Origin of the sequence: Jeongeupia naejangsanensis, from assembly GCF_016865585.1 — a bacterium.
GTDB lineage: Bacteria > Pseudomonadota > Gammaproteobacteria > Burkholderiales > Chitinibacteraceae > Jeongeupia > Jeongeupia naejangsanensis.
On sequence record NZ_JAESND010000008.1, the window covers coordinates 113,957 to 170,682 of the forward strand.

At 66.1% G+C, this 56,726-nt stretch carries 52 protein-coding genes and 2 riboswitches (2 of these 54 running past the window's edge); of the genes, 30 read left to right on the forward strand and 22 right to left on the reverse strand.

Features of this window, described 5'->3' with window-relative positions:
- The 16 genes from JMJ54_RS14910 to JMJ54_RS14985 form a co-directional block, all read right to left on the reverse strand.
- Positions 1-779 carry the 5' portion of a beta-ketoacyl-ACP synthase gene (locus tag JMJ54_RS14910; protein ID WP_203539348.1) on the reverse strand. The gene continues 385 nt to the left of window position 1, outside the view, so only the first 779 of its 1,164 coding nucleotides appear in the window; its start codon is at positions 777-779; its stop codon lies beyond the left edge, outside the window.
- Positions 776-1,306: a DUF3261 domain-containing protein gene (locus tag JMJ54_RS14915; RefSeq protein WP_203539349.1), complete on the reverse strand. Its 531-nt coding sequence runs from the start codon at positions 1,304-1,306 to the stop codon at positions 776-778. Before JMJ54_RS14915 ends, JMJ54_RS14910 begins: the two co-directional genes overlap by 4 nt.
- The gene (locus JMJ54_RS14920; protein ID WP_203539350.1) at positions 1,288-2,526 is read right to left on the reverse strand and encodes an NAD(P)/FAD-dependent oxidoreductase; all 1,239 of its coding nucleotides are present in this window, start codon (positions 2,524-2,526) and stop codon (positions 1,288-1,290) included. The genes JMJ54_RS14915 and JMJ54_RS14920 overlap by 19 nt, the downstream gene beginning before the upstream one ends.
- A complete protein-coding gene (locus JMJ54_RS14925) occupies positions 2,523-4,877 on the reverse strand; it encodes an MMPL family transporter (protein WP_203539351.1) in 2,355 nt (784 codons plus the stop codon). The genes JMJ54_RS14920 and JMJ54_RS14925 overlap by 4 nt, the downstream gene beginning before the upstream one ends.
- 9 nt (positions 4,878-4,886) lie before the next feature.
- Entirely contained in the window at positions 4,887-5,495 is a 609-nt protein-coding gene (locus JMJ54_RS14930) for an outer membrane lipoprotein carrier protein LolA (RefSeq protein ID WP_203539352.1), read from the reverse strand.
- The gene (locus JMJ54_RS14935) at positions 5,489-5,923 is read right to left on the reverse strand and encodes an acyl-CoA thioesterase (protein WP_203539353.1); all 435 of its coding nucleotides are present in this window, start codon (positions 5,921-5,923) and stop codon (positions 5,489-5,491) included. The genes JMJ54_RS14930 and JMJ54_RS14935 overlap by 7 nt, the downstream gene beginning before the upstream one ends.
- Positions 5,916-7,490, reverse strand: a complete 1,575-nt coding sequence (locus tag JMJ54_RS14940; protein WP_203539354.1) for an HAL/PAL/TAL family ammonia-lyase — start codon at positions 7,488-7,490, stop codon at positions 5,916-5,918. Before JMJ54_RS14940 ends, JMJ54_RS14935 begins: the two co-directional genes overlap by 8 nt.
- Complete coding sequence (locus tag JMJ54_RS14945) at positions 7,487-8,419, reverse strand: lysophospholipid acyltransferase family protein (RefSeq protein WP_203539355.1); 933 nt, start codon at positions 8,417-8,419, stop codon at positions 7,487-7,489. Before JMJ54_RS14945 ends, JMJ54_RS14940 begins: the two co-directional genes overlap by 4 nt.
- Positions 8,416-9,153, reverse strand: a complete 738-nt coding sequence (locus JMJ54_RS14950; RefSeq protein ID WP_203539356.1) for a glycosyltransferase family 2 protein — start codon at positions 9,151-9,153, stop codon at positions 8,416-8,418. Before JMJ54_RS14950 ends, JMJ54_RS14945 begins: the two co-directional genes overlap by 4 nt.
- Positions 9,150-10,805 (reverse strand): ApeI family dehydratase, encoded by a 1,656-nt coding sequence (locus JMJ54_RS14955; RefSeq protein ID WP_203539357.1) that lies wholly within the window; start codon positions 10,803-10,805, stop codon positions 9,150-9,152. Before JMJ54_RS14955 ends, JMJ54_RS14950 begins: the two co-directional genes overlap by 4 nt.
- Positions 10,798-11,367 carry a COG4648 family protein gene (locus JMJ54_RS14960; protein ID WP_203539358.1) on the reverse strand — a complete coding sequence of 190 codons (570 nt, stop codon included), beginning with the start codon at positions 11,365-11,367 and terminating at the stop codon, positions 10,798-10,800. Before JMJ54_RS14960 ends, JMJ54_RS14955 begins: the two co-directional genes overlap by 8 nt.
- A gap of 7 nt (positions 11,368-11,374) precedes the next feature.
- Positions 11,375-11,620 (reverse strand): acyl carrier protein, encoded by a 246-nt coding sequence (locus JMJ54_RS14965; protein WP_203539359.1) that lies wholly within the window; start codon positions 11,618-11,620, stop codon positions 11,375-11,377.
- A 9-nt stretch (positions 11,621-11,629) separates the two neighbouring features.
- Positions 11,630-11,890 (reverse strand): phosphopantetheine-binding protein, encoded by a 261-nt coding sequence (locus JMJ54_RS14970; RefSeq protein WP_203539360.1) that lies wholly within the window; start codon positions 11,888-11,890, stop codon positions 11,630-11,632.
- A gap of 6 nt (positions 11,891-11,896) precedes the next feature.
- Positions 11,897-12,643: a lysophospholipid acyltransferase family protein gene (locus tag JMJ54_RS14975; protein WP_308438015.1), complete on the reverse strand. Its 747-nt coding sequence runs from the start codon at positions 12,641-12,643 to the stop codon at positions 11,897-11,899.
- Complete coding sequence (locus JMJ54_RS14980) at positions 12,640-13,356, reverse strand: beta-ketoacyl synthase chain length factor (RefSeq protein WP_203539361.1); 717 nt, start codon at positions 13,354-13,356, stop codon at positions 12,640-12,642. Before JMJ54_RS14980 ends, JMJ54_RS14975 begins: the two co-directional genes overlap by 4 nt.
- Positions 13,357-13,443: 87 nt before the next feature.
- A complete protein-coding gene (locus JMJ54_RS14985) occupies positions 13,444-14,655 on the reverse strand; it encodes a cation:proton antiporter (protein WP_203539362.1) in 1,212 nt (403 codons plus the stop codon).
- 181 nt (positions 14,656-14,836) lie between these two features.
- Between JMJ54_RS14985 and JMJ54_RS14990 the strand changes: the two genes are divergently transcribed.
- Positions 14,837-15,109, forward strand: coding sequence for a FeoA family protein (locus JMJ54_RS14990; protein WP_203539363.1), 273 nt, complete (start codon positions 14,837-14,839; stop codon positions 15,107-15,109).
- The gene (gene feoB / locus JMJ54_RS14995; RefSeq protein WP_203539364.1) at positions 15,106-16,869 is read left to right on the forward strand and encodes a ferrous iron transport protein B; all 1,764 of its coding nucleotides are present in this window, start codon (positions 15,106-15,108) and stop codon (positions 16,867-16,869) included. Before JMJ54_RS14990 ends, feoB begins: the two co-directional genes overlap by 4 nt.
- Before the next feature lie 6 nt (positions 16,870-16,875).
- On the opposite strand, the gene JMJ54_RS15000 is transcribed toward feoB, so the two are convergent.
- Complete coding sequence (locus JMJ54_RS15000) at positions 16,876-17,439, reverse strand: hypothetical protein (protein WP_203539365.1); 564 nt, start codon at positions 17,437-17,439, stop codon at positions 16,876-16,878.
- 180 nt (positions 17,440-17,619) lie between these two features.
- Between JMJ54_RS15000 and hemA the strand changes: the two genes are divergently transcribed.
- The 5 genes from hemA to JMJ54_RS15025 all read left to right on the forward strand — a co-directional run bounded on the left by hemA (position 17,620) and on the right by JMJ54_RS15025 (position 22,272).
- The gene (gene hemA / locus JMJ54_RS15005) at positions 17,620-18,873 is read left to right on the forward strand and encodes a glutamyl-tRNA reductase (protein WP_203539366.1); all 1,254 of its coding nucleotides are present in this window, start codon (positions 17,620-17,622) and stop codon (positions 18,871-18,873) included.
- On the forward strand, positions 18,870-19,946 hold the full coding sequence (gene prfA, locus JMJ54_RS15010; protein ID WP_203539367.1) for a peptide chain release factor 1: 1,077 nt from the start codon (positions 18,870-18,872) through the stop codon (positions 19,944-19,946). The genes hemA and prfA overlap by 4 nt, the downstream gene beginning before the upstream one ends.
- A gap of 84 nt (positions 19,947-20,030) precedes the next feature.
- Entirely contained in the window at positions 20,031-20,459 is a 429-nt protein-coding gene (locus tag JMJ54_RS15015) for a (4Fe-4S)-binding protein (protein ID WP_203539368.1), read from the forward strand.
- A gap of 32 nt (positions 20,460-20,491) precedes the next feature.
- Positions 20,492-21,853 (forward strand): glutathione-disulfide reductase, encoded by a 1,362-nt coding sequence (gorA, locus tag JMJ54_RS15020; protein ID WP_239000116.1) that lies wholly within the window; start codon positions 20,492-20,494, stop codon positions 21,851-21,853.
- A gap of 71 nt (positions 21,854-21,924) precedes the next feature.
- On the forward strand, positions 21,925-22,272 hold the full coding sequence (locus JMJ54_RS15025) for a YgiW/YdeI family stress tolerance OB fold protein (RefSeq protein WP_203539369.1): 348 nt from the start codon (positions 21,925-21,927) through the stop codon (positions 22,270-22,272).
- 27 nt (positions 22,273-22,299) lie between these two features.
- On the opposite strand, the gene JMJ54_RS15030 is transcribed toward JMJ54_RS15025, so the two are convergent.
- Positions 22,300-23,202, reverse strand: a complete 903-nt coding sequence (locus JMJ54_RS15030; protein ID WP_203539370.1) for a LysR family transcriptional regulator — start codon at positions 23,200-23,202, stop codon at positions 22,300-22,302.
- Positions 23,203-23,310: 108 nt separating this feature from the next.
- Here JMJ54_RS15030 and JMJ54_RS15035 point away from each other — a divergent pair, with 108 nt between their 5' ends.
- The 17 genes from JMJ54_RS15035 to JMJ54_RS15115 all read left to right on the forward strand — a co-directional run bounded on the left by JMJ54_RS15035 (position 23,311) and on the right by JMJ54_RS15115 (position 48,291).
- The gene (locus JMJ54_RS15035) at positions 23,311-24,000 is read left to right on the forward strand and encodes an SDR family NAD(P)-dependent oxidoreductase (protein ID WP_203539371.1); all 690 of its coding nucleotides are present in this window, start codon (positions 23,311-23,313) and stop codon (positions 23,998-24,000) included.
- Positions 23,997-25,106 (forward strand): alkene reductase, encoded by a 1,110-nt coding sequence (locus tag JMJ54_RS15040; protein ID WP_203539372.1) that lies wholly within the window; start codon positions 23,997-23,999, stop codon positions 25,104-25,106. Before JMJ54_RS15035 ends, JMJ54_RS15040 begins: the two co-directional genes overlap by 4 nt.
- The gene (locus JMJ54_RS15045) at positions 25,103-26,119 is read left to right on the forward strand and encodes a zinc-binding alcohol dehydrogenase family protein (RefSeq protein ID WP_203539373.1); all 1,017 of its coding nucleotides are present in this window, start codon (positions 25,103-25,105) and stop codon (positions 26,117-26,119) included. Before JMJ54_RS15040 ends, JMJ54_RS15045 begins: the two co-directional genes overlap by 4 nt.
- Positions 26,120-26,222: 103 nt before the next feature.
- On the forward strand, positions 26,223-28,076 hold the full coding sequence (locus JMJ54_RS15050; RefSeq protein ID WP_203539374.1) for a ribonuclease catalytic domain-containing protein: 1,854 nt from the start codon (positions 26,223-26,225) through the stop codon (positions 28,074-28,076).
- Positions 28,077-28,087: 11 nt separating this feature from the next.
- Positions 28,088-28,648 (forward strand): hypothetical protein, encoded by a 561-nt coding sequence (locus tag JMJ54_RS15055; protein ID WP_203539375.1) that lies wholly within the window; start codon positions 28,088-28,090, stop codon positions 28,646-28,648.
- A gap of 266 nt (positions 28,649-28,914) precedes the next feature.
- Positions 28,915-30,759, forward strand: coding sequence for a M60 family metallopeptidase (locus tag JMJ54_RS15060; RefSeq protein ID WP_203539376.1), 1,845 nt, complete (start codon positions 28,915-28,917; stop codon positions 30,757-30,759).
- A gap of 207 nt (positions 30,760-30,966) precedes the next feature.
- Complete coding sequence (panD, locus tag JMJ54_RS15065; RefSeq protein ID WP_203539377.1) at positions 30,967-31,347, forward strand: aspartate 1-decarboxylase; 381 nt, start codon at positions 30,967-30,969, stop codon at positions 31,345-31,347.
- Between the two features lie 222 nt (positions 31,348-31,569).
- The gene (locus JMJ54_RS15070) at positions 31,570-31,890 is read left to right on the forward strand and encodes a hypothetical protein (RefSeq protein ID WP_203539378.1); all 321 of its coding nucleotides are present in this window, start codon (positions 31,570-31,572) and stop codon (positions 31,888-31,890) included.
- A 17-nt stretch (positions 31,891-31,907) separates the two neighbouring features.
- Complete coding sequence (locus tag JMJ54_RS15075) at positions 31,908-32,387, forward strand: copper chaperone PCu(A)C (RefSeq protein WP_203539379.1); 480 nt, start codon at positions 31,908-31,910, stop codon at positions 32,385-32,387.
- Positions 32,388-32,511: 124 nt separating this feature from the next.
- Entirely contained in the window at positions 32,512-33,411 is a 900-nt protein-coding gene (hemF, locus tag JMJ54_RS15080) for an oxygen-dependent coproporphyrinogen oxidase (RefSeq protein ID WP_203539380.1), read from the forward strand.
- 1 nt (position 33,412) lies between these two features.
- A complete protein-coding gene (locus JMJ54_RS15085; protein WP_203539381.1) occupies positions 33,413-34,675 on the forward strand; it encodes an APC family permease in 1,263 nt (420 codons plus the stop codon).
- Complete coding sequence (locus tag JMJ54_RS15090) at positions 34,672-35,175, forward strand: O-acetyl-ADP-ribose deacetylase (protein ID WP_203539382.1); 504 nt, start codon at positions 34,672-34,674, stop codon at positions 35,173-35,175. Before JMJ54_RS15085 ends, JMJ54_RS15090 begins: the two co-directional genes overlap by 4 nt.
- A gap of 318 nt (positions 35,176-35,493) precedes the next feature.
- Positions 35,494-40,137, forward strand: a complete 4,644-nt coding sequence (gene gltB / locus JMJ54_RS15095) for a glutamate synthase large subunit (protein WP_203539409.1) — start codon at positions 35,494-35,496, stop codon at positions 40,135-40,137.
- Positions 40,138-41,604: a glutamate synthase subunit beta gene (locus tag JMJ54_RS15100; protein ID WP_203539383.1), complete on the forward strand. Its 1,467-nt coding sequence runs from the start codon at positions 40,138-40,140 to the stop codon at positions 41,602-41,604. It begins immediately after the preceding gene.
- 250 nt (positions 41,605-41,854) lie between these two features.
- Positions 41,855-46,303, forward strand: coding sequence for a glutamate synthase large subunit (gene gltB / locus JMJ54_RS15105; RefSeq protein WP_203539384.1), 4,449 nt, complete (start codon positions 41,855-41,857; stop codon positions 46,301-46,303).
- Positions 46,304-46,362: 59 nt separating this feature from the next.
- Entirely contained in the window at positions 46,363-47,778 is a 1,416-nt protein-coding gene (locus tag JMJ54_RS15110; RefSeq protein ID WP_203539385.1) for a glutamate synthase small subunit GltD family protein, read from the forward strand.
- Positions 47,779-47,847: 69 nt separating this feature from the next.
- Positions 47,848-48,291, forward strand: coding sequence for a GNAT family N-acetyltransferase (locus JMJ54_RS15115; protein WP_203539386.1), 444 nt, complete (start codon positions 47,848-47,850; stop codon positions 48,289-48,291).
- A 27-nt stretch (positions 48,292-48,318) separates the two neighbouring features.
- On the opposite strand, the gene JMJ54_RS15120 is transcribed toward JMJ54_RS15115, so the two are convergent.
- Together JMJ54_RS15120 and JMJ54_RS15125 are read right to left on the reverse strand one after the other, a co-directional pair.
- Complete coding sequence (locus JMJ54_RS15120) at positions 48,319-49,338, reverse strand: tetratricopeptide repeat protein (RefSeq protein ID WP_203539387.1); 1,020 nt, start codon at positions 49,336-49,338, stop codon at positions 48,319-48,321.
- 118 nt (positions 49,339-49,456) lie between these two features.
- Entirely contained in the window at positions 49,457-49,894 is a 438-nt protein-coding gene (locus JMJ54_RS15125; RefSeq protein WP_203539388.1) for a rhodanese-like domain-containing protein, read from the reverse strand.
- Positions 49,895-49,988: 94 nt separating this feature from the next.
- Between JMJ54_RS15125 and ftrA the strand changes: the two genes are divergently transcribed.
- Both ftrA and dtpA read left to right on the forward strand, forming a co-directional pair.
- Positions 49,989-50,948: a transcriptional regulator FtrA gene (ftrA, locus tag JMJ54_RS15130; protein ID WP_203539389.1), complete on the forward strand. Its 960-nt coding sequence runs from the start codon at positions 49,989-49,991 to the stop codon at positions 50,946-50,948.
- Positions 50,949-51,267: 319 nt separating this feature from the next.
- Positions 51,268-52,758 (forward strand): dipeptide/tripeptide permease DtpA, encoded by a 1,491-nt coding sequence (gene dtpA, locus JMJ54_RS15135; RefSeq protein ID WP_308438016.1) that lies wholly within the window; start codon positions 51,268-51,270, stop codon positions 52,756-52,758.
- 77 nt (positions 52,759-52,835) lie between these two features.
- On the opposite strand, the gene JMJ54_RS15140 is transcribed toward dtpA, so the two are convergent.
- The gene (locus JMJ54_RS15140) at positions 52,836-53,357 is read right to left on the reverse strand and encodes a chromate transporter (protein WP_203539391.1); all 522 of its coding nucleotides are present in this window, start codon (positions 53,355-53,357) and stop codon (positions 52,836-52,838) included.
- Positions 53,354-53,896 (reverse strand): chromate transporter, encoded by a 543-nt coding sequence (locus tag JMJ54_RS15145; RefSeq protein ID WP_203539392.1) that lies wholly within the window; start codon positions 53,894-53,896, stop codon positions 53,354-53,356. Before JMJ54_RS15145 ends, JMJ54_RS15140 begins: the two co-directional genes overlap by 4 nt.
- A 155-nt stretch (positions 53,897-54,051) precedes the next feature.
- Positions 54,052-54,153, forward strand: a riboswitch (glycine riboswitch).
- A 1-nt stretch (position 54,154) separates the two neighbouring features.
- Positions 54,155-54,254: riboswitch (glycine riboswitch) on the forward strand.
- Between the two features lie 22 nt (positions 54,255-54,276).
- Here JMJ54_RS15145 and JMJ54_RS15150 point away from each other — a divergent pair.
- The 4 genes from JMJ54_RS15150 to phoU form a co-directional block, all read left to right on the forward strand.
- Positions 54,277-54,891, forward strand: a complete 615-nt coding sequence (locus JMJ54_RS15150; protein ID WP_203539393.1) for a trimeric intracellular cation channel family protein — start codon at positions 54,277-54,279, stop codon at positions 54,889-54,891.
- Between the two features lie 117 nt (positions 54,892-55,008).
- A complete protein-coding gene (locus JMJ54_RS15155) occupies positions 55,009-55,611 on the forward strand; it encodes a MarC family protein (protein ID WP_203539394.1) in 603 nt (200 codons plus the stop codon).
- 77 nt (positions 55,612-55,688) lie between these two features.
- Positions 55,689-56,345, forward strand: a complete 657-nt coding sequence (rpiA, locus tag JMJ54_RS15160; RefSeq protein ID WP_203539395.1) for a ribose-5-phosphate isomerase RpiA — start codon at positions 55,689-55,691, stop codon at positions 56,343-56,345.
- An 86-nt stretch (positions 56,346-56,431) separates the two neighbouring features.
- A protein-coding gene (gene phoU / locus JMJ54_RS15165; protein ID WP_308438017.1) for a phosphate signaling complex protein PhoU crosses the window boundary here: on the forward strand, positions 56,432-56,726 show its start. It continues 422 nt past the right edge of the window; 295 of the gene's 717 nt are visible here — the first part of the coding sequence; its start codon is at positions 56,432-56,434; its stop codon lies off the right edge, out of view.

Sequence of the window (56,726 nt, forward strand, 5' to 3'; positions counted from 1 at the left end):
GCGCGTTGCGCGCCGCGCCCGGTGGGGTCCGGCGCAGATATGTGATGACCGTCCGAGGTTTCACCCCAGCCGCTCAGCGCGACCGGCGACGGCGTGCGGCTCATCAGGAACAGCGCGGCGCCTTCGCCGATGTTGATGCCGTTGCGGTTGCGCGAGAACGGATTGCAGCGCGTGGCGCTGACCGATTCGAGCGCGGTGAAGCCGGCAACGGTGAAGGCGGCCAGTGTGTCGACGCCGCCGGCGATCACCAGATCGGCGACGCCGGTTTCGATCAGCCGTGCGCCGGCGGACAGCGCCTTGGCGCTCGACGAGCAGGCGGTCGAGATGCTGTAGGCGGGGCCGGCAATGCCGAGTTCGGCCGCCAGCCACTGCGCCGGCGAACCGAGCTCCTGCTGGCCGTAGTGGTAGTCGTCGGGCAGGACGCCGCTTTGGCCGCGTTCGGCCATGGCGACTTCGCCTTCGCAGATGCCCGACGTGCTGGTGCCGAGCACGATGGCGATCCGGACCGAGTCCAGCCCGGTGGCGAGTTGCCGGTACGCGGCGTCGATCTGCGCGAACGTGGCGGCGAGCAGCGCGTTGTTGCGCGAATGGTGTCGTGGCGGCACGGGATCGATCGACGGCAGGGCATCGGTCACCGTACCGAGCATCAGCGACCGGCCCGGGCTGTACTGCGCCGTTTCGACCATGCCGGGGCTGTCGCCGGCGAACAGGTGCTCGCGCACGGTGTCGATGCCGGCGCCAAGCGCACAGACGAGGCCGGGAGAATGCAGGTAGATCATGGCGCGGTATCGATGGTCAGTTGGTAATGCAGCGGCAGGTTTGTCAGTTGTGCCCGACCGGCGAGCCGGTCGTCATTGCTGTAATCGACGACGATGGCGTTTTGGCCGTCATGCGAGACGGTACGCTGGCGTCCGTTTTCGCTGGCTTGCCAGCCGGCCGGCAACGCCGCCTGCAAGGCTGGCAGCGGCGCATGGACGATCAGGAAATCGTTGAGCATCCGTTCGGCCGGCAACGCCATCGGCACGTTTTCGACCGCCGTGACGGTACGGCCGTCGTAGTCTAGCGAAAACAGCCGGACGCCGAGACCGAGGCCGACGAGCGAAATCCGCTGCACGTCGATGCTGGCGACGACGTCGAGCGTGCGCGTTTCGCCGGGCCAGCGCATCGTCAGCCGCTGTTCGAGCACGTGCTCGCCGCCGAACGCCGCCGGCGGCAACTGCAGCAGCGACAGGCCGCCCGAAAGCAGCGTCGCACAGCCGGCGAGTGCCAGCACGGCTGCGGCAATGATCAGTCGAACAGGCTGCATGCGGCTTCCAGCGACGACAGCCGGCGCTCCGGCTTGGCGACGTAGGGATTGGCTTCGTCCCAGGCGTAGCCGGCCAGGATCGACGAAATCATCGCCTCGATCTGCGGATTCTTGTCCTTGTGGAAAATGATCTTCTGGAAGCGCCCGTCGTACCACGCGGTGACGAAGGCGCGGAAAGTGTCGACGCCTTTCTTCAGCGGTTTTGCGTAATCGAGTTCCCAGTCCACCGTTTCACCGGCGGCTTCGCGCAGCAGCGCGGTGACGGCAAGGTCGGCCGATTTGACCGCGATGGTGACGCCGCTGGAGAACACCGGGTCGAGGAATTCGCCGGCATTGCCCAGCAGGGCGAAGCGGTTGCCGTGCAGCGATTTCACGTTGGCCGAGTAGCCGGTCAGCGTGCGCGCCGGGGTGTCCCAGCGCGCGTTCTGCAGCAGCGCGGCAAGGCCGGCGTCTTCGAACACGATGGCCTTCAGCCGCTCGGTATCTTCGCCCTGGTACTGCGCAAGGAAAGCCGGCTCGGCGACCACGCCGATCGAACAGCGGCCGTTCGAGAACGGAATCAGCCAGTACCAGACGTCGTGATGCTCGGGGTGGACGGTGATCAGGATCTTGTTGCGGTCGAACGCCCCGGTCGGAATGCCGTCTTCGATGTGGGTGAAGATCGCGCCGCGTACCGGAAAGTCGGACGGCGTTTCCAGATCGAGCAGGCGCGGCAGCGTGCGGCCGAAACCGCTGGCGTCGAGCAGGAAGTTCGCTTCGATCTCGTAGACGTGGTCATCGGCACCACGCACCGTCAGCACCGGCTTCGCACCGGTCACGTCGGCGGCCAGCACGCTGTGGCGGTAGCGGACGTCGGCGCCGGCTTTTTCGGCACCAGTGGCGAGCACGTGGTCGAAGTGTCCGCGCTGGACCTGGTAGGTGGTGCCCCAGCCCGGCGAGAATTTTTCGCGGAAGTCGAACGCGGTGCGCTCGTCGCCCTTGGCGAAGGCGGCGCCGTTCTTGTACTGGAAGCCGGCCTGGACCACGTCCTGCAGAAAACCGGCCTTCTCGATGTAGGCCATCGACTGCGGCAGCAGGCTTTCGCCGATCGAGAAGCGCGGAAAGGCTTCGCGTTCGATGACGACGACGTCGCGTCCGGCCTTGCGCAGCAGGCCGGCGGCAACGCTGCCGGACGGGCCGGCGCCAATGATGACGATATCGGTGCTTTGACGAGTGCTCATGGGGCTTGATCCGTTGAAGGTGGGTCCGGTTGGAGTGCGGGTTGGAACAGCGGTCGGGAAGCGGCCGGCCGGCGCAGCAAGGGCGCGATCAGCCAGGCAAGGCCGACGCCGGACAGCGTTGCGGTACCGAAGGTGGCCAGTGCCGGCGTGCGGCTGAATGCCAGCAGGCCGAACGACAGCAGGGTGCAGCAGGCGGCGAGCGAAATCGCCAGCACGATGCGCACCTCGCCCGGGTGTTCGTTGACGAAAATGCCGTAGTCGATGCCCATGCCGAGCAGCAACAGCAGGGTCAGCACGGTCAGCAACTGCAGCGGAATGCCCAGCCAGCCGAAGATCGCCAGCGTTGCGATGCTGGCGATCAGCGACGGCGCCAGCACCCGCCAGGTATCGCGACGGTAGCGCCGCCACAGCAGTACGGCAGTGGCGACATAGGCCGCGAGCAGTACCAGCGCCAGTCGGTCGCGGTAGCGGTCGAGCACGGCGGAAATCTCGGCCGGCTTGTCGACCCAGCGTACGCCCGGCAAGGACACGTTTGCCAGTGCTTCGGCGTGAGCGGCGCCGGCAAGGCCGGTCAGCATCACCACGCTGGCGTAGCCGTGGCCGGTGTTACCGAGCCACAGGTGGCGGGCCGGCAGCGATGCCTTCGATGCCAGCCAGATTTCGGGTGTCAGCAGCGGTGGGGCGGCGGATTGCCGACGCACCCAGGCGTCGTCGAGCCCGAGATCGTGGGCCAGCGACTGCAGCAAGGCGGGATCGCGCAGTGCTTGCGCACCGGATTGGAGCGCTTGTTGTTCGCTGATCGGCGGCAGCCAGCGGCTGATGCTCTGGTAACCGGTCATCGCACCCCGGGCGACAAAACCGTCGAGCTGGCGGGTGAGGGCGCGTTCACGTTCGAGCACGGTCTGCGCATCCGGGCCGCTGACGATGAACAGTTGCGCCGGGCTGGGCAGGCCGAGCAGCTTGCCGATGGCGATCTGTTCCTTCATCAGCTGCCCGTCGGTGCTGACCAGACTGCGCACGTCGTCGCTGGCGGTGAGCTTCAGCAAGCCGGCGACGATCAGCGGTGTGGCGACCGCCAGCGCGATCAGCCCGCCACGCCGGCCGAGGCGCGGCCAGCGCGCCAGCAGTTTCAGCAACGGTGTGCCGAGCACGCCCGGTTCCAGCTTGCTTGGGGCGAGGCGCGGATACCAGAACAGTTCGGACAGCCATGCCGAGGCGATGCCGGTGGCGGCGAACACCGCCATCTGCGCCAGACCCGGAAACGGTGTCAGCGCCAGACACAGGTAGGCAAGCGCGGTGAACAGTGTGGCGACCAGCAGGCTGGGCAGCAGCGTCTCGAGCCGCTTGCCGGCGGCCACAGAAGCACCAAGGCTGGTGCTGTGCAGCAGCAGGCTGTAGTCGACGGCGACGCCGATCAGGCTGGTACCGAACACCAGCGTCAGCATGTGTACGCGGCCGTACAGCGCGAAGGTGAGCGCCAGCGCGATCGTCATCCCGGTGGCGATCGACAGCGCGACCAGCGGCAATGCGCGCCAGCCACGGAAGGTCAGCAGCACCAGCAGCAGGATGCCGGCCAGCGAGCCGATGCCGATCGTCGACATCTCCTGCTCGGCCTGTTGCGCTGCCTTCGCCGCATGCAGCACGACGCCGGCGCGCAGGACGCTGATGTCGGGTGAAGCGGCCTTCAGGCCGGCGATCGCACGGTCGAGCCCGTCGGCGACGGTTTTCTGTGCGGACAGCGAAAAGGCGCTGTCATTCAGCGTGTACATCAGCACTACGTAGTGGCGGCCGTCGGCATCGACCCACAGCCGGCCGCCGTCGGGGCGGACACGGGTCAGGTCGCCGAAGCCTTGCAGCCAACGCCCGAACGTACCGAAAGGATCGTCGCGCCAGGCCAGCCCGCTGGTCGACACGGTGGCGTAGGCCTGTTGCAGCGCGCGTGCCTGCCACGCGGCCTGGCCTTGCGCGAGCGCGCTGGCATCGGCCGGCGTGAACAGCACGTTGCGATACGGCGCATAAAAATCGCGCAGGGTGTCGAGGTCGAGCGCCTGCGTCTGCGGCGTGACCGGCAACGCCTTGAGGCCGGTGGCGAGGGTGTCGGCGGCGTGCGCTGCCGCATCACGGTCGGCGCTGCCGACGAGCAGCACCAGCTGGCGCTCCGACGCCTGCGACAGCGAGGCCATCGCCCGCTCGGCGACCGGATCGCGCTCGTTCTTCGGCAGCAGCGCGAACAGGTCGGTATCGAGCCGGTTCGCCAGTTGCCGGTGCTGGCTCGCCAGCCAGCCGGCACAGCCGAGCAGCACGATCAGCCAGGCCAGCGCCAGTGCGCGCCAGAGTCGGGATTCGGTCATGGCTGCGGATCAGTCAAAATCGGCCTCGTCCTCGGCACTCATCTGCGTCGACGTCGTCACCTTGCTCATCCGTATCCGCGTCACGTCGCCGCTGGCGGCGTTCATCTCGACCTGTTCGATGCTCTTGTCGCCGGCGAGCTTGAGATTGCCGATCAGCTTGGCCATGCCGGCGTCCTTCGGGCTCAGGACCAGATTCCAGCGCGCGCCCCTGGCGTCACCCTTGACGTCGAAATGCTTGGCCAGCCCGGACAGGTCGCCCGAGAACAGCGAGAACAGCACGCCGCCGACGGTGCGAACAACCGGCTCCTTGTCGGCGGTCAGCTTCATCAGCGTCTCCTTGCCGTCCTTCTGGACGATCTCGTCGCGGGCCACCTGCAGCCGCTGGTCGAACGGCTTGACCGTATGCCAGACGACGCCGCGTTTCTTTTCGACGACGAAATGGCCGCTGGCGGTCAGCGTCTTCTTCACGCCGACGAGCTGACGCTCCTGCACGAACTCGCCGCGGATCACCGGCGCGTCGACAAGGCGCTTCTGTACGTCCTGCAGCAGCTTGCCATCGGGATCGGCGTGCGCCAGTGCCGGGAGCAGCAGGGTCAGAGCAAGCAGGCGTTTCAGCATGGAACGGGTTCTCCGAGTTTCTCGAACAGCACCGGCGGCGACATGAAGCACATCTCGCGCGTTGCGATCTCGACGGCGACCTGCACCGTGTAGCCCTTGGTCAGCCGGGTGCCGGTGTCGGCATCGCGGATTTCGTAGCGGATCTTCAGCCGGTTTTCCCACTCGACGATTTCGGCGCAGATCTCGATGCGCTGCTGGTAGACGAGCGGCTTGGCGTAGCGGATGTTCAGCTCGATCACCGGCCAGGCGTAGCCCGAATCGCGCATTTGCGGATAGTCGTAATCGAGAGCCTGCAGCAGTGCGGTGCGTGCGTATTCGAAATAGCGCACGTAGTTGCCGTGCCAGCAGATGTCCATCGGATCGAGATCGTGGAAGGGGATGACCCACTCGACACTCGTGCCGCGGGGCGGCTTGGCGGACTTATTCATACAGCTTCCATTGCTGATGCTGGATGCCGTCGACGAGGCGGCGCAGCGTGGGTTCGAGCGCCACATCCTCGTTGATGAAGGCGATGTCGTCCGCGAGCTGCCTCACAAAGGCGTCGGCGCCGGGCTGCAGCGGCATGGCACCCTCAAGGGTGGCCTGCCGCAACGCAAGGCCCTGACGCACGGTGACCAGCATCGCCGCGGCGACCTGCTCGGTCAGCTGCAGCACCCGCAGGCAGTCGCGCGTGGCGATCGTGCCCATGCTGACCTTGTCCTGGTTGTGGCATTCGGTCGAGCGGCTGAATACCGACGCCGGCATCGTGTTCTTCAGTGCCTCGGCGGTCCACGCCGATGCGCTGATCTGCAGTGCCTTGAGGCCGTGATTGATCGATGCACGCGGGCCGGTGGCGCCGGACAGGTTCGCCGGCAGTCCGTGGTTGTAGCGCGCGTCGACCAGCAGGGCCATCTGCCGGTCCAGCAGGTCGGCGACGTTGGCGACGAGGTTCTTCAGGCTGTCCATCGCGAAGGCGATGTGGCCGCCGTAGAAATGGCCGCCGTGCAGCACCCGTTCGCCGTCCGGGTCGACCAGCGGGTTGTCGTTGGCGCTGTTCAGCTCGTTCTCGATCACGTTTTTCAGGAACGGCAGCGCGTCGGCCAGCACGCCGATCACGTGCGGCGCGCAGCGCAGCGAATAGCGGTCCTGCAGGCGGTGGTCGTTGCGGCCGGCCTTGTTGTCGCCGAGATCGGCGCGCAGCCAGCCGGCCACGCCCTGCTGGCCCGGGTGCGGCTTGGCGGCGAACAGCGTTTCGTCGAAGTGCTGCGGATTGCCGTCGCTGGCGGCAACCGCCAGCGCGGTGATCCGCGTCGCGAGCCGGGCCAGATACTCGGCGCGCTCCCACGCCAGGCAGGCCAGCCCGGTCATCACCGCTGTGCCGTTCATGATCGCCAGCCCTTCCTTCGGTCGCAGCTTCAGCGGCGTCAGGCCGAAACGCGCCAGCGCATCAAAGGCCGGCAGCGGTTGGCCGTCGACACGTACTTCGCGCTCGCCGCACAGCACGGCGGCGACGTAGGACAGCGGCGTCAGGTCGCCGCTGGCGCCGACCGACCCTTCCTGCGGAATGCGCGGCAGGATGTCGTGTTCGAGCAGCGCGGTCAGCTGTTCGAGCAGGCCGGCGCTGACGCCCGAGTAACCCTGCGACAGCGACGTCAGCCGCGCGGCAAGAATCGCCCGGGTTTCGGTGTCGCCGAACACTTCGCCGTAGCCGCAGCCGTGATAGGTGTACAGGTGGTGCGGCAGCTCGTACGCCAGCGAGACCGGTACGGCGACGGTGCATGAATCGCCGTAGCCGGTGGTGACGCCGTAGATCACGCCGTCCACGTCGAGCAGCTTGTCGAGGAAGGCTGCGCCGCGGGCGATGCGGCCGGTGAATTCGTCGTTGCCGGACAGCGCCGGGCGGGCTTCGCGCCGCGCCAGCCGGGTGATGTCGGCAACGGTCAGGCGGCCTTCGCCGAAGGTGACCGGGCCGGTGCGGGTCGCACCCTGAAGAGGGGAGCCGGATTTGTTCGTCATCGTTCGGACCAGAAAGGATAGAAGTTGAACCACTGCAGCGGCGCGACGCGGCATTCGGCTTCGAGCAGCGCCGCGTAGCCGGCAGCCAGCGCTGCAATCGCGCCGCGGCGATCGGCGCGCGGCAGCACGACGCGCTCGGCCAGCAGGCGCACGGTGATATGGAAATGGTCGCGTCGCCGGCTGGACACCAGCGCGATCAGCGGGCATTTGAGGACGGCCGCCAGTACATAGGGGCCGATCGGCAGCGGCGCCGGTGCGCCGAGGAAGGGCACGTCGACGGTATCGGGGCGTTGCGACACCGGTACGCGATCACCGGCGATCACGACGAATTCGCCGGCTTCAACGCGCTCGGACAGCAGCACGGCGGTCGCGGCGCTGACCTCGCTGACCTGGATCAGCCGGATGTGCGCTTCCGGGTGGGTCTCGCGCAGCAGCCGGTTGAAGCGCTCGGCGTGCTTGGTATGGACGAGGATGTTGAGGCGGATGTTGCGGCGCGTTTCACCGAGCTTCCGGAGCATCTCGAAATTGCCGATGTGCGCGGTCATCAGTACGCCGCCACGGCCGGCATCGATGACCGACTGCAGGATTTCGCCGCCGTCGCGGCGGATCTCGGTGTCGTCGAGGTCGCCGCGCCAGACCAGGAGTTTGTCGAGCACGGTTTCGGCGAACGACGCGAAATGGCGCAGCACGCTGGCCAGATTCGGCGCCGGCGTGACACCACCGCTGAACGCATGCAGCCGGGCCAGATAATCGCGGGACGCCGCACGGGCAACCCGGTGACTCAATACGTACCAGCTCAGGATCGGGTAGAGCACCAGCCGGAACGGCCAGCGGCCGAACAGCTTGTAGATGCCGACCAGCAGCCGGATGCCGCCGATGAAGCCGGCTTCGCCGATCGACGCCCAGTGACTGTCCGGAGCGCGGTTCATCGCTGTGCACCCAGATGCCGCGCCAGCAGGCGTGGCGAGCGGCGGAGCATGCCGAAGAACAGCCGCGTGTGCATCCTGCTGATGCGGACGTTGTCGCGCCAGTAATCGAAGTGCGAGACGCCGTCGGCCGGATAGCGCACCCGGGTCGGCAGGTTGACGACGGGCACGCCGGCCCAGTCGAGCCGCACCAGTACTTCCGGGTCGAAGTCCATCCGGCGCGCCTGCGGCATTGCGCCGAGCACCGGCAGCGTCGGCGCGAGCGGGTAGATCCGGTAGCCGCACATCGAATCGGTGATGCGCAGGCTCAGCGTGTTGATCCACACCCAGACGTGGGTCGCATAGCGGCCGTAGAGCCGGCCCTTGGGCACCGAGTCGTCGTAGACCGGACAGCCGGCGATCACTGCGTCGGGATGGGCTGCCATCTCGGCGAGAAAGCGCGGCACGTCGGCGGTATCGTGCTGGCCGTCGGCGTCGATCTGCAGCGCGTGGCTGTAACCGAGCGCCGCAGCCTCGCGAAAGCCGCTGACACAGGCCGCGCCCTTGCCCTGGTTGTGCGTATGGCGCAGCAGCGTCACGCCGTCCAGGGTGGCGAGCCGGTCGAGCACCGCCGCGCAGTGCGGTTCGCTGCCATCGTCGACCAGCAGCACCGGCAGATCGTGCCCGCGCAGCGCGTCGACGACGGCGCCGATCGCATGGCCGTGGTTGTAGACCGGAATCACTGCGATGCAGCTCATGCGGCGTCTCCGCCGAACACGATCTTGCCGCTCGAATGCGCGCCGGCATCGGAGGTGTAGGCAAAACCGAGCTGCTGCTTGTCGGCGGCCCAGGTCAGCGCCAGCGTGACGGTCATGCCGGGCTGGATGATGCGCTGGAACTTCAGCTGACGCATGCCGGCGAATTCGCCGGTGATGCCGAAACGCGCCCGGCCATGACGGACCGCCCAGTCGATCTGCGCGACGCCGGGCAGCACCGGGGTCTGGTCGAAGTGGCCGTCGAAATGCGCCAGATGCGGGCTGATCGACAGCGTCAGTGTCAGGCCGTGTTCGTCTCGGGTTTCGGTGACGATCTCCGGCTCGGTCGGCGGGGCGAACAGTGCGGCGAGCAGCGATTCGGGCGTCTTGCCCATATCGTTCTGCGGCAGCGCGGCGACGTAGCGCCAGCGGCGCGGCAGGCCGACCCGTTCGATGTCGCCGGCCAGTGCATCGCGCAGCCGCCTGTCCAGCGATGCCTTGCCGTCGCGTGCGAGTGCCGCGCAGCCGGCCGCGCTGAGGACGACGACGGCGGCGACTTCATCGCGCTGCCGGCTCAGCAGCAGCGTTCTTGCCGTGTCGACCTCGTTGCATCCGGCCAGCAGCTGTTCGATCCGGCTCAGCGACACGCGTTTTTCCTCGACCTTGACGATGCGGTCGGCGCGGCCGAGCAGGGTCAGGCGGCCGTCGTTGATGGCCGCACGGTCGTTGGTCGCCAGCCAGCCGTCGGTGGCGAGGAAGGGCGAACGCACCTGCAGCAGACCGTCGTCGTCGAGTGCGATCTCGACGCCGGGTTGTGGCGTCCAGGCATCCTGCGGGTCGTGGCGATGGGCGATGCCGCCGGTTTCGGAGCTGCCGTAGACCTCGGTGATCCGCGACCCGAGCAGGGCGCGCGCGGCGAGGTTGGCGTCCGGCGGCAGCGGGCCGCCCGACGAGAACACCGCGTCGAAACGGGCTGCGATGGCGCCACGGTCGGGCACGGTCGGAATGCGCTTGAGGATGGCCGGGCTGGCGACGAGCACCTGCGCACGGCGGGCCGGCAGCGACCAGACCGATTCGGGATAGGCGAGCGTGTCGCAGTCGAAGGCACGGCCGGCGGCCAGCGGCCACAGGACGCGGAACAGCAGGCCGTACAGGTGCTGGTGCGGTACGGTCGCGACAATGCGTGCGTCCTGCGGTATCGCAGCGCCGAAAGCGGCTTCGAGCGCATCGGTTTCGTTGCGCAGCTGGTCCAGCGTTTTGGCGATCGAGCTGGGTGCACCGGTCGAGCCCGAGGTGAAGACCCGAAGCGACGGCGTGCCGCAGGGTTGGCCGAGTGCGTCGCCCGCCGGCGCATGCGCCCAGTCGTGCAGGACCGAACCGGGCGTCTCACCGATCCACGGCAGCGTCAGTGCCGCGTGCGTGGCCGGCAGCGTATCGCCGGGGACGGTGACGGTGAGACCGTTGCGCCATGCGGCGAGCAGCCAGACGGCGAAGCGGTAGGTATCGGTGTCGAACAGGGCGACGTTTGTGGCGTCGAGTGCGGCCAGCGCGTGCGTTGCGGCGTTGACGTCGGCGCGCAGCGTATCGCGGGAAATCGGTGTGTCACCGCGCCAGGCGATGACGGGATGGTCGGGGCTCGGCCATGAATCAGGCATTGCGGCTTCCATTGCGGTGCATGACGATGCGGCGGACGAGGTATTCGCAGGCGCCGAGCGTGCCGATCAGCACATAGGCGATCAGGCCGTTGTACAGCGCCCAGACGGACTGCGGCTGCGTCGTCGTCCATAGCGCGATGCCGCCATTGAGAACGAAGAACACGGCCCAGACCTGGGTGACGCGGCGCGTGTACGCGACGCCTTCGGGCGGGAGTGCGGGTGTCGTCAGGCGTGCCAGCCGTTCGATGATCGGCGGCGGTCGGACGAGGCTGGCGCTGAAGACGGCGAACAGCACGGCGTTGACGAGTACCGGGTAGTAGGTCAGCGGTAGCGACGAGCGCGACACCAGTGCCGCGATGCCGAGCAGCGCGGCGGCGAGGCCCAGCCAGCGCGCCGTGCGCGGGCCGATCAGGCCGGAACTGCGCGCACCACGTACCTTCTTGCTGAAGGCCAGCGGCAGCAGCACGAGGCCTGCGAGCCAGAAAGGCCAGCCTTGCCACTGGCACAGCCAGAACAGCAGCGGCAGCGCCACACCGGCGGCGATGCCGAACACCCGGTTCATTGCCGCCTTACTGTTGCAGCAGCGCGTGTACGGCGTCGACGACGTCGCCGACGGTGCGCACGCTCTTGAATGCGTCGGGCTGCATCCGCTTGCCGGTGTGTTTCTGCAGCTTTACGATCAGGTCGACGGCGTCGATGCTGTCGATGTCGAGGTCGTCGTAAAGCCGCGCGTCGAGCGAGATGCGTGATGCCTCGATCTCGAAGGTTTCTTCGAGCGTCCTGGCAATCCAGTCGTAGATGTCCTGCTTTTGCATGGCGTGGCCTTACTTGCTGCGGTTGGCCGCGACAAAGGCGGCGAGGCTCGCGACCGAGCCGAAATGTTTGCGGGTTTCCTCGGACTCGGCCGACAGCGACAGGCCGTAGCGCTTTTGCAGCGCAACGCCTAGCTCGAGCGCGTCGATCGAATCGAGGCCCAGCCCGTCGACGAACAGCGGCGCATCGGTGTCGATGTCGGCCGGGGTCAGGTCTTCGAGGTTGAGGCTCTCGATGATGAGTGCCTTGATTTCAACAGCCAGATCGGACATTCGGGACTAACTCCGGGTAAAGAACTGCGTCAGCCAGTCGGTGAGCCGGCGCGCGGCGAGCGCAGGCTCCTGGTCGAACAGCTGGTCCGGGTGCACGTCATCGTGCACCGTCAGGATGAAATGCGGTTTGCGTTGCGGCACACGGTACCACTTGCTGCCCTTGGTCAGCATCGGTTCGGAGACCGAAATGCTGACCGGCGTGATCGCCAGCGGACCCCGCACGGCGATGTTGGCGGCGCCGCGCTGCAGGTTCAGCGGCTGGCCCGGCACGCTGCGCGTGCCTTCGGGAAAAACGATCAGGTTGTTGCCGGCGCGGACCGAGGCCACGCAGTCGTCGACCACGGCCGGACCGCCCGCGTTGCTGATGAATCCGGCGAAACGCACGGGCCCGCAGGTAAAGGGATTGTCCCACAGTGCGGCCTTGACGACGCAATCGGGACGCCGGACCAGCGACATCAGCAGCACGACGTCGATCAGCGACGGATGATTGGCGAGCACGAACAGGCCGTTGCGCCGCAGTTTTTCGGCGCCACGGACTTCGTAGCTGATGACGCCGACCAGTGCCATCAGGCCGGAGAACAGGCGCATGCCGTAGTGCAGGGTGTTCTTGGCGGCCTGCCGCCGGCGCGTCCTGCCGGGCAGGAGCTGAAGCAGCGGCAACAGCACGCAGAGGATGACGAGGCCGCCGAGACCGAAGACGCCAAAGCAGAAGCCGGTGGCGCCGATGCGCCACATGCGGTTGAGCGTGCTCACATCGCGCTCCGGACGATCTGCCAGCCGCCGCGAATGCTCAGCGGCAGCGCGGTCTCGCCGCCGAGCAGGAAGTGCAGCAGGGAGAGTGGTGTTGCGTCTTCGGTGCAGGCCGCGCCCGTCCCAAGCGTGAAATCATCGCCGGCAACAAGGTCGAGCGTCAGCGCGAACGGTGCTTCGGCCGTGTCGGCATAAGGCTGGTACAAGGCCGGCAGCGGCTCGTCGCTGAAGCACAGCAGGACCGAGGCTGCGCCGTCGGCCAGCTGGCTACAGGCTTCAAGCAGTCCGGCCAGCGCGGTTTCGGGACCGGCGGCGATCGCGGTCACCGGCGCGTGGGTGCGGGTGGCGATGGTGAACAGGCCGGCGGTCGCGTTGTGTACGGCCATGCTGAACGCCTGCGGAGACACCGCGCCGTCGCGGGCAAGCGCCTGCAGCAGCGGCACGGTCCGCGTGGCTTCGCCGTGGCGGCTGGCATGGATCAGCGGCTGGCCGTGGTAGGCGATGTCGGGGGCGTAAAGGGTTTCGAGCGTCATCTTGCCGAGCCGGTCTGCGCGGCGGCGCAACATGGCCGGCATCGCGTCGACCTTCGGTGACGCATCGCCGTGCGGCAACGTGCCGTCCCAGCCCGACCAGGCTTCGCGCGTTTCCAGACCCGGCGCCCACGCCGACCACTGCCTCAGGCAGAAGCGCAGTGTGGAGGTCGGCGTAGTGGACATGACGTTCGTAAGCAAAATGGAGAATTTCTAATGGTATCGCGCCGCAAGGACGGCGCTCAACGCACGCTCATGCGGGTCATCATCGGCTTATGCTTTCGCCAGGCTGTCTTTTTGGTCGAGTGCCTGCAGCCATGGCGATGTCATGACCGTCGTGGCGATGGCCATCAGCAGCATGGCCGAGAAATACGGTTCGGCGATCAGCCCGAGCTGGCGCCCCAGATTGAGGACGACGAGTTCCATCATGCCCCTCGTATTCATCAGGATGCCGAGCATCCATGCGTCGTGGCGCGGCATCAGCGTCAGCTTGCCGGCGAGCAGGCAGCCGCCGACCTTGCCGATGACCGCGACCGCCGTCATCAGGGCGGCCAGCCACCAGAGCCCCCCTGAGAGCAGTGCGCCGAGGTCGGTCGACAGACCGATGGCGGCGAAAAAGCACGGCAGCAGCCAGCGGCACAGCGGCGACAAAAAACGTTGCAATTCTACAACTACTTGCGGATTGCGTGGCAGCAGCAGACCGATGGCGAAGGCGCCGAGCAGCGCATGCAGGCCGAGCCAGGCGCTGGTCGTGGCCGACGCGGCGACATACAGCAGGACTTCGGCCAGTGCCGCGACGCGTCCGGTCGCCAGTGCCGGCGCGATGGTCGCGAGCCGGCGCCGCAGCGGGCCGAACAGCAGGGCGGCGTAGGCCGCTGCGACGACGAACTGGAACGGGCCGTGACCGCCGTGCTGCGGCAGCCAGGCAAAGATCAGCACCGCGAGCAGCGCCCAGCTCAGCGCGTCGGTCAGGACCGCGCAGGCAATGGCCTGATTGCCGATCACCGTACCGGCCAGACCGCGCTCGGTCACGATGCGGGCGAGGACCGGCAAGGCGGTCATGCCGCTGGCGAGCGCGATGAACGCCAGGGTCATCGGCGGCAAGGGCGCGCCAAGCCAGCGCGACGCGCTCCACGCGGCCAGTCCGCCCAGCGCGACCGGCAGCACCATGCCGAGCTTGCTGGCCAGCACCACCACGCGGGGTCGCTGGCGCAGTGCGCCGAGGTCGAATTCCGCGCCGAGCAGGAACAGGAAGAGCACGGCCCCCACGTCGCCGATCTTGCCGATCAGCGAAATGGTGGCCGGCGTGAACGCCAGTGTGCCGAGCGCCGGCCAGACACCGGTCAGCAGCGTCGGCCCGAGCAGGAGCCCAGCGGCGATTTCGCCGATGACCGCCGGCTGGCCGACAGCACGCGCGAGTGCAGCACCCAGGCGGGTGGCGACGAGAACGAGAACGAGCGCGACGATCAGGGTCAGGGCGGACATGGGCGGGCACGGAGGAGGGGGCGGTGCGCATTATCGTGCGATTCACGCCGCCCTGCTGTGACGGTGTGTTGCCGGCGCCAAAGTGAAAAATGGCGCGGTGAATGTTGACGGACGTCAAAAATGGCGGCGGGACGGGGCGGATAATTCGGAATCATTCTCCTTTTCGATGCCGAGGCCTGCCGTGATCCTGAATCTTGCCGAACTCCAGACGCAGCAACCGGCCCGTGTTCAGGCGGTCGGCACCTCGGCCGAGCTGACCCAGCGGCTGGCCGCACTCGGGCTGCGGCCGGGGCGCGACGTCGAGGTGATCCGCCGGGGCTGGCTGGGCGGACCGCTGCAGCTCAAGGTCGGTGGCACCGAATTCATGCTGCGCCGGGCCGAGGCTGCGCTGATCCGGGTTGTCGCACCGTCGGCCGAGATCGCGCCTGCACGCGCCGGCGGGGTGACGGCATGAAGCGCGTCGCCCTTGTCGGCATGCCGAACACCGGCAAGTCGACGCTGTTCAACCGGATCACCGGCGGCAATGCCCGCGTTGCCAACTGGCCGGGGCTGACGGTCGAACTCGCCAGCCACCGCGTGCTGCTCGGCGGCAGCATGGTCCAGCTGGTCGACCTGCCGGGGATCTACGACCTGACCGGTGGCGCCGAGGACGAACAGGTCGCGCAGCGTTTTCTTGCCGACACCGACCTTGATGCAGTGCTGCTGGTGCTCAACGCGACCCAGCTCGACCGGCAACTGGCGCTGGCGCTGCAGCTCAAATCGGTCGGCGCACGGCTGATCGTTGCACTGAACATGGCCGACGAGGCCAAGCGCGGCGGTTTCGACATCGATACCGATGCACTTTCCGAAACGCTCGGTAGTCCGGTGCTGAAAATCAGTGCCAAGTACGGCCACGGCGTCGACGGACTAAAGGCGCTGCTCGCGACCAGCCTGAACCAGACGGCGGCACGGCTCGACTTTGCCCGGCTCAGGCCGGCCGAAGCCAGCCGCGATGCCGAAGCCGCGCTGTATGCGCAGGCGGTGCGCCGGCCGCCGACGCTGTCGCCGGGCCCGACGCAGAAGCTCGACGGCTGGCTGCTGCATCCGCTGGCCGGTCTGCCGCTGTTCGTGCTGATGATGGCGCTGCTGTTCCAGCTGACCTATGCGATCGGTACGCCGCTGCAGGACGGCGCCGAGGCGCTGCTCGGCAGCGTCAAGGATGCATGGCTGGTGCCGCTGACCAGCGGGCTCCCGGAGTTCCTGTCCGGGCTGATCGTCAGCGGCGTGTGGGACGGCGTGACCACGGTGCTGACCTTCGCGCCGCTGATCTTCGTGTTCTTCTGCCTGATGGCGGTGATCGAGGATTCGGGCTACTTCGCCCGCGCCGCCTTCATGATGGACGGCATCATGGCGCGCGTCGGCCTCGACGGCCGCGGCTTCGTGATGTTGATGATGGGCTTCGGCTGCAATGTACCGGCGCTGATGGGGACGCGGGTTATCCGCGACCACAAGGCGCGGCTGCTGACGATGCTGACGATTCCGTTTTCGCTGTGTTCGGCGCGGCTGCAGATCTTCCTGTTCTTCGCCGGCGCGCTGTTCGGCCCGCGTCAGGCACCGTGGGTGCTGCTGTCGCTGTACTTCGCCAGCATCTTCATTGCGCTCGGTACGGCCTTGCTGTTCCGCAAGTATTTTCCGTCGCGAGAGCCGTTCGCGCTCGAGCTGCCGCCTTACCGTCTGCCGGTGATGAAGCACGTGGTGTTCCGCGGCTGGAACGAGTGCAAGTCCTTCCTGAAGCTGGCGACGACGATGATCGTGATCGGCGTGGTCGCCGTGTGGCTGCTGACCAACTATCCGAACCCGCAGCACAGCTACGCCGAGGTGATCGCCAACTTCTTCCAGCCGCTGCTGTCGCCGATCGGCATCCAGGCCGAGCTGTCGATCGCGCTGCTGTTCGGATTCGTCGCCAAAGAAGTCGTGCTCGGCGCGCTGGCGGTGATCGCTGGTGCCGACGGCGCGCAGCTGGCGACGCATCTGGCGCAGACGCTCGACCCGGTCTCGGCCTACAGCTTCATGCTGTTCGCGCTGACCTATGTCCCGTGCGTGGCGACGATCGCGGCGATGAAGAAGGAGTCGAAAAGCACCGGCTTCACCGCGTTCTCGGTCGTCTGGTCGCTGGTGCTGGCTTGGATGCTGTCCTTTGTCTTCTACCAGGGCGCGCGGGCGCTCGGCTTCTGAGCGTGGTCAGAAGGGCAGCGCGCGCACGCGCGGTGCCGATGCCACGCCGATCGCCAGTGCCACCATCAGCGCGCCCAGATACAGGCCGAGGAAGCCGGCGGTACTGAGCTTGCCGACCAGCGGCCGGGCGACGCCGAGGAAGGCGGCAAACGCCCACGACGCCGCCGAGACGCCGCCGATGCACGCAAGGCGCAGTCGCTGCGTGCGGCACAGCTTGGCCCGCTCCATGGAGGTCGGCAGCAGGCGTGGCAGCGCATAGTGATGCAGTGCGGCACCGTTCAGCGTCAGCACGCAGACGACGAAGAGCTTGCTGATCAGCTTGGGCTTGGCGATCAGTTCTTGCCAGCCCGGCCAGTGGCCGAAATCGAGCACGATGATGGAGAGGCCGGTGCACCACAGCACCCCCAGTGCCACCAGCACGACGCGGCTGACCAGCTGCAGCAGGGCGCGATCGCCCGGCCCGGTGCGCTGGCCCATGATTTTCAGGTCGGCGAGCACCGTTGCACCGATGGCGACGCAGCACGCGATCAGGTGGGGATAAACTAACAGTAGTCGTAAGGTTTCTTTCATGGTTGCGCTTACTCGCAGGGTATTGGCGGCGATCCTAGGGCGTCCGGCTGCGCCTGCCGCTGGGCCGCGACGACTGGCCGCGTTCCGTTGCGATTTGGCAATGTTCCCCGCAAGCAAGACGTGCGATGGGCGGCGGGTTAAAATGGGCGGTTTGCTATCCGCGCGACCCGTACGCCCGCAATGAACCTGCTTGTCCTTGGACTCAATCATCAGACTGCCCCGCTGGCGGTGCGCGAGCGGCTCGCCTTTGGCGACGCCGAGCTGCCCAAGGCGCTGGCCGAGCTGACGCAGGTGCGCGGCGTGCAGGAAGCCGCGATCGTCTCGACCTGTAACCGGACCGAGCTGTACTGCAACGCGCGCGATGTCGACGCGGTGCTCGGCTGGCTGGCCGCCAGCCGCGGTCGCAGCGTCGACGACATTGCCAGCCACCTGTACCGCTACGAGCACGATGCCGCCGTGCGCCATGCTTTCCGCGTCGCCTGCGGCCTCGATTCCATGGTCGTCGGCGAAACGCAGATTCTTGGCCAGCTCAAGGACGCCGAACGCGCCGCGCGCAGCGCCGGCAGCCTCGGCGTGCTGCTCAACGGCCTGTTCCAGCGTGCCTTCCAGGTCGCCAAGGACGTGCGCACCGAAACCAGGATCGGCGCGTCGTCGGTGTCGATGGCCGCGGCATCGGTCCGGCTGGCCGAACGGATCTACACCAGCGTGTCCGAATGCAGGGTGCTGTTCGTCGGCGCCGGCGAAATGATCGAGCTGTGCGCCGCGCATTTCGCCGCGCAAAAGCCGCGCGGCATCGTCATCGCCAACCGCACGCTCGAACGTGGTGAAACGCTGGCCGCGCAGTACGGCGGTGATGCGATGCTGCTGACCGATATCGGCGCCCGCCTGGCCGAATTCGACATCGTCGTCAGCTCGACCGCCGCGCCGCTGCCGCTGATCGGCAAGGGCATGGTCGAGCGGGCGCTGAAGGCGCGCCGCCGCAAGCCGATCTTCTTCGTCGACCTCGCGGTCCCGCGCGACGTCGAAGCCGAAGTCGGCGATCTGGCCGATGCCTATCTGTATACCGTCGACGACCTGTCCGAGATCGTCCGTCAGGGCCTTGCGAGTCGCGAAGGCGAAGTCGTCGCTGCCGAGGCGCTGGTGGCCGAAGGCGTGGCCGCATTCAAGCAGTGGCAGGCGACGCGCGCGCTGGTGCCGACGATCCGCGAACTCAAGGATCAGGCCGATCGCGTGGCGCGCAACGAGCTGGCCCGGGCGAAGAAACGCCTGGCCGCCGGCGACGACATCGACGACGTGCTCGAGCGCCTGGCCGAGCAGGTTGCCGCAAAAATACTGCATGCCCCGCTCGCGAGCCTGAACGCGGCATCCCCCCAAGACCAGGAACCGCTGGCCGCCTGTACGCGGCGGTTGTTCCGCCTACCCGACCAGACATGAAACCGTCGATCCAGACCAAACTCTCGCAACTGTGCGACCGGCTTGAAGAAGTGGGCGCGCTGCTCGCGTCCGAAGACGCCACGCGCGACATGGACCGCTATCGCAAGCTGACGCGCGAACACGCCGAGCTTGAGCCGGTCGTTGCGCTGTACAACGCCTTCCGGGCGTCCGAAGCCGACATCGCTGCCGCCGAGGAAATGCTGTCCGATCCGGACATGAAGGAAATGGCCGAGGAAGAAATCGCCTCGGGCAAGGCACGCATCACCGAGCTTGAAGTCGAGCTGCAAAAGGCGCTGCTGCCCAAGGACCCGAACGACGAGCGCAACCTGTTCCTCGAAATCCGCGCCGGCACCGGCGGCGACGAGTCGGCGCTGTTTGCCGCCGACCTGTTCCGGATGTACACGCGCTACGCCGAACGCCAGCGCTGGCAGGTCGAGATCGTCTCGGCCAGCGAATCCGACCTTGGCGGCTACAAGGAAGTGATCGCACGCATTGCCGGCTTCGGCGCGTACTCGCGGCTCAAGTTCGAATCGGGCGGTCACCGCGTCCAGCGTGTGCCGGCGACCGAAACCCAGGGGCGCATCCACACCAGCGCGTGCACCGTTGCGGTGATGCCCGAGGCGGACGAAGTCGGCGAAATCGACATCAACCCGGCCGACCTGCGCATCGACACTTTCCGCGCCAGTGGTGCCGGCGGCCAGCACATCAACAAGACCGACTCGGCGGTGCGCGTCACCCACCTGCCGACCGGCATCGTCGTCGAGTGCCAGGACGACCGCTCGCAGCACAAGAACAAGGCGCGCGCGCTGGCCGTGCTGGCGGCGCGGATCAAGGACGTGCAGGACCGCGAGCGCCAGAGCAAGGAAGCCGCCGAGCGCAAGAGCCTGATCGGCTCGGGCGACCGCAGCGAGCGTATCCGCACCTACAATTTCCCGCAGGGCCGGATGACCGACCACCGGATCAACCTGACGCTGTACAAGCTCGACGCGATCATGGATGGCGACCTCGACGAGCTGACGCAGGCGCTCGTCAACGAGCAACAGGCCGAGCTGCTGGCGCAGCTGGGCGAATGACCGGACGGCCCGCACTACGCGGGCCGTTTTGTCGTGTGCCGCAACCATCGCCTAGATTGGAAGCACGACAGATCCGGGAGAAACATGATGAACGGGCACGGCAAGCGTTACAGCAACGGCGAGGTCACCATCCTGTGGCAGCCGGAGAAATGCATCCATTCCAAACGCTGTTTCCACGGCCTGCCGGCGGTGTTCGATCCGGCCAGCCGCCCGTGGATCCGCATCGAGGCGGCGGCAAGCGCCGAGATCGTCCGGCAGGTGAACGACTGCCCGTCGGGCGCGCTGAGCCTCGTCGACGAGCGCCATTCGCCCGATGCACCCAAACCGGACATCCCCTGTATCGAGCTGCAGCCCGAAGGGCCGCTGCTGGTGCACGGGCCGGTGACGCTGCGGCTGGCAAACGGCGACGAGCAGGCCTGCGACGGGCCGCGCACCGCGCTGTGCCGTTGCGGTGCATCGGCGAACAAACCGTTCTGCGACGGGTCGCACAGAAAGGTCGGCTTCAAGGGCTGACTTTGGCGGAAGTGAATCAACAGGGAGAAGACATGGTTGAAGCGATGGACGAAGTCGATCTGTTCGTGATCGGAGCCGGTTCGGGTGGCGTGCGCGCGGCGCGGATCGCGGCCGGTTACGGTGCGAAGGTGGCAATCGCCGAGGAGGCGAATTTCGGCGGCACCTGCGTCAACCGCGGTTGCGTGCCGAAAAAGCTGCTGGTCTACGCCAGCCGTTATCGTGGCGATTTCGACGAGGCGGCCGCGTTCGGCTGGCGGGTCGGCGAGACGGCGTTCGACTGGGCGACGCTGATCGCCAACAAGGACCGTGAAATCGCCCGGCTCGAATCGGTGTACCGGCGCAACCTCGACAAGGCCGGCGTCGCCATCCACGCGCAGCGCGCGGTGATCGAGGACGCGAATACCGTACGGCTAGCCGACGGCAAGCGCATCCGCGCCGGCAAGATCCTGATCGCTACCGGCGGGCGGCCGTATCGCGGCCCGGCGTTCGAGGGGCAGGAGCTGGCGATCACCTCGGACGAAGCCTTCCACCTGACCGAGCTGCCGCGACGCATCCTCATCGTCGGTGGTGGCTACATCGCGGTCGAGTTTGCCGGCATCTTCGCCGGGCTGGGCAGCGAAACGACGCTGGTCCACCGCGGCGAGCGGCTGCTGCGCGGCTTCGACACCGAACTGGCCGACGAGCTGGCGAGCAGCTACGGCCGCAACGGCATCGGCCTGCGGCTCGGTGCGACGGTCAAGCGCATCGTCCGCGACGCGTACGGGCTGACGGTCAGCCTGTCGGACGGCAGCGTCGCGCACACCGACGTGGTGATGCTGTGTACCGGGCGGCGGCCGTATACCGGCGGGCTCGGACTCGACAGTGCCGGCGTGGCGCTGGCGCCGTCCGGCGCCATCATCGTCGACAGTCAGTCGCGCACCAGTACGCCGTCGGTGTTTGCCGTCGGTGACGTCACCGACCGCGTCAACCTGACGCCGGTGGCGATCCGTGAAGGCCATGCGTTCGCCGATCGCGAATTCGGCGGCACGCCGCAACCGATCGATTACGACCTGATTCCGACCGCGGTGTTCTCGACACCCGAACTCGGCACCGTCGGCCTGCCCGAAGCGGCGGCACGCGAGCGCTATCCGCAGCTCAAGGTGTTCCGCACCGGTTTCCGGACGATGCGTTCTGCGTTTGCCGAAGGCGAGGACAGGATGCTGATGAAACTGCTGGTCGACGGCGCGACCGACCGCGTCGTCGGCGTCCACGTGCTGGGCGACGCGGCGGCCGAAATGATCCAGCTGGCCGGCGTGGCGCTGACTGCCGGTGCGACCAAGGCGCAGTTCGACATGACGATGGCGCTGCACCCGAGCGCGGCCGAGGAACTGGTGACGCTGCGGCAGGCGTCGTAGCGGCGTGAATAGTTGGCGGAACCGGGAAGGGTGATGGCCACTCAAAACCGGTTCAATAACAAGGAGAAACCATGAAAAAGATCATTCTCGCCAGCGTGCTGGCACTGAGCACCGGTTTTGCCGCTGCCGCCTTCGTCGGCCCGAACAGTGCGCCGCTGATGACGACGGCCGCCGACGCCGCCAAGGCCGACGACGACGTGCCGGTGGTGCTCGAGGGCTACATCGTCAAGCAGGTCAAGGGCAGCCATTACGAGTTCCGCGACAATACCGGCACGATCCAGGTCGAGATCGATCATGACAAGTGGCCGGTGCAGAACATCACGCCGCAGATGAAGGTAAGGCTGTCGGGCAAGGTCGACCGCAGCAAGTTCACCGGCTTCGAGGCCGTCGACGTCAAGCTGGTCGAGATCATCAAGTAAAGCCAACCCGCCATCCGGCGGGTTTTTTCATGCCGGTGCCGGCCGGCCGAGCTGGCCCAGGCAGAAGTCGCGGAACGCGCGCACGCGCGGCAGCAGCTGACGGGCGCCGGGCCGGACGATGTACATCGGCGTCGGCTCGCCCTGCCAGTCGGCAAGCGCCTGGGCCAGTCGTCCCGCCGCGAGGTCGTTGGCGACGTCGAGCCGCGACTTGTAGGCGACACCCCAGCCGCGCCGTGCCCATTCACTGACGATGGCGCCGTCGTTGGCGTGGCGCACCGGAGCCACCTGTACCGATTCGGTCTGGCCGTCGCGGTGAAAGCGCCAGCTGACGTGGGCGCTGTCGCGGATGCTGAACGCGAGGCAGGCGTGGCCGCTCAGCCCGGCGGGCGAGTCAGGCCGGCCGTGGCGGTCCCAGTAGGCCGGGCTGGCCACCAGCACCCGGCGGTTGTCCGGCGTCAGCGGTGTGGCGATCACGCTGCCGTCCTGCTCGCCGGCGCGGAAGGCGAGGTCGATCGAATCGGCGACCAGATCGTCGACCCGGTCGGACAGCGTCAGCCACGGCACGATGCCCGGATGCTGGCCGCAAAAAGCGTCGAGCCAGTCGACGACGAACTGGCGGCCGAAATCCGACGGCGCCGAAATCCGCAGCGGCCCGACCAGCTCGCCCCGGTGCGCGGCCAGTGCATCGCGGCCGGCGTCGAGTGCCTGCTGCGCCGCTAGCGCGCTGCGGTACCAGATCTCGCCCTCGGCGGTCAGCGACAACTGTCGCGTGCTGCGCAGGAACAGCCGCACGCCGAGCTGGGCCTCCAGCCGTTTCAGCGCCACCGACAGCGCGGCCGGCGTCTGGTTCAGGTCGCGCGCTGCACCCGAGAGCGAGCCGCGTTCGACGATGCGCAGAAACCAGTCCCAGCCCGGTGGTTCGGTCGCCATGCCTTGCCTTTATCAACATATTTTTGAATATGTTTTGAACATTACGCTGTTTTTCATTGGGTGTGCGGGGCGCATCATCGCTTCACCTCATCCGCTGGAGCAAAACGCGTGGCAACACTGAATGGAAAAACGGTCCTCGTCGTCGGCGGCACTCACGGCATTGGCCGCGCGGTGGTTGAAGCCACGCTGGCTGCAGGGGCAAAGGTGCACGCAGCCGGGCGCAGTGCCGATGTAGCGGCCGGCGCTGTGCCGCTGGCGATCGATCTGGCCGCACCGGCCCACTTCGGCGCTGCCGTCGCCGCGCTGCCGGTGCTCGATCACGTCGTGTTCAGCGCCGGTGCCCGCGTGTCGTCGCCGCGCTTTGCCGATGCCGATCTGGCTGAATGGCGGCTCGGTTTCGAGGTCAAGTTCTTCGGCACGATCGCGCTGATCCAGGCGCTGTTACCCAAGCTGGCCGCCGATGCATCAATCGTACTGACCTCGGGCGTGCTGTCGCGCAAGCCGTCGGTCGGTGGCGTGACCAAGGCAACGCTGAATGCCGCAACCGAAGCGCTGGGCCGCAACCTTGCCAAGGAGCTTGCGCCGCGCCGCGTCAACGTGGTGTCGCCCGGTGTCACCGCAACGGGGAGCTGGGGCAGCGGTGCCGCGCGCGACGACAGGCTCGCCGGCATCGGCGCCAGCCTGCCGCTGGGGCGGGTGGTCGAGCCGGCCGATCTGGCGCAGCTTTATCTTCTGGCCATGACGCAGGCCGCGATGACCGGTTCTGTCCTCGACCTCGAAGCAGGGGCCCTGCTATGAGCCGCGCCCTGTTTACCCCGTACAAGTTCGGTGGCGACACGCTGAAGAACCGCATCGTCATGGCGCCGATGACGCGGGCGCGGACCACCCAGCCCGGCGACATTCCCAACGCCCTGATGGCCGAGTACTACGCACAGCGCGCCGGTGCCGGGCTGATCGTTACCGAGGCAACGCAGATCAGCGCGGCCAGCCAGGGTTACTCGTTCACACCCGGGGTCTACAGCGCCGAACAAGTCAACGGCTGGCGCAAGGTGACCGACGCGGTACACGCCGCCGGCGGGCGCATCTATCTGCAGCTGTGGCACGTCGGCCGCGTGTCGCATCCGGTGTTCCACGATGGCGGGCAGCCGGTTGCGCCGTCGGCAATCCAGCCGCAGGGCACGCAGGTCTGGGTCGTCGGCGACGACGGCGTCGGCCGGATGCTCGATTGCCCGATGCCGCGGGCGCTGACGGTCGAGGAGATCGCCGAGATCGTCGAGGACTTCCGCGTTGCCGCGCGCAACGCGATGACCGCCGGTTTCGACGGCGTCGAGATTCACGGTGCCAACGGCTATCTGGTCGACCAGTTCCTGCGCAGCGTGTCCAACCAACGCGACGACGATTACGGCGGCAGCCCGCAAAAGCGGCTGCGCTTCCTGCAGGAGGTGGTGAATGCGGTCGCCGACGAGATCGGTGCCGAGTGCACCGGCATCCGGCTGGCGCCGTTCGTGACGTTCAAGGACATGGCCGACCCGGAAATCACCGGCACCATCCTGCTGGCCGGCGAATGGCTCGCCGGCAAGGTCGGTTACCTGCACCTGTCCGAGGCCGACTGGGACGACGCACCGCAGATTCCGGACGATTTCCGCGTGGCGCTGCGATCGCGCTTCAAGGACACGATCATCGTCGCCGGCCGCTATGACGAAGCACGCGCCGAAGCAGTGCTTGAAGCCGGCTGGGCCGATCTGGTCGCCTTCGGCCGGCCCTTCGTCGCCAATCCGGATCTGCCGGTCCGGCTGCAACACCACCTACCGCTGGCCGCGCTCGATCCGGCCACGCTGTTCGGCGGCAATGCCGCTGGCTATACCGATTACCCGAAATTTGCTGCACCAGGAGAACCCGCATGAAAGCCGTCGCCCTGAACCGTTACCTGCCGATCACCGATGCCGATGCACTGCTCGATGTCGAGCAGCCCAAACCTGTGGCCGCCGGCCGCGACGTGCTGGTGAAGATCGAGGCGATCGCCGTCAATCCGGTCGATACCAAGGTGCGCGCACCGAAGGACAAGGTCGAGACCAGCCCCCGCGTGCTCGGCTGGGATGCCGCCGGCGTGGTCGAGGCCGTCGGCCCGGACGTGACGCTGTTCAAGGTCGGTGATCCGGTCTACTACGCCGGCGACATCACCCGGCCGGGCTGCAATGCCGAGTACCAGCTCGTCGACGAACGCATCGCCGCACTTCGCCCGGCCAGCCTGAATGCCGCCGACGCAGCGGCACTGCCGCTGACGGCGATCACCGCGTGGGAAGCGCTGTTCGACCGGCTCGGCGTCAGTACCGCCGGTGCCGATCGTGGCAAGGCCGCGCTGGTCATCGGCGGCGCCGGTGGCGTCGGCTCGATCGCGATCCAGCTGGCCAAGGTCGTTGCCGGGCTGACCGTGATCGCCACCGCGTCGCGCCCCGAATCGCGCGACTGGGTCACGCAGCTCGGCGCCGACGCAACCGTCGATCACCGCGAGGACATCGCCGCGCAACTCAAGGCGCTCGGCCACGAGACCGTCGATTACGTGCTGTGCTTCAACGACACCGACCAGCACTTCGCCACGATGGCGCAGGTGATCGCGCCGCAGGGCAAGATCGTGTCCATCGTTGAAAACAGCACGCTGCTGGACCTGAACCTGCTGAAGTCCAAGAGCGCGACCTTCGTCTGGGAATTCATGTTCACCCGCGCGATGTACCGGACCGCCGACATGGTGAAGCAGCACGAACTGCTGACCGAAGTGGCGCGCCTGGTCGATTCGGGCGCGATCCGCACCACCGTCGGTGCGCACTACGGCGCGATCAACGCGGCCAACCTCAAGCGCGCCCACGCCACGCTCGAAGCCGGGCAGACGATCGGCAAGATCGTCCTCGCCGGTTTCTGAAGCCGCCGACCGCCGGTCCGACCCTTGATTTGACGACGTTTTCGCCGCTGCCCGGCAAAGCCGCTGCTGTATAATCGTCGGTTTTGTTCGGGCTGCGCGGTGTATGCACGTTTTTTATGACGAGGATGGCGGCTTCAAGGTCGCCACGGTGAAGGAGGCGCAGGCCGCCAGCTTCATGATCGAGGACGTGCGCGGCAAGCGCAGCAAGATCAAGGCGGCCAATGTGCTGCTGAAGTTCGAGCGGCCCGACCCGGCCAGCCTGCTGTCGGAGGCCGAGACGCTGGCCGCCGATATCGATGTCGACTTCCTGTGGGAAGTCTGCGGCGCCGACGAGTTCGGCTTCGAGGACATCGCTGCCGAATATTTCGGCGCCGGCCCGACGCCGCAACAGCAGGCGGCGGCGCTGATCCGCATCGCCCAGGCGCCGATGTACTTCTACAAAAAGGGCCGTGGCCGCTACAAGGCCGCGCCGGAAGAGAACGTCAAGGCGGCACTGGCCGGCGTCGAGCGCAAGAAGCGCGAGGCCGAGCAGATGGCCGCGTGGCAGGCCGAGCTGGAAGCCGGCAATCTGCCGGAAGCGTTCCGTGCAGGCCTGAAGCGACTGATCCACCGTCCGGACAAGAACGGCCTCGAGTACAAGGCACTCGCCGCTGCGGCCGATGCACAGCAGACCAGCGTGCTGCGCCTGCTCGAACGTGTCGGCGCGATCGCCGATGTCGAACAGTATTTCCTCGACGGCTTCGAACTCGAATACTTCCCCAAGGGTCGCGACGGCGTGACCGACGCCGCTATCACGGCGCCGGACGATCTGCCGGTCGCCGATGTCGAAGCCTTCTCGATCGACGACGTGACGACGACCGAAATCGACGATGCGTTCAGCATCAAGCAGCTCGCCAACGGCAACTGGGAGGTCGGCATCCACATCGCCGCGCCGGTGCTCGGCATCCCGCCGGGCAGTCCGCTTGACGCGCAGGTGTTCGAACGGCTGTCGACGGTATACTTCCCCGGCGACAAGATCACCATGCTGCCCGACTCGGCGGTGAACATCTTCACGCTGGAGACCGGCAGTGCCCGGCCGGCGGTGAGCATGTACGTCGAGATCAACCCGGGTTTCGACGTCGTCGCACACCGCTCGATCGTCGAGCGCGTGCCGATTGCCGCCAACCTGCGCCACGACCAGATCGAAACGCACTTCAACGAGGACACCGCCGGCAAGGATGGCGGTGACTACCCGTACAAGCGCGAACTGAATTTCCTGTGGCAACTGGCCAATGCGATGGAGGCCCGTCGCGGCCGCGCCGAAGACCCGAACGCACCGGTCCGGCTCGATTACAGCTTCTACGTCGACAAGCTCGCCGACGGGACGAAGAAAGTCCGCATCCTGCCGCGCAAACGCGGCTCGCCGATGGACAAACTCGTCGCCGAGATGATGATCTTCGTCAACAGCACCTGGGGCATGGACCTGCACAAGGCCGAGATTGCCGCGATCTACCGCGTGCAGGGGCAGGGCCGCGTGCGCATGACGACGCAGTTCGGCCCACACGTCGGCCTTGGCGTCGAGTGCTACGCGTGGTCGAGCTCGCCGCTGCGGCGCGCGGTCGACTTCGTCAACCAGACGCAGATCGTCGCGATGATCGGCGGGACCACGCCGCGCTTCGCCAAAAACGATGCCGAACTCTTCGGCGCGATCGGCGCGTTCGATACCGCGTATGCCGCGTACGGCGAGTTCCAGGACAAGTTGGAACGCTACTGGTGCCTGCGCTACCTTGAACAGGAGCAGCTGACCGAACTCTCCGCGACCCTGATCAAGGAAAACCTCGTCCGTATCGATGGTCTGCCGCTGGTAATGCGCGTACCGGGCCTGCCGGAATTGCCGGCCGGATCGACGGTCAAACTGCAAAGGCTGGCGATCGATTTTCTTGAACTGACCGTCGAATGCCGTCTGGCGACGATGTAACGGGTCCGATCATGTTGCCGAAACGAAAACTCGATGAACTGCTGCCGGTGCGCTTTCGCAACGGCGAGCAGGTCAAGCAATTCTCGAAGCCCTGCGTGCGCTGCGGCAATATGCTGCAGGCGCGCGACATGGAAGGCGCCGCCCGGCTGGTCGAAGACCATCTGGCGATCGCTGCGACCGCGCGTTGCCCGAAATGCGGCGATACGTTCGGTATTGCCTGTGTCGTCGACAATACCAAACGCGTGCGCCGCGTCATCATTCCGTCATGGGCGTTCGGCCTGTACCTGCGCAACCTGCCGACGCAGGCCGGCGAGCTGAATCCGGCGTCGGCGCCCGAGCCGAGACCGCAGGCCGGTGCGGACGAAGCACCGGTGCCGCAGCCCGCTGCGCGGATCGAGCATCGCAACGTGCAGCGTGCCGAGGAGCTGGTCGGCCGTTACGGCGACAAGCCGATTCCGGCCTGGGTGGTCGTCGACGGGGCGCAGCTCAATTTCGAACGCGTCGAACTCGGCGACCGGGTTGCGCCGGGCGAATTCCTGCTCGATGGATGCCTCGTGTACCGCGCGGCCTGAAGCCGCAGTCGCAGATGAAACCGGCCCGCGTGGCCGGTTTTTTCATGCAGGTCGCTCACGGCGGCCGGCTGGCCGAATGCGACCGCCGGCAGGGACGGGCGGACGAACGACGGCCTCGTCCTCTTGCCAGAAATGCAACTCATTAGAATATGTTGTTTTGATGATATTTAAGAACGTCTGACGCTTGTCTTGCGCCTTCTTTGCCGCAAGAATCGCCTGCCTCCGTTTGCGGACGGGGATGACAACACCGAAAAGGGACAGGCGGGATGGGGACGAAGCGGACGATTGCAGCAACACTGTTGCTGGCACTGACGTCGCCGGCATGGGCTGCAGCGTGGAACAGCACCCAGATTTACGTGGCCGGGAACACTGCCGACTACGCAGGCAAGACTTGGCGCGCCAAGTGGTGGACCCAGGGCAACACGCCGGGCGCCGAGCAGTGGGGGCCGTGGGAGGTCGCCGGCACGGTGTCCACGCCAGCGCCGACCCCCGCACCGACGCCTGTGCCAACCCCGGCACCTACACCGGTTCCGACGCCCGCTCCGGCACCGACACCTGCCGCAACTCCGGCCCCGGCGGGGCAGTATCCGGCCTGGGACGCATCCAGAACCTACGATACCGCGGGACAGCGGGTCAGCTTCAACGGCAAGGTGTACGAGAACCAGTGGTGGACACGCGGCGACAGCCCGGCGACCAGTTCCGGCGTCGCCGGTTCGGGCAAGGTCTGGCTGTTGATCGGCTCGGCAACGCCGACACCTGTTCCTCCGCCGGTTCCGACACCTGCGCCGACGCCCGTTCCAACTCCCGCACCGACACCCGTTCCAACACCAGCACCCACACCAGCACCCACGCCGGCAGGCAACCTCATGCCGGCGCGCAAGCTGTTGCTCGAACAACCTGGCGATATCGGCAAGCTGCGCTCGGCACAGTTGCGCTCGTTCAACCACACGCCGTTCCAGTCGACCGGCTACTGGGTCCAGCCCGGTGACGTGCTCGTCGTCAGCTATTACGCCACCGGCACCGCACCGAGCCGGGTGCCGGAAATCTGGATCCATTCAATCGACGACGATACCTGGAATTACGACAGCGACCAGAAGGTGAAGCTGGCGACCGGTTCGACGACGATCACCGCCACAAAGACCGGTGCGGTCTACGTCTCGGTATTCAATGACCCGACCGGTGGCGAGATGAATGTCGAGATCGTCTCCGGCGGCCGGGTGATGCCGCGCTTCGTGCTCGGCCAGCATAGCGCTGCCGACTGGACGCAGATGCTCGCGAGTTACGGCAACGCGCCGTATGCCGAACTCGTCGGCAAGCGGACCATGCTGACGGCGACGCTGGCCAAGGCGAAAAAACACGTCGATGATCCGGTGGCGCTGCTGCAGCTGTGGGACCGCATCGTCGACCTCGAGGACGAACAGTACGGCATCAAGCCGGGCAACGCCTGGCCGCACAACCCGACGCCGCACCGCTTCCACTTCGTCGAGCTGCCGCCGTACGACGGCTGGATGTATTCGTGGCAGTACCGGATGGCCAGTGCATCCGACGACGGCGCGATCGGTGCGGTGCTCAACGCGGGCAAACTCGGAACCGACGGCTGGGGTCCGTGGCATGAGCTCGGCCACCAGTACCAGATGTCGACGATGACTTGGGCCGACCAGACCGAGGTCACGGTCAACCTGTCGTCGGCCTACGTGCAGCGCGCGCTCGGCCAGCCGTCGCGCTACGAAACGCAGGGCACGTGGACCAAGACCTTTGCCTATCTGGCGCAGCCGAGCCGCGACTTCGCCGCGCAGTCCGACCTGTTCGTGAGGGCGACGATGTTCTGGCAGCTCGATCTGGCCTTCGGTCGCGACTTTTACGCAAAGCTCGGCACCAACTACCGCAACATGCCGGCGGCGCAGCGGCCGACGACCGATGCGGCCAAGAAGCAGACCTTCGTGATCGAGACCAGCCGCGTCGCCAGTTACGACCTGAGCAGTTTCTTCGAGCGCTGGGGGGTTCCGGTCGATGCCGCGACGAAATCGACGCTGTCGACGATGGGCCTGCAGCCGCTGTCCGCGCCGATCTGGGACAACCGGGACAGCAACATCAGGTACAAATTCTACTGAAGCCGTTTTTTCTGGAGCACTCGTTGGCCGGGCCTTGTGCCCGGTTTTTTTTCGTCTTGAGCGATCGCAGACCGACCGTTGCAAGGCCCGCGGGCAGGGGCAGACGATTCAAGCCTGCCGCTTGGCGAAAATACCGCTTGGATTGCTTGGCACGAGGTTTATAATCCTCAGCCCTGTTTACCCGTTTCGGTCAGGCCGAGGTTCGCCATGCAACGTTCGATGCTCAAATCCAAGATCCACCGCGTTACGACGACGCATTCGGAACTCAATTACGAGGGTTCGTGTGCGATCGACGAGGATCTGCTGGAAGCGGCAAACATCCTCGAATTCGAAGAAATCGAAATCTGGAACGTCACCAATGGCGCCCGCCTTGCAACCTATGCAATCAAGGCCGCGCGTGGCTCGGGCATCATCTCGGTCAACGGTTCGGCGGCGCGCCAGGCCCAGGTCGGCGACCTGCTGATCATTGCGACCTTTGCCCGTTACGAAGAAGCCGAGCTGAAGCAGCACTCGCCGTCGCTGGTTTTCGTCAACGAAGCCAACCGCATCGTCAGCGTCAAGAGCGCCACGCCGACGCAACTGGCCTGATCGCCAGCACCGTCGCCGTTCGGGCCACCTTCGGGTGGTCTTTGCATTTGGGCGGCGACGAACGGCGCGGTCATCTGCTTGCAATGTCGCTGAATATTATCGATATCTGATATGAGCACGCTGTGCGATGCATGCACCAAGGCCAGGCCCCGCAGCCTGGCCTTTTTGTTGCCGTCGTGCGTCCGTACAATCCGTCCCATTCTCATCCCGCCCCGGGTTCCGATGCGCGTTCGCCTGCTGACGCTGCTGCTGTTCTGCCTTGCGCTGGCCGGTCGCGGCCTGCCGGTGGCGTATGCTGCGCCGGCAAAACCCGCTGTCTGCTCGGCGGCCGGAACGGTGCCGCCCGGCAACACGCCCGATTGCCATGACGCGCCGTGCTGCATGCCGGCGGCGCTGCCGTCAGTACTGCCGGTCCTGCCGCACGATCCGCTCCGCGCGGTCGAAGTCGCCGCGATCCCGTTGTCCGGCTGCGGCGCCGACGCACCGGCGTGCCGGGCGCGTGATCCGCCGGCCGTGCCGTCTTCCCGTACGGCCACCCACTGATTCCACAGGATCCACCGATGATTTCCCTTCGCACTTTCTGCAGCGGCCTCGTCCTCGCTGCGCTGTCGCTGACCGCCAACGCCCACGCCCACGAATACAAGGCCGGCGACCTGTTCATCCACCACCCGTGGACGCGCGCCACGCCGCCGGGCTCAAGCAATGCCGGCGTCTTCCTGCTGGTCAAGAACAACGGCGATACGGCTGACCAGCTGATCGGCGTCGAGACCGCTGCGGCCGCGACTGCCGAGCTGCACCAGATGAAGCTCGACAACGGCGTGATGAAAATGAATGCCGTGACTGCCGTCGACATCCCGGCCAAGGCCGATACCGAGCTCAAACCCGGCGGTTACCACGTGATGCTGTTCAAGCTGGCGGCACCGTTGAAAGAGGGCGACAAGTTTCCGCTGACGCTCAAGTTCAAGCGTGCCGGCAACGTCAAGGTCGACATCAAGGTCGAGGCGATGGGGGCCAAGGCAGAGACGATGCATCAACATTGACGCTGGCGCTCCAGGTTGGGCAGACGGCCCGTGTATCGGGCCGTTTTGCCGTCGGCTGCCGCGAGAAGCAGGGCGGTGACAGGCGTATCATCCGGGGTATTGCCACTGATTATCGGAACGCCGAATGAACCCGACCGCCGTCAAGGACTACCTGCTCTCGCTGCAGCAGAACATCGTTGCCACGCTGGAGGCGTACGACGGCGGAACCTTCATTGCCGACCGCTGGGAGCGTCCGGCCGGTGGCGGCGGGGTCAGCCGGGTGATCGAGGAGTCGGCGCTGTTCGAGCGCGGCGGCGTGCTGTTTTCGCACGTGCTCGGCGACGCGATGCCGGCATCGGCGACCGCGCACCGGCCCGAACTTGCCGGCCGCGCGTGGGAGGCGATGGGCGTGTCGCTGGTGCTGCACCCGAAGAACCCGTACATCCCCACCGTCCACCTGAATGTGCGCTTTTTCCGGGCCTACGCCGATGGCGTCGACGACGTGTTCTGGTTCGGCGGCGGCATGGACCTGACGCCGTACTACGGCTTCGAAGAGGACGCGGTCCACTTCCACGCGACCTGCCGCGACGCGCTGGCGCCGTCCGGTGAGGCCTACTACCCGAAGTTCAAGGCCTGGTGCGACCGCTACTTCTTCCTCAAGCACCGCAACGAGGCGCGCGGCATCGGCGGCATCTTCTTCGACGACCTGACCGAGCTCGGCTTCGACGGCGGCTTCGCGATGATCCGCGCCGTCGGCGACGCCTTCCTGCCGGCGTACACGACCATCGTCGAGCGCCGGCGCGAACTGCCATGGGCCGAGCGCGAGCGCGACTGGCAGGCGTACCGGCGTGGCCGTTACGTCGAGTTCAACCTTGTCTGGGACCGCGGCACGCTGTTCGGCCTGCAGTCGGGCGGGCGCACCGAATCCATCCTCTGCTCGATGCCGCCATCGGCCAAATGGCGCTACGACTGGCAGCCGCCGCAGGGCTCGGAGGAGGAACGCCTGCTGACCGATTTCCTGCCGATCCGCGACTGGCTGGCCTGAGATGTCGCTGCTCAGCACCCGCCACCTGACCGCGTACTACGTGTCGTCGCTGGTCGGCTCCGGCATTCTGGTGATCCCGGCCATGGCAGCCGAGATTGCCGGGCCGGCGGCACTGATTGCCTGGCTGGCGCTGGTCGCGCTGTCCTACCCGGTGGCGCTGGTGTTCGCGCGCATTTCGGTCGCGTATCCGGACAGCAGCGGCATCGTCCGCTTCCTCGGCGTGTGCTTTCCGCCGGTGATGGCGCGGATCGCCGCCCTGCTGCTGCTCGGGACGATGATCCTCGGCAATCCGGTCGTCGGCCTCGCTGCGGCGCGCTACTTCTGCCACGCGCTCGGCATCACCAGTCCGTGGGGGCTGACGCTGACGGCGATCGCGGTGATGTGGGGCAATGTGGCGTTCAACCTCGGCGGCCTGCGTTTCGGCAGCCGGGCGCAGACGGCGATGCTCTCCTTGCTGGTCATCGTGCTGATCGGCGTGCTGGTACTGGCGCTGCCGGCAACCGATCCGGCCAATCTGGCGCCGTTTGCGCCGAACGGCCTGTGGGCGGTCGGGATTGCCGCGTCGGTGTGCTTCTTTTCCTTTCTGGGCTGGGAAAACGTCTCGACCGTGGCGACCCAGGTCCGGACACCGGAAACGACGTTCCCGCGTGCGATCCGGCTGGCGCTGGTTGCTGTCGGCGGGCTCTACCTCGGCATCGCCGTCGTCTACGCGCTGGTCGTGCCGGCCTCCGACATTGCCGGCCAGTATGCGGTGATCAGCGACCTGCTGGCGCGCAGTGTCGGCCCGCGGGCCGGGCTGGCCGCCGACCTGATCGGTGGTGTGCTGCTGTTCGTGACCAGCAATGTCTGGGTGCTCGCGGCCGGGCGGCTGATGTCGGCGACCGCGCGCGACGGCGGCCTGCCGGCCTGGCTGGCGCGTACCGAAGGGCGGGGCGAGACGCCGGTTCCGGCGTTGTGGCTGCTTGCCGGATTGTATGCGCTGGTACTGCTCGGATTGCGGCTTTCCGGGCAGAACGAGACGGCGATCATCCATCTGGCCGACCTCAATTTCCTGCTGGTTTACCTGTTCACATTCTGGGCGGCGTGGCGGCACTTCCCCGACGCGGCAACGCGACGCCGGGCGCTGGCGGCGCTGCTCGGTACGGCGGTATTCGTGCCGTTCTTCGTTTCCGGCGCGCGCTGGTCGGCGCTGGCGATCGCGCTGGTCGCCGGCTGGGCGTGGTGGCGGCAGTCGGTCGCGATCCGGGTCGGGAGCAAGGCATGAGCCGCATCCTGATCACGCCGGGCGACATCACGACGATGGCGGTCGGCGCGATCGTCAACGCCACGAACGAACCGCTGCTCGGCGGCGGTGGCGTCGACGGCGCAACCCATCGCGCCGCGGGCCCCGGACTGTTGGCCGAATGCCGCAGTTTGAAAGGCTGCCCGACCGGGCAGGCGCGCATCACCGGTGGCTATCTGCTGCCGGCACGGCACGTGATCCACACCGTCGGTCCGGTCTGGCGGGGAGGCGGCCATGGCGAGGCCGAACTGCTGGCCAGCTGCTATCGCGAATGCCTGAAACTGGCGGCCGAGAACGGTGTGGCGAGCATTGCGTTTCCGGCGATCAGCTGCGGCGTCTACGGTTATCCGCTGGCCGCGGCCGTCGATATTGCCGTCACCACCGTGCTGGCGGCGCCGTTCGGTGTCGCCGAAGTCCGCTTTGCTCCTTTCGATGACAGCGCGCTGAACGCTTACCGGGCAAGGCTTGGCGCTGACCGCTGAGCACATGTAGTCCCAAGGTACTGACCTACATTAAGTTTTTTGCGTTTCAAACAATGCAGCGCCGAATTTTTCTGGCACACTCGATCATCCGACCAAGCCAAATAGTACCGGTTTGTGGTTGGTGCAGCCCTTGCCCTCGGCGGAATGTGCGGATGTCGGCCTAATCCGATTCGCGCGCCGCGCCTGTCCACAAGACACGGCTTTGCAGACTGCCCGAACACCTCGAAAAAGCTGGCCTGTGGCCGGCTTTTTTTTCGCGATTTTTTTGCATTCATTTATTGCATCAGGCCAGCGTGCGCTGGAAAGGAAACGAGCGTGATGGACCCGGCAAAGCCAGAGCAGCAGGGCTTGTACGACCCTGCCAATGAACACGACGCCTGTGGCGTCGGCTTTATTGCCCATGTGAAGGGACAGAAGAGCCATTCGATCGTCGAGCAGGGTCTGCTGATCCTGAAGAACCTCGACCATCGCGGTGCCGTCGGTGCCGATGCACTCGCCGGCGACGGTGCGGGCATCCTGATCCAGATTCCGGACGCGCTGTTCCGCGAGGAAATGGTCAAGCAGGGCGTGGCACTGCCGCCGGTCGGCGAATATGGCGTCGGCATGGTGTTCCTGCCGCAGGAAGCCGCGTCGCGCGCAGCCTGTCAGGAAGAAATCGAACGCGCCACGCGCGCCGAAGGCCAGGTCGTCCTCGGCTGGCGCGACGTGCCGGTCAACGCAACGATGCCGATGTCGCCGGCGGTCAAGGCCAAGGAGCCGGTGATCCGGCAGATCTTCATCGGCCGCGGTCCGGACGTGCTCGTCACCGACGCGCTCGAACGCAAGCTCTACGTGATCCGCAAGGACGCCAGCCACGCGATCCGCCGCCTGAAGCTGACCCACGGCCACGAGTTCTACGTGCCGTCGTTCTCGGCGCGCACGGTCAACTACAAGGGCCTGCTGCTGGCCGACCAGGTCGGCGTCTACTACCACGACCTCGCCGACGCGCGTTGCGTCTCGGCGCTGGCGCTGGTCCACCAGCGTTTCTCGACCAACACCTTCCCGACCTGGGATCTGGCGCATCCGTTCCGGATGATCGCACACAACGGCGAAATCAACACCGTGCGCGGCAACGTCAACTGGATCCGCGCGCGCGAAGGCGCGATCAGCTCGCCGGTGCTCGGCGACAGCCTGAACAAGGTCTGGCCGCTGATCTATCCGGGCCAGTCCGACTCGGCGTCGTTCGACAACGCACTCGAGCTGCTGGTGATGGGCGGTTACTCGCTCGCGCAGGCCGTGATGATGATGATTCCGGAAGCGTGGGAAAAGCACACGCTGATGGGAGAAAACCGCCGCGGTTTCTACGAATACCACGCCGCGATGATGGAGCCGTGGGACGGCCCGGCCGCCGTGGCGTTCACCGACGGCCGCCAGATCGGCGCAACGCTGGACCGCAACGGCCTGCGTCCGGCGCGTTACCTCGTGACCAAGGACGACCTCGTCGTCATGGCGTCCGAATCGGGCGTGCTGCCGATCGCCGACGAGCGCATCGCACAGAAGTGGCGTTTGCAGCCGGGCAAGATGTTCCTGATCGACATGGAACAGGGCCGCATCATCGACGACAAGGAAATCAAGGACGGCCTTGCCAACGCCAAGCCGTACCGCGAGTGGGTCGACAAGATCCGCATCAAGCTCGACGAAGTGCAGGACGCGACCGAAGTGCCGAAGTCGCCCTGTAGCAGCCTGCTCGATTGCCAGCAGGCCTTCGGCTACACGCAGGAAGACATCAAGGTCATCCTGAAGCCGATGGCCGAGAACGGCGAGGAAGCAACCGGCTCGATGGGCAACGACTCGGCGCTGACCGTGCTCTCGGGCAAGGCCAAGCCGCTATACAACTATTTCCGCCAGCTGTTCGCCCAGGTGACCAACCCGCCGATCGACCCGATCCGCGAGGATCTGGTGATGTCGCTGGTGTCGTTCATCGGCCCGAAGCCGAACCTGCTGAACCCGGCCGACATCAATCCGCCGATCCGCCTCGAAGTGTCGCAGCCGGTGCTGTCGGCCGGCGACATCGAGAAGATCCGCCACATCGAGCGATACACCGGCGGCAAGTTCCGCTCGCACGAGCTGAACATCTGTTACCCGGCGGCATGGGGCAAGGCCGGCATCGAGGCACGCCTTGCGTCGCTCGCGGCCGAAGCCGAGGACGCGGTCAAGGGCGGTGCCAACATCCTGATCGTGTCCGACCGCAAGCTCGATGGCGCCAATGTCGCGATTCCGGCGCTGCTGGCGACGTCGGCGGTGCACCAGCATCTGGTGAAGCAGGGGCTGCGCACCAGCACCGGTCTCGTTGTCGAAACCGGCTCGGCGCGCGAAACGCATCACTTCGCGCTGCTCGGCGGCTTCGGTGCCGAAGCGGTCCACCCGTATCTGGCGATGGCCACGCTGGCCGATTTCGCCAACGGTGATCTTGAGCTCGCGGCCAAGTACCAGAAGCACTTCATCAAGGCGGTCGGCAAGGGCCTGATGAAGGTGATGTCCAAGATGGGCATCTCGACCTACATGTCGTACACCGGCGCGCAGATCTTCGAAGCCGTCGGCCTGCAGAAGGCGCTGGTCGACAAGTACTTCACCGGTACCAGCTCGAACGTCGAGGGCATCGGCCTGTTCGAGGTCGCCGAGGAAGCGCTGAAGCTGCACACCGCAGCGTTCTCGCAGGACCCGGTACTCGCCGACGCACTCGACGCCGGTGGCGATTACGCGTTCCGCATCCGTGGCGAAGACCACCTGTGGACGCCGGACTCGATCGCCAAGCTGCAGCACGCGACGCGCTCGGGCCAGTATTCGACCTACAAGGAATACGCAGCGCTGATCAACGACCAGACCAAGCGTCACCTGACGCTGCGCGGCCTGTTCGAGATCAAGCCGGTCGGTGCGCCGGTGCCGCTCGACGAAGTCGAGTCGGCCAAGGACATCGTCAAGCGTTTCGCCACCGGCGCGATGAGCCTCGGTTCGATCTCGACCGAAGCGCACAGCACGCTGGCGCTGGCGATGAACCGCATCGGCGGCAAGTCCAACACCGGCGAAGGCGGCGAAGACGCCAAGCGCTTCATCCCGCTCAAGGCCGGCCAGACGCTGTCCGAAGTGATCGGCAAGAGCCGGATCGAACGCGACTACACGTTCAAGGAAGGCGACAGCCTGCGTTCGGCGATCAAGCAGGTCGCGTCGGGCCGTTTCGGTGTCACCGCCGAATACCTCGTCAACGCCGACCAGATCCAGATCAAGATGGCGCAGGGTGCCAAGCCGGGCGAAGGCGGCCAGTTGCCGGGCCACAAGGTCTCCGAATACATCGGCTTCCTGCGCCACTCGGTGCCGGGCGTCGGGCTGATCTCGCCGCCGCCGCACCACGACATCTACTCGATCGAGGACCTGGCCCAGCTGATCCACGACCTGAAGAACGTCAACGCGCAGGCATCGATCTCGGTCAAGCTCGTCTCGGAAGTCGGCGTCGGTACCGTTGCCGCCGGCGTGACCAAGGCCAAGGCCGACCATCTGGTGATCGCCGGCCATGACGGCGGCACCGGCGCCAGCCCGCAGTCGTCGATCAAGCATGCCGGCTCGTCATGGGAACTCGGCCTTGCCGAAACCCAGCAGACGCTGGTGCTGAACCGTCTGCGCGGTCGCGTCCGCGTCCAGGTCGACGGCCAGATGAAGACCGGCCGCGACGTCGTCATCGGCGCGCTGCTCGGTGCCGACGAGTTCGGTTTCGCGACCGCGCCGCTGGTCGTCGAAGGCTGCATCATGATGCGCAAGTGCCACCTGAACACCTGCCCGGTCGGCGTTGCGACGCAGGACCCGGTGCTGCGCCAGCGCTTTACCGGCCAGCCGGAACACGTGGTCAACTACTTCTTCTTCGTTGCCGAGGAAGTCCGCGAACTGATGGCCAGCCTCGGCGTGCGCAAGTTCGACGAGCTGATCGGCCGCGCCGACCTGCTGGACAAGCGCGCCGGCATCGAACACTGGAAGGCGCAGGGTCTGGACTTCAGCAAGGTGTTCCACCTGCCGGCGGTCGACGCTGCCGAGCCGCGCCTGCACGTCGACGTGCAGGACCACGGCCTCGAGAAGTCGCTCGACAACGTGCTGGTCGCCAAGGCCCAAAACGCACTCGAAACCGGTGCCAAGGTGGCGATCGAAACGGCCATCATCAACGTCAACCGTACCGTCGGCGCGATGCTGTCGGGCGAGGTCGCACGCCGCTACGGCAATGCCGGGCTGCCGGACGACACCATCCATGTGCGTCTGAACGGCACGGCCGGCCAGAGCTTCGCGGCCTTCCTCGCCAAGGGCATCACCTTCGAGCTCGTCGGCGAAGGCAACGACTACGTCGGCAAGGGTTTGTCGGGCGGCCGCATCATCGTGCGCCCGTCGGCCGGTTTCGTTTGCGACACCGCGGCCAACATCATCGTCGGCAACACCGTGCTGTACGGCGCGACCGATGGCGAGGCCTTCCTTGCCGGTGTCGGCGGTGAGCGCTTCGCCGTGCGCAACTCGGGTGCGACCGCCGTTGTCGAAGGTGTCGGCGACCACGGTTGCGAATACATGACCGGCGGCACCGTCGTCGTGCTCGGCAACACCGGCCGCAACTTTGCCGCCGGCATGTCGGGCGGCATCGCCTACGTCTTCGACGAGGACGGCGCGTTTGCCGATCGCTGCAATATGGCGCAGGTCGCGCTCGAAGCCGTCCTGCCGGCCGGCGAGCAATCGGCGGACGAGCCGCATCATCGCGATCTGGCTGACGAAACCCAGCTCAAGTCGCTGGTCGAACGCCACGCCGCGCTGACCGGCAGCAACCGTGCCAAGGCCATTCTGGCCGACTGGGACGCGAGCCGCGCCCGTTTCATCAAGGTCTATCCGAACGAATACCGCCGCGCGCTCAAGGAACTGGCCGCCGCGAAGGCTGAGCAGCAGAAGGAGATTGCATAAATGGGCAAGCCCACAGGGTTTCTCGAATTCGAGCGCGTCTCGGAAAGCTATGCGCCGGTCGCCGAGCGCGTCACCCACTACCGCGAGTTCGTCGCCCGTTTGGTCGACGACGCGGCGAAGACGCAGGGTGCGCGCTGCATGGACTGCGGCATTCCGTTCTGCAACAACGGCTGCCCGGTCAACAACATCATTCCGGACTGGAATGACCTCGTGTTCCGCGGCAACTGGCAGGATGCGCTGGCGGTGCTGCACTCGACCAACAACTTCCCCGAGTTCACCGGCCGCATCTGCCCGGCACCGTGCGAAGCGGCCTGTACGCTCGGCATCAACGCCGACCCGGTCGGCATCAAGTCGATCGAGCGCTACATCGTCGACAAGGGCTGGGAAAACGACTGGATCAAGCCGCAGATCGCCGCGGTGAAGACCGGCAAGACCGTCGCAGTGGTCGGCTCGGGCCCGGCCGGTCTGGCCGCTGCGCAGCAACTGGCGCGCGCCGGTCACGCCGTGACGGTGTTCGAGAAGAACGATCGCGTCGGTGGCCTGCTGCGTTACGGCATTCCGGACTTCAAGCTCGACAAGAGCGTGATCGACCGCCGGATGGGCCAGCTCGAAGCCGAAGGCGTGACGTTCCGCACGTCGACCATCGTCTCGACCGACGGCAAGCTGCCGGCCGGCATCGTCAACGATGCGAAGACCGTCGTCACGCCGGACCAGCTCAAGGCCGAATTCGACGCGGTGATCCTCGCCGGCGGCGCTGAAGTGCCGCGCGATCTGCCGGTGCCGGGGCGTGAACTGGCCGGCGTGCATTACGCGCTCGAATTCCTGATTCCGCAGAACAAGACCGTTGCCGGTGACGGCGCCAACCCGATTTCGGCGACCGGCAAGCACGTCGTCGTCATCGGCGGTGGCGATACCGGTTCGGACTGCGTCGGCACCTCGAACCGTCACGGCGCGGTTGCGGTAACACAGCTCGAAGTGATGCCGATGCCGCCGGAGCAGGAAAACAAGGCACTGGTGTGGCCGTACTGGCCGTTGAAGCTGCGTACCTCGTCGAGCCACGAAGAAGGCGTGGAACGCGATTTCGCCGTGATGACCAAGGAATTCGTCGGCGAAAACGGCAAGCTCACCGCGATCAAGGCGGTGCGTGTGCAAATGCAGGACGGCAAGCTGGTCGAAATTGCCGGCAGCGAGTTCGAAATCAAGGCCGATCTCGTCTTCCTGGCCATGGGCTTCACCAATCCGGTCGCGAACATCCTCGAAGGCTTCGGCGTCGAGCGTGACAGCCGCGGCAATGCGAAGGCGACGACCGACGACGAAGGCTGCTATGCGACCAATGTCGCCAAGGTCTTTGCCGCCGGCGACGTCCGCCGTGGCCAGTCACTGGTGGTGTGGGCAATCCGTGAAGGCCGTCAGGCAGCACGCGAAGTCGATGCCTTCCTGATGGGATCATCCCTGCTGCCGCGCTGAGGTTCCCGGCCGGCATCCAGTAAAAAACCCGCTTCGGCGGGTTTTTTATTTCGGCAGCTATATGCAGCCTGCAAATTAAATTACGTAATTAGTAATTAATTTGCATTGCAAGGGAGAATTACCGAAAGAAATGCACAGAACTGCGCAGCAAATCGCGCCGTCTATTCGCTCAGGTTGTGGTTAACCCTAATCCCTGATTAAAATTGACGCCTTTTCGCTTGTGTTGTGCGGCTTACTCAAGGGTAGTGTCATGGATAGACAAAGCTGGTTGGGGGGTACCCTCTACCATCCTCGATTCGAGCAGGATAGTTGCGGTTTTGGTCTGATCGCCCAGATGGACGATAAACCCAGCCACTGGCTGGTACAGACCGCGATTTCCTCGCTGGCCTGTCTGACCCACCGTGGCGCCGTCGCGGCCGACGGCAAGTCCGGTGACGGCTGCGGCCTGCTGTTCCGCAAGCCGGACGGTTTCCTGCGCACAGTCGCCGCTGAAATCGGCCTGACCCTTGGCGAGCAGTATGCTGCCGGTATCGTGTTTCACGCCAATGATGCTGCGCTCGGCGATGCGTCGCTGTCGAATCTGCGCAACGCGCTCGAGTCGCAAGGCCTGATCGTCGCCGGTTTCCGCGACGTGCCGGTCAATCTCGAAGCATGCGGCGAATACGCACTGCGTACTTTGCCGGCGATCAAACAAGTCTTCGTCAATGCGCCTGCCGACATGGCCGGCAAGCTGTTCGAACGCAAGCTCTACCAGGCACGCCGTCTGGCCGAGAAGGCCAACGCGGCCGATGCCTCGTTCTACATCCCGACGCTGAACCCGCACGTGCTGTCGTACAAGGGTCTGGTGACGCCGGACAACCTGCCGGTGTTCTACCTCGACCTGAAGGACGAGCGCTTCGAATCGTCGCTGGCCGTTTATCACCAGCGCTTCTCGACCAACACCTGGCCGCAGTGGAAGCTGGCGCAGCCGTTCCGCTTCCTCGCGCACAACGGCGAAATCAACACCGTCGCCGGCAACCGGCTGTGGGCCAAGGCGCGCGAAGCGATCATGGACTCCGAACACCTGGACATGGACTCGGTGCGCCCGATCGTCCAGACCAACGGTTCGGACTCGATGAGCCTCGACAACATGCTCGAAGGCCTGATGATGGGTGGCGTGGACATCTTCCGCGCCTTCCGGATGCTGGTGCCGCCGGCATGGCAGAACGTCGACTCGAACGACCGCGACCTGCGTGCGTTCTACGAATACAACTCGATGCACATGGAGCCGTGGGACGGCCCGGCCGGCCTGGTCTGGACCGACGGCCGCTACGCCGGTTGCGCGCTCGACCGCAACGGCCTGCGCCCGGCCCGCTATGTGATCACCAAGGACCGCCACCTGACCATCGCGTCGGAAATCGGCGTCTGGAACTACAAGCCGGAAGACGTGGTGAAGAAGGGCCGGGTCAAGCCGGGCCAGATCGTCGCCGTCGACCTCGAGACCGGTGATTTCCTCGATACCGAAACCATCGACAATCGCCTGAAGTCGGCCAAGCCCTACCGCGAGTGGATCAAGAACCACGCGCAGCAGCTCGAAATCGCCGACGACAAGGGTGTGCTGCCGGCAATGGACGCCGCAACGCGCCTGTCGTACCAGAAGCAGTTCCAGCTGACGTTCGAAGAGCGTGATGCCATCGTGCGCGTGCTCGCCAGCGACGGCGCCGAAGCGATCGGCTCGATGGGCGACGATACGCCGATGGCCGTGCTGTCGGAAAAGGTCCGCTCGCCGTTCGACTACCTGCGCCAGCAGTTCGCGCAGGTGACGAACCCGCCGATCGACCCGATCCGCGAAGCGATCGTGATGTCGCTGAACACCGTGTTCGGCCCCGAGCGCAACCTGTTTGTCGAAGCCGAAGACAACGCGCGTCGCCTCGAAGTGCGCTCGCCGGTGCTGTCCTCCGACAAGTTCGACACGCTGACCAGCCAGACCGATCCGTTCTACAAGTCGGTCACGTTCGACACCAGCTTCGTTGCCGGTGAAACGACGCTGAAGGCCGCGATCGAAGCGCTGCAGGCTGCGGTGCTGAAGTCGGTGCGTGAAGACGGTACCGTCATCGTCGTGCTGAGCGACAAGCACATCGCCAAGGGCCGGCTGCCGATTCCGGCACTGTTCGCCACCGGCGCGGTCAACCATGCGCTGGTCGAAGCCGGCCTGCGCTGCAAGACCAACATCATCGTCGAGACCGCCACCGCGCGCGATCCGCACCACTTCGCCTGCCTGATCGGCTACGGCGCGACCGCGGTGTTCCCGTACCTCGCGTACCAGACCATCATCGAACTGGTCGAACTCGGCCAGGTCGACGGCCCGCTCGCCAAGGCGACGAACAACTTCCGCAAGGGCATTAACAAGGGCCTGATGAAGATCCTCTCCAAGATGGGGATCTCGACGATCGCGTCGTACCGCGGCTCGCAGCTGTTCGAAGGCGTCGGCATCGGCGAGGAAGTCGTCAGCCTGTGCCTCAAGGGCACGGTGTCGCGGATTGGCGGTGCCGACTTCGGCGACTTCGAAGCCGATCAGGCCAAGCTCAACAAGCTCGCGTTCAACCCGATGCGCCCGCTGCAGCAGGGCGGCCTGCTCAAGTACGTGTTCGGCGAGGAATACCACGCCTACAACCCGGACGTGGTGATGCAGCTGCAGAAGGCGGTGCAGGGCGGCGAGTACAAGGAATACACCAAGTACGCCGAGCTGGTGAACAACCGCCCGGTGGCGATGCTGCGCGACCTGATGTCGCTGAAACTCGACAACGCCCAGGCCATCGCGATCGACGAAGTCGAATCGGTCGAGGCCATCCTCAAGCGTTTCGACTCGGCCGGCATGTCGCTCGGCGCGCTGTCGCCGGAGGCGCACGAAGCGCTGGCCGAAGGCATGAACCGCCTCGGCGGCCGCTCGAACTCGGGCGAAGGCGGCGAGGATGCATCGCGCTACGGCACGATGAAGATGTCCAAGATCAAGCAGGTCGCGTCGGGCCGTTTCGGCGTCACGCCGCACTATCTGGTCAACGCCGAAGTGCTGCAGATCAAGGTCGCCCAGGGGGCCAAGCCGGGTGAAGGCGGCCAGTTGCCGGGCGACAAGGTCAGCCCGCTGATCGCCAAGTTGCGCTGTTCGAAGCCGGGCATCAGCCTGATTTCGCCACCGCCGCACCACGACATCTACTCGATCGAAGACCTGTCGCAGCTGATTTTCGACCTGAAGCAGGTCAATCCGGATGCACTGGTGTCGGTGAAGCTGGTTGCCGAACCGGGCGTCGGCACGATTGCCGCCGGTGTGGCCAAGGCCTACGCCGACCTGATCACGATCTCGGGTTACGACGGTGGTACCGGTGCGTCGCCGCTGGCGTCGGTCAAGTACGCCGGTTCACCGTTCGAACTCGGTCTGACCGAAGCGCAGCAGGTGCTGCGTGCCAACGGTCTGCGCGGCCGCGTCCGTGTCCAGGCCGACGGCGGACTGAAGACCGGCCTCGACGTGATCAAGGCCGCGATGATGGGCGCCGAAAGCTTCGGCTTCGGCACCGGTCCGATGGTCGCGCTCGGCTGCAAATACCTGCGGATCTGTCACCTGAACAACTGTGCGACCGGTGTCGCGACGCAGGAAATCAAACTGCGTTCGAAGTACTTCACCGGCCTGCCGGACATGGTCGTCAACTACTTCACCTTCATCGCGATGGAAACGCGCGAGTGGATGGCCAAGCTCGGCATCCGGACGATGGAAGAGCTGATCGGCCGCACCGACCTGCTCGACGTCGCCGCAGGCAGCACCGCCCGCCAGCAGAAGCTCGATCTGGGCGTGCTGCTGAGCCAGGGCAGCATCCCGGCGACCGAGCCGCGCTTCTGCGTCGAGGACAGCAACCCGTCGTTCGACAAGGGCGAGCTGGCCGAGGAAATGGTCAAGGACGCCCTCGCCGGCATCAAGGCGAAGGCGCCGCAGCGCTTCGAATACGCGGTACGCAACATCAACCGCTCGATCGGTGCGCGGCTGTCCGGTGAAATCGCCAAGGCGCACGGCGCCGACGGCCTGCCGGACGACTGCCTGCACATCAAGCTCAACGGCTCGGCCGGCCAGAGTCTGGGCGTCTGGAACGCCAAGGGCCTGACGATCGAAGTCGAAGGCGATGCCAACGACTACACCGGCAAGGGCATGTCGGGCGGCAAGCTGGTCGTCTACCCGCCGAAGGGCAGCGGGTTCAAGTCGGACGAAGGCGTGATCGTCGGCAACACCTGCCTCTATGGCGCGACCGGCGGCGAATTCTTCGCTGCAGGCCGTGGCGGCGAGCGGTTTGCCGTGCGCAACTCGGGTGCGACGGCGGTTGTCGAAGGCGTGGGCGACCACGGCTGCGAATACATGACCGGCGGCGCGGTGATCGTGCTCGGCGAGACCGGCTACAACTTCGGCGCCGGCATGACCGGCGGCTTCGCGCTCGTTTACGACCGCGGCGAGAAGTTCGCCTACCGCTACAACAACGAGCTGATCGACATCAACCTGATCAACGGCGAAGCCTACGGCGCGGTCCGTGCGTTCCTGCGCGAGAAGCTGAACCAGCACGTCGCGCTGACCGGATCGAGCAAGGCGGCCGAGCTGCTGGCGAACTTCGACGAAGCGACCGACTACTTCTGGCTGGTCAAGCCGAAGGTCGCCAAGCTCGACGATCTGCTGAAAGACTGATAGAGCCGGGGCGGGCGGTGCCCGCCCGGCGATGCATGTGATGCATTAGGAAATCCACAATGTCCGACGTATTCCAGTTCATGAACGTGGCGCGCAACCCCGGCGAGAAAGTCCCCGCCGACAAGCGCAAGATCGTGTTCAAGGAAATCTACCAGGCGCTGAACCAGGGCGATGCGGCCGAGCAGGCCGGCCGCTGCCTGTCCTGCGGCAACCCGTATTGCGAGTGGGAGTGCCCGGTCCACAACTACATCCCCGACTGGCTCAAGCTGGTCAACGAGGGCAAGCTGTTCGAAGCGGCCGAACTCTCGCACAAGACCAACTCGCTGCCGGAAATCTGCGGCCGTGTCTGCCCGCAGGACCGCCTGTGCGAAGGCGCGTGCACGCTGAACCAGGGCGGTTTCGGCGCGGTGTCGATCGGTTCGGTCGAGAAGTACATCACCGACGAGGCCTACAAGGCCGGCTGGCGCCCCGACATGTCGGGCCGGGTCTGGACCGACAAGAAGGTTGCCGTCATCGGAGCCGGTCCGGCCGGCCTCGGCTGTGCCGACATTCTGGTGCGCAACGGCGTCAAGCCGGTGGTGTTCGACCGCTACGAGGAAATCGGCGGCCTGCTGACCTTCGGCATTCCCGAGTTCAAGCTCGAGAAGAACGTCGTCGCCACCCGCCGCGAAATCATGGAAGGCATGGGCGTCGAGTTCCGTCTGAACACCGAAATCGGCCGTGACGTGAGCATCGAAGAACTGCTGCGCGACTACGACGCGGTGTTCATGGGTATGGGCGCGTACAAGTACATGAAGGGCGGTTTCGACGGCGAAGCGCTGCCGGGCGTGCTCGAAGCGCTGCCGTTCCTGATCAACAATGTGCGCAACAGCATGGGCACCCTGCCGGAAGGCGAGGCCTACCAGTCGATGGCCGGCAAGCGCGTCGTCGTGCTCGGCGGTGGCGATACCGCGATGGACTGCAACCGTACCAGCATCCGCCAGGGCGCCGAGTCGGTGATCTGTGCCTACCGTCGTGACGAAGCCAACATGCCGGGTTCGAAGCGCGAAGTCGCCAATGCGAAGGAAGAGGGCGTCGAGTTCCAGTGGAACAGCCAGCCGGTCGGCATCCAGCAGAACGCCGACGGCAGCCTGGGCCTCAAGCTCGTGACGACCGCACTCGGTGCACCGGACGAGAAGGGCCGTCGCAAGCCCGAAGTCGTCGCCGGTTCCGAGCGCGTGCTCGACTGCGATCACGTCATCGTGGCGTTCGGCTTCCAGGCCGAAGCGGCCAGCTGGTTCGACGCGCAGGGCATCAAGGTGGATGACTGGAGCCGCACCGTTGCACCGCTGAAGCAGCAGTTCAAGCACCAGACCAGCAACCCGAAGATCTTCGCCGGCGGCGACCAGGTCCGCGGCGCCGATCTGGTGGTGCGCGCGGTGTACGAAGGCCGTCAGGCCGCCGAGGGCATCCTCGAGTACCTGAACGTCTGGTAACAGGCGTCGGTCGGACAATCCCCGTCCCGTCAGGGCACGGGGATTTTTTATGGGTGAAAGGAATGTCATATGGACGCAAGAGTCCGGCGGCTGGGGGACGACGATGTGTCGTCGCTCGTCGGCGCGTTTATCGCCACCTTCAACGCCGCGCCCTGGCACGATGAGTGGCAGCAAGGGACCGCGCAGGCTTACCTGACCGGCCTGCGTGCGCATCCGGCCGGCTACGGTTGGGTGATCGAACGCGATGGCGTGCTGCTTGGCGCCGCGCTGGGCCATGTGCGGCGCTGGTGGGGCGGTGACGAACTTTTCGTCGACGAGTTCTTCATTCACGCCGATTGCCAGCGGCAGGGGTTGGGGCGGCAGCTGCTCGATGCGCTGGAGGACGATCTGCGCACTGCGGGCATCGGTGCGGTCACGCTGCTCACGGCCCGTTCGACGCCGGCCGAGGATTTCTATCTGGCGGGCGGCTATCACGGCAAGCCGGATTTGCGCTTCATGGCCAAGGCGCTCTGATCCGCAGAACGCGGCGCAGGGCCGCGTTCAGGCGTACTTGGCCAGCAGGTCGCGCAACTGGGTCAGGTCGGGGACTTCACCGCTGCCGATCGAGGTGTCGAGTGCGTTGCGCAGCGCCGTCAGCCGTGGCTGCTGCGCTTCGACCAGTGCCGCATTGCCGTCCGCATCGGCGTAGCCGATCAGGTCGGCCAGCAGCCGTGCCTCGACGTGACGCATGCCGTCGACTTCGGCGATATGCAGCGCCCGCTGGATCATGCTGATCGCCAGATCGGGGCGGCCATGCCGGTGCCGCAGCCGGGCCAGCAGGCCCAGTACCTGGGTTTCGCACCAGTGCGACGGCGTGAACACCAGCAGCGACAGCGCCTCCTCGAGTTTCTGTTCGGCCGCGTCGTCGTCGTCCTGTTCGGTGTCGATTTCGGCCAGCCGCAGCAGCAGCTCGGCCTGGAAGTGCTCGAACTGCCGGTTGCGGCACAGCGTCAGCGCCTCGACGAGGATCGCGCGCGCTTCGTCCTCCCGGCCCAGCACGTGAAGGTCCCAGCCGAGGCTGATCCGCACCTTGGCGATCAGGTGCACGTCGTCGCTGCTGGCGAGCTGGCGGTCGGCGGCCTGATGGAAGGTGACCGCCTGCTCGATCGCGCCGTAGGCGCTGCAGACCTGGCCGAGGCCGATCAGCGAGAGCGCCAGCGGACGGACATGCCGCGGGTCGCTGCCGCAAAGCCGCGCGCATTGCGCCCAGTGCAGCAGGGCCAGCCGGTAGTCGCCACCGGTGTAGTTGTCGCGTCCCAGCCGTTCCTGCACCGCCGGCTCGAGGTGGCTGAGCCCGTACATCTGGCAGCAGGCCAGCGCTTCGGCGAGCAGGATGCTGCCTTCGTTGCGCTCGCCGAGCTGATCCTCGATCAGCGACAGCAGGGTGGCGGCGCGCACCAGCGTTTCGACATCGTGCTCTTCGCGGGCGCGCGCCAGCAGCGGCCTGCACAGGCGCTTGGCCGTGGTCGGGTCGCTGAAGACGATCTGCTCGATGTCGTCGAGGGTCTGGAGGGCGGTCACCGGTGCTTCGGAAAGGAGGGCGATAACCGTATTCTACGGCTCGCCGGGCAATTCATCCTCCCTGAAGTAAGGGTGCCGACATCCGGCCGCCAGCGGGCGACCGGTCATCAACAGCCGTCTAGACGAGGGCGCAATCGCAGGCGTAGCTCTGCACTGCGGCGGCGCCATCGTCGAGGGCAAAGCCTTCGTCGCGCCAGCCGGCGATACCGCCGAGCATCAGCTTCACCGGCCGGCCGAGCCGGGCAAGTTGCAAGGCGGCCTTGTCCGCGCCGTTGCAGTGCGGGCCGGCGCAGTAGACGACGAACAGTGTCGCTGCCGGCCATGCCGCCATGCGTTCGGCGCTGATGTCGCGGTGCGGTAGGTTTACCGCGCCGCGGACATGCCCGGCGGCATGGGCCGTCGGCCCGCGCACGTCGAGCAGTACGAAGCCCGGCGCGCCCGACTGCATCGCAGCATGCACGTCGGAACAGTCGGTTTCGAGCGCCAGTCTGGCCGAGAAGTGGGCGAGTGCAACCGCGCTGGTTGCGGCTGGGACAGCGGTCACGGCGTTGGACATCGGGGTGTTCCTCATACGGGTTGGCAGAGCATTGTCGAGCCGGTACGGATTGCGCCATAGTGGCGGGATTGACAATCATCGGCAGGATAACGCCATGTCTTCGCGCCCCATTCGCGTCGTCGTGCTGGTTTACGACGGCCTGTGCACGTTCGAGTTCGGTTGCACCGTCGAGGTCTTCGGCTTGGTACGACCCGAGCTAACGGTGCCGTGGTATACGCTGACCATCGCCGGCATCGAAGCCGGGCCGTTGCGTGCCGCGGGCGGTATTACGGTCGGCGTCGATGCCGGTCTGGCGGCGGCCGACGAGGCCGATCTGATCATCCTGCCGGGCTGGCGGGGCGCCGAATCGCCACCGCCGGCAGCGCTGCTGGATGCGTTGCGCCGCGCGCATGCCCGTGGCGCCCGGGTTGCGACCATCTGTTCGGGCTCCTTCGTGCTGGCCGAGTCGGGCCTGCTCGACGGCCGTCGGGCCACGACGCACTGGCGCTACGCCGGGCTGCTGGCGAGCCGCTATCCGCAGATCGACGTCAAGCCGGACGTGCTTTATGTCGACGAAGGCCTGTTGCTGACGTCGGCCGGCTCGGCCGCCGGGCTGGACATGATGCTGCACATCGTCCGCAGCGATTACGGCGCCGATGTCGCCAACAGCGTGGCACGCCGGCTGGTGATCCCGCCGCACCGTGACGGTGGCCAGCAGCAATACATCGACCGGCCGGTGCCGCGCTTCGACAACAACCGGCTGGCGCTGACGATGGACTGGATGCGCGCACGGGCCGTCGAGCCGCTGACGCTGGCGCAGATGGCCGACCACGCGGCGATGAGCCCGCGAACCTTCCTGCGCCAGTTCCGCGACGCGACCGGTGCCAGTCCGTATGACTGGCTGCTGCGCGAACGCATCGGCATTGCCCGCGGCCTGCTGGAGGCCGGCGATGTCGGCCTTGAAAGGCTGGCCGCCGCCAGCGGTTTCGGCTCGGTCGAAAGCCTGCGGGCGCATTTCCGACGGGTGGTTGGCGTCGCGCCGTCGGTCTACCGGCGCCGCTTCGCCGTGGCCTGATGCCGGCTGCGCTGCCGGGCCGTCCGCAAACTTGATCCAGCGCAAGCAACCGCGAGGGACGTAGCGGAACTATTTGCGGTTACATGATGACGGGATGACGGTAAAAAAGGTTGTCGATCAGCAAGCATTGCCACAAGCAATGTCCGCTGCCGGCACCGGGGACGACCAACACCGCAACCCTGCACCCTTGATCAACACCCATCAAGCACGAGATCGACAGCAACGCTTCTGTACTCCAGCCCAGTGCCCGGCATTGCGCCGTGAACGATGCGGCGCGCTGTTATCCAACCGGATGGGCCAATCAACCTGGAGGCAAACCGTGGCCGGCAATTCATCACTCAGCCAACCCAAGGCGTTTTACCTGATTTTCTCGATCGAACTGTGGGAACGGTTCGGTTACTACGGCCTGCAGGGCATCATGGCGGTGTACCTCGTCAAGGTGCTCGGTCTGCATCAGGCCGATTCGTTCACGCTGTTCTCGTCCTTCGTTGCCCTCGTCTACGGCCTGATCGCCGTCGGCGGCTGGATCGGCGACAAGGTGCTCGGGACCAAGCGGACCATCATCCTCGGCGCGATCACGCTGGCGGTCGGCTACGCGATGATCGCGTTCTCGAACCATCAGGTCTCGTGGGTCTACCTCGGCATGGGGACGGTCGCGGTCGGTAACGGCCTGTTCAAGGCGAACCCGGGCTCGCTGCTCTCCAAACTGTACGAAAAGGGTGATCCGCGCATCGACGGTGCGTTCACCATGTACTACATGGCGATCAACATCGGTTCGTTCTTCTCGATGCTGGCAACGCCGTGGCTGGCCAAGGAATTCGGCTGGGGCGTGGCGTTCTCGCTGTCGGTCGTCGGCATGCTGATCACCATTGCCAACTTCCTGCTGTGCAAGAAGATGGTCGCCCAGTACGGCTCGGAACCCGACTTCAAGCCGCTGAACCTCAAATACCTTGCCTACGTGATCGCCGGCATTGTCGCGGTCTGTCTGGCCGCGTCGTGGCTGCTCAAGCATCCGACCGTCGCCAACTACGGTCTGGCCGCGATCTCGATCGGTATCGTCGCGATCTTTGCCAAGGAAACCTTCGCGCTCGAAGGCGCGGCCCGCAGCAAGATGATCGTCGCCTTCGTGCTGATGGTCGAAGCGGTGATCTTCTTCGTGCTCTACAACCAGATGCCGACGTCGCTGAACTTCTTCGCGATCAACAATACCGAACACAGCCTGCTCGGTTTTGCGGTGCAGCCGGAGCAGTTCCAGGCGCTGAACCCGTTCTGGATCATGGTGGCGAGCCCGATTCTGGCGCTGACGTACAACAAGCTCGGCGACAAGCTGCCGATGCCGCACAAGTTCGCCTTCGGCATGGTGCTGTGTTCGCTGGCCTTCCTGGTGCTGCCGCTGGGTGCGCGCTTCGCCAGTGAACAGGGGCTGGTGTCGGCCAACTGGCTGGTGCTGTGCTACGCGCTGCAGAGCGTCGGTGAGCTGCTGATCTCGGGCCTCGGCCTCGCGATGGTGGCGCAACTGGTACCGGAACGGCTGATGGGCTTCATCATGGGCGCGTGGTTCCTGACCACAGCTGCCGCATCGGCGGTCAGCGGCATGGTCGCCGGCCTGACCGCGGTCAGCGGCGACGTCAGCAACGCCCAGGCCTCGCTGGCGGTGTACAGCGACGTGTTCATGAAGATCGGCATCGTCACCGGCGTGATCGCCGTGCTGATGATCGTCACCGCACCGTTGCTGGCGCGGATGATCAGCGGGACCAAGGAAGTCGACGCCTTCGTCGCCGAAGGCGAGCTGGCGGCACAACGGCCGTAAGCGCAGCATCGATCGCAGTCAAAGGCCCCGTATCGCGGGGCCTTTTTGCATCCAGACTCCCCGTATGCCCAGCGCTGCTAGCGCCAGCCGAAGGCACCCAGCAGCGCGCCGGCGGCGATCAGCCAGATCGGGTTGAAACGGGTTTTCAGCCCGATCACCACGGTGGCGGCGGTGAGGGTCAGACTGACGATGCCGGGCCGGCTGCCGTTGATCAGCAGCACCCCGGTGGCGAGGATCAGCGCGATCGTCAGCGGCGCCAGCGCGCGGCGGATCAACTGGTGCCAGCGGTGTTCACGATGCCGGTGGCCGTAATGCTCGACCGCCAGCGCGATCAGCGACGAGGGCAGGCACATCGCCAGCAGTGCCACCAGCGCCCCGGGCAGGCCGGCAATCTGCAGGCCGAACAGCAGCACGAACAGCAGGTTGGGGCCCGGGGCGACCTGTGCGATCGTGTAGCTGGCGGCAAAGGCCGACTCGCTCAGCCAGTGATGCTCGGTGACGAGCACGCGGTGCATGTCGGGCAGGACCGCGCTGGCGCCGCCGAAGGCAATCAGCGACAGCTGGGCGAAGTGGCCGAAGAGCGAGAGCAGCAGCGTCATCGGCGGGCTCCGATCAGGCAGATCAGCAGCGAGAGCGGAATCAGCACCGCCAGTACCGGCAGCAGCGGCCAGCGCAGCAGTGCCACGGCGACGAAGGCCGCGCCACCGGTCAGCCAGGCGAGTCCGAGTCCGCGCTGGGCGAGCGCCAGCTTGATGGCGGTGAGGATGATCAGTCCGGCGGCGACCGCCGTCATGCCGTGCAATGCGCCCTGAATGGCCGGCAGGTCGGCGACATAGCGGTAGCCGACACCCAGCGCCAGCACGATCAGCCCCGGCGGGCCGATCAGCCCGAACGAGGCGGCGAGCGCGCCCTTGAGGCCGGCATGGCGGTAACCGAACATCATCGCCAGATTGACGATGTTCGGCCCGGGCAGGATCTGGCCGGTGCTGAGCAGATCGGCGAATTCGGCGTCATCGAGCCAGCCGCGCTCGTCGACCAGCACCCGTCGCGCCCACGGCAACACGCCGCCGAAGCCGATCAGCCCCATGCGGGCGAAGGTGCGGAATAGGGTGGCCGGCGTGATCGGTAGCGGCGGCATGATTGAAACCGTAACGAGTTCGATCCCCCATGCTAGCGCCACGCAGCTTTCAGATTGCCTTCAATGCCGTTTCGGGCCGACGGCTGCGGCGTTGCCGCGACACCCGATGCCGGTGCATTGTGTCGTTGACCGGGGCCGGGGGGGCCGGGATAATCCGCCGCTTCGCGGGAGAGTGGCCCGGCCTGAGCAACAGGTCGCGGGTCCGCCGAAGGCGCAAGCTCCCATAATCGCTCAGGCAAACGAACCGCGAAGTCAGTATCAAGGCCGATTGGAGAGAGGCCGGCATGACCGGTCCACCGAAGGGGCAATGCGCGATCCGTCGCGCCAAACTCTCAGGTAAAAGGACAAGGGGAGAGGCCGCAACCACTTGCGGATATCCCATGCTCTCCACCATCTACATCATCGCGATCACCGCCGAAGCCATGACCGGCGCGCTTGCCGCCGGCCGGCGCAATATGGACCTGTTCGGCGTCATGGTCATCGCCTTCCTCACCGCGCTCGGCGGCGGTACCGTCCGCGACATCGTGCTCGGCCACTACCCGATCGGCTGGACGCAGCACCCCGAGTACATCTGGCTGGTACTGTCGGCCGGTTTGTTCACCGTGCTGATCGCCCGCTTCATGCACCGCTTCGGCAAGATCTTCCTGATTCTCGACGCGTTCGGCCTGATCGCTTTCACGCTGATCGGCTGCGAAGTCGCGCTGACGATGGGCTATCACCCGACCGTGGTCGTCATGGCCGGGATGACCACCGGCATTGCCGGCGGCGTGCTGCGCGACATCCTGTGTTCACGCGTGCCGGTGGTGTTCCGCCACGAGCTGTACGCCAGCGTGGCCTTGCTGGTGGCACTCAGCTACCTCGGTCTGGGGCGCCTCGGTGTCCAGCATGACGTCAATGTGCTGATGTCGTTCGCGCTCGGTCTGGTGATCCGTCTGTTCGCGATCTACCGCGGCTGGCGGCTGCCGGTGTTCTCGTACCGTCAGCCGATCGACTGATCCGCCTGACCCGAACCTGCTGGTAACGTAACTCGGGTCGCGGTACCAAACGGGTCAACACCCCGGCCTGCTGCAAGTCCTGATTCACGGCTGAAGCCGCCTGCGCATAATGGCGCAATGGAATCCTGGTCCTTCGTCTCCGCCTTCGTGCTGCTGCTGCTGGTGACCGACCCGCTCGGCAGCATTCCGCTGTTTGTCGCCATGCTCAAGCAGGTGCCACCGCAGCGGCGCCTGCGCATGATCGTGCGCGAGGTGTCGGTGGCCTTCGTCGTGTTGCTGGTCTTCATGCTGACCGGCCAGCAGTTCCTCGCGCTGATGCATCTGTCGCAGACCTCGCTCGGCATCGCCGGCGGCGTCATCCTGTTCCTGATCGCGCTGCGCATGGTGTTTCCGCACCCCGATGGCGTGTTCGGCGACGTCAAGGGGGGAGAGCCCTTCATCGTGCCACTGGCGATTCCGCTGCTTGCCGGGCCGTCGGCCCTGGCGACGGTATTGCTGCTGGTATCGCGGGCACCGGACCGCTTGTGGGAGTGGATCGGCGCGCTGGCGCTGACGATGCTGGTTTGTGCGCTGGTGCTCGGGTTCTCCGAGAAGATCGGCCAGGTGCTGGGCGAGCGCGTCACCACGGCGTTCGAGCGGCTGATGGGGCTGGTGCTGACCGCCATCGCGGTCGAAATGCTGCTGTCCGGTGTGCGCGAGTACATTGCGTCGCTGACGTGAGCGCTTGATACCAGGCAAAGGGCCGATGCCATTTGCGTTTAGAATTCCGAACAGACCCGACCCACAGGAGTAGTCAGATGACCCAGAACGAACTCAAGGAAGCCGTCGGCCGCGCGGCGATTGCTTATATTCCGGACGATTGCATCGTTGGCGTCGGTACCGGCTCGACCGCGAACTACTTCATCGATGCGCTGGCCGAAATCAAGGGCCGCATCCGCGGCGCGGTGTCTTCCAGCGAAGCGAGCATTGCGCGGCTGAAAAAGCACAACATTCCGGTTTACGACCTCAACGCCATCGACAGCCTGCCGGTCTATGTCGACGGTGCCGACGAGATCAACCACCAGCTGCAGATGATCAAGGGCGGTGGCGCGGCGCTGACGCGCGAGAAGATCGTCTCGGCCGTCGCCGAGCAGTTCGTCTGCATCGCCGACGCCAGCAAGTATGTCGGCGTGCTCGGCAACTTCCCGCTGCCGGTCGAGGTCATCCCGATGGCACGCTCCTATGTCGCGCGCGAGCTGGTCAAGCTGGGCGGCCATCCGGCCTACCGCGAGGGCGTGGTGACGGACAACGGCAACATCATCCTCGACGTGCACGGACTGCGGATCGCCGAACCGGCTAAACTGGAGGCCGAAATCAACCAGATCGTCGGTGTCGTCACCAACGGCCTGTTCGCGCGCCGTCGCGCCGACGTCCTGCTGCTGGGTACCGAGGACGGGGTCAAGACCTACAAATAAAGCCTGCGCAGGCGGACCCCGGAAGACTTGAAACAAAAAATTAACAAGACTCTGCGATGATCCGGGGTCTGTCCGTTGGAGCGCCCATGATGTCCGAACACATTTCCAAACAATTCGACGCCGAACTCGAGGCGATCCGTTCGAGCGTGCTCGGCATGGCCGGTCTGGTCGAAGATCAGGTGCGCCTGGCGATGGAGGCCCTGTCGACCGGCAACATGGCGATCATCGACAAGGTGATCGAGCAGGAAGAGCGCGTCAACGAGATGCACGTGAAGCTCGACGACATGTGTATCCACATGATCGCGCGTCGCCAGCCGGCCGCCACCGACCTGCGCATGGTGATGACCGTGATCAAGTCGGTCGAGGATCTCGAGCGCATCG

Excerpts from the sequence above, each read along its gene's own strand:
- JMJ54_RS15125 (WP_203539388.1), bottom strand. The coding sequence starts at position 49,894 with ATGTCCAACGCCGTGACCGCTGTCCCAGCCGCAACCAGCGCGGTTGCA.
- JMJ54_RS14940 (WP_203539354.1), bottom strand. The coding sequence starts at position 7,490 with ATGACGAACAAATCCGGCTCCCCTCTTCAGGGTGCGACCCGCACCGGC.
- JMJ54_RS15045 (WP_203539373.1), top strand. The coding sequence starts at position 25,103 with ATGAAAGCCGTCGCCCTGAACCGTTACCTGCCGATCACCGATGCCGAT.
- JMJ54_RS15155 (WP_203539394.1), top strand. The coding sequence starts at position 55,009 with ATGGAATCCTGGTCCTTCGTCTCCGCCTTCGTGCTGCTGCTGCTGGTG.
- JMJ54_RS15015 (WP_203539368.1), top strand. The coding sequence starts at position 20,031 with ATGATGAACGGGCACGGCAAGCGTTACAGCAACGGCGAGGTCACCATC.
- JMJ54_RS15050 (WP_203539374.1), top strand. The coding sequence starts at position 26,223 with ATGCACGTTTTTTATGACGAGGATGGCGGCTTCAAGGTCGCCACGGTG.
- JMJ54_RS14980 (WP_203539361.1), bottom strand. The coding sequence starts at position 13,356 with ATGTCCACTACGCCGACCTCCACACTGCGCTTCTGCCTGAGGCAGTGG.
- JMJ54_RS14970 (WP_203539360.1), bottom strand. The coding sequence starts at position 11,890 with ATGTCCGATCTGGCTGTTGAAATCAAGGCACTCATCATCGAGAGCCTC.
- JMJ54_RS15030 (WP_203539370.1), bottom strand. The coding sequence starts at position 23,202 with ATGGCGACCGAACCACCGGGCTGGGACTGGTTTCTGCGCATCGTCGAA.
- JMJ54_RS14950 (WP_203539356.1), bottom strand. The coding sequence starts at position 9,153 with ATGAGCTGCATCGCAGTGATTCCGGTCTACAACCACGGCCATGCGATC.
- JMJ54_RS15000 (WP_203539365.1), bottom strand. The coding sequence starts at position 17,439 with ATGAAAGAAACCTTACGACTACTGTTAGTTTATCCCCACCTGATCGCG.
- JMJ54_RS14985 (WP_203539362.1), bottom strand. The coding sequence starts at position 14,655 with ATGTCCGCCCTGACCCTGATCGTCGCGCTCGTTCTCGTTCTCGTCGCC.
- JMJ54_RS14935 (WP_203539353.1), bottom strand. The coding sequence starts at position 5,923 with ATGAATAAGTCCGCCAAGCCGCCCCGCGGCACGAGTGTCGAGTGGGTC.
- JMJ54_RS15110 (WP_203539385.1), top strand. The coding sequence starts at position 46,363 with ATGTCCGACGTATTCCAGTTCATGAACGTGGCGCGCAACCCCGGCGAG.
- gltB (WP_203539409.1), top strand. The coding sequence starts at position 35,494 with ATGGACCCGGCAAAGCCAGAGCAGCAGGGCTTGTACGACCCTGCCAAT.
- JMJ54_RS15055 (WP_203539375.1), top strand. The coding sequence starts at position 28,088 with ATGTTGCCGAAACGAAAACTCGATGAACTGCTGCCGGTGCGCTTTCGC.
- JMJ54_RS14960 (WP_203539358.1), bottom strand. The coding sequence starts at position 11,367 with ATGAACCGGGTGTTCGGCATCGCCGCCGGTGTGGCGCTGCCGCTGCTG.
- panD (WP_203539377.1), top strand. The coding sequence starts at position 30,967 with ATGCAACGTTCGATGCTCAAATCCAAGATCCACCGCGTTACGACGACG.
- JMJ54_RS15085 (WP_203539381.1), top strand. The coding sequence starts at position 33,413 with ATGTCGCTGCTCAGCACCCGCCACCTGACCGCGTACTACGTGTCGTCG.
- JMJ54_RS15115 (WP_203539386.1), top strand. The coding sequence starts at position 47,848 with ATGGACGCAAGAGTCCGGCGGCTGGGGGACGACGATGTGTCGTCGCTC.
- JMJ54_RS15150 (WP_203539393.1), top strand. The coding sequence starts at position 54,277 with ATGCTCTCCACCATCTACATCATCGCGATCACCGCCGAAGCCATGACC.
- JMJ54_RS15025 (WP_203539369.1), top strand. The coding sequence starts at position 21,925 with ATGAAAAAGATCATTCTCGCCAGCGTGCTGGCACTGAGCACCGGTTTT.
- JMJ54_RS15140 (WP_203539391.1), bottom strand. The coding sequence starts at position 53,357 with ATGACGCTGCTGCTCTCGCTCTTCGGCCACTTCGCCCAGCTGTCGCTG.
- JMJ54_RS14945 (WP_203539355.1), bottom strand. The coding sequence starts at position 8,419 with ATGAACCGCGCTCCGGACAGTCACTGGGCGTCGATCGGCGAAGCCGGC.
- JMJ54_RS14965 (WP_203539359.1), bottom strand. The coding sequence starts at position 11,620 with ATGCAAAAGCAGGACATCTACGACTGGATTGCCAGGACGCTCGAAGAA.
- JMJ54_RS14925 (WP_203539351.1), bottom strand. The coding sequence starts at position 4,877 with ATGACCGAATCCCGACTCTGGCGCGCACTGGCGCTGGCCTGGCTGATC.
- JMJ54_RS15075 (WP_203539379.1), top strand. The coding sequence starts at position 31,908 with ATGATTTCCCTTCGCACTTTCTGCAGCGGCCTCGTCCTCGCTGCGCTG.
- hemA (WP_203539366.1), top strand. The coding sequence starts at position 17,620 with ATGAACCTGCTTGTCCTTGGACTCAATCATCAGACTGCCCCGCTGGCG.
- JMJ54_RS15090 (WP_203539382.1), top strand. The coding sequence starts at position 34,672 with ATGAGCCGCATCCTGATCACGCCGGGCGACATCACGACGATGGCGGTC.
- JMJ54_RS14955 (WP_203539357.1), bottom strand. The coding sequence starts at position 10,805 with ATGCCTGATTCATGGCCGAGCCCCGACCATCCCGTCATCGCCTGGCGC.
- gorA (WP_239000116.1), top strand. The coding sequence starts at position 20,492 with ATGGTTGAAGCGATGGACGAAGTCGATCTGTTCGTGATCGGAGCCGGT.
- feoB (WP_203539364.1), top strand. The coding sequence starts at position 15,106 with ATGAAGCGCGTCGCCCTTGTCGGCATGCCGAACACCGGCAAGTCGACG.
- JMJ54_RS15070 (WP_203539378.1), top strand. The coding sequence starts at position 31,570 with ATGCGCGTTCGCCTGCTGACGCTGCTGCTGTTCTGCCTTGCGCTGGCC.
- JMJ54_RS15145 (WP_203539392.1), bottom strand. The coding sequence starts at position 53,896 with ATGCCGCCGCTACCGATCACGCCGGCCACCCTATTCCGCACCTTCGCC.
- JMJ54_RS15060 (WP_203539376.1), top strand. The coding sequence starts at position 28,915 with ATGGGGACGAAGCGGACGATTGCAGCAACACTGTTGCTGGCACTGACG.
- JMJ54_RS15040 (WP_203539372.1), top strand. The coding sequence starts at position 23,997 with ATGAGCCGCGCCCTGTTTACCCCGTACAAGTTCGGTGGCGACACGCTG.
- JMJ54_RS15100 (WP_203539383.1), top strand. The coding sequence starts at position 40,138 with ATGGGCAAGCCCACAGGGTTTCTCGAATTCGAGCGCGTCTCGGAAAGC.
- rpiA (WP_203539395.1), top strand. The coding sequence starts at position 55,689 with ATGACCCAGAACGAACTCAAGGAAGCCGTCGGCCGCGCGGCGATTGCT.
- hemF (WP_203539380.1), top strand. The coding sequence starts at position 32,512 with ATGAACCCGACCGCCGTCAAGGACTACCTGCTCTCGCTGCAGCAGAAC.
- JMJ54_RS14930 (WP_203539352.1), bottom strand. The coding sequence starts at position 5,495 with ATGCTGAAACGCCTGCTTGCTCTGACCCTGCTGCTCCCGGCACTGGCG.
- ftrA (WP_203539389.1), top strand. The coding sequence starts at position 49,989 with ATGTCTTCGCGCCCCATTCGCGTCGTCGTGCTGGTTTACGACGGCCTG.
- gltB (WP_203539384.1), top strand. The coding sequence starts at position 41,855 with ATGGATAGACAAAGCTGGTTGGGGGGTACCCTCTACCATCCTCGATTC.
- JMJ54_RS14920 (WP_203539350.1), bottom strand. The coding sequence starts at position 2,526 with ATGAGCACTCGTCAAAGCACCGATATCGTCATCATTGGCGCCGGCCCG.
- JMJ54_RS14915 (WP_203539349.1), bottom strand. The coding sequence starts at position 1,306 with ATGCAGCCTGTTCGACTGATCATTGCCGCAGCCGTGCTGGCACTCGCC.
- prfA (WP_203539367.1), top strand. The coding sequence starts at position 18,870 with ATGAAACCGTCGATCCAGACCAAACTCTCGCAACTGTGCGACCGGCTT.